We start from the raw sequence: 57,354 nt of genomic DNA on the forward strand, positions 1-57,354 counted from the left end.
CTTCCGAGAATCTGTATCCTTTCAAACCGTCTCCGTCAAAGGAATCTCTGATTTACAATCCATGGACATCCAAGCAGCACTTTCGCTTGGTTATCGGATCAAACTGCTTGGAATCTCTAAACGAAGTTCGGCGGGCATCTTAACGAAAGTTCATCCCACACTTGTTCCCCTGGATCACCCACTTGCGAACGTAATGAACGAATCCAATGCGGTCTTTTATAAAACCAAAGAAGCCGATTCAGGAATGATGACAGGAAAAGGTGCTGGTGGGATGCCTACTGCAAGTGCAGTGTTATCTGATATCATTTACTATGCATCAAGACTTGGAAGCAAAGACATCGCCAAAGAAAAGAATTTGTTCCCTGAAGGAAAACGATTCCCTGAACCTGAGAATTTAGTTCGATACTACCTTCGCTTTTCCACTGTGGACAAACCAGGTGTCCTTGCCGAAATTTCTCAAATTTTGGGCCGTCATAATATTTCCATTGCATCCGTCCAACAAAAGGAATCCACTTCCGAACCTGTGTCTGTGATTGTTGTTACCCATGCAGCAACGGAAGGCGAATTTCAAAAATCTTTGGTGGAAATTGATACAATGAAAGAAATCATCAAACAAAAGACTGTTGCCATTCGTTTGTTGGAGAACCTGTAAACTCATGGCAAAGTTTACATTCCCTTCTCTAGTGATTGAAACGGAATCCATCCAAGTCAAAGGGGAAAGTATACAGTTGATTTCCTTTGTGGGCCAAATCACCAATACCAACGCTTATGAAATCAACCGGAGCATTTCTTCGGTCTTTGAGGATGGAATTTACCAAATCATTTTAGATTTAAGTAAATTGGAATACATCAATAGCATAGGTGTCGCCACCCTCATTGGTATCATCAAAACGGTGGAAACTCAAAATGGCAAAATTCGAATTGGGGGTTTAAATCACTTTTTAGAGAATGTCATCCAACTGATGGACCTTCCAAAAAAAGTGCATATTCATCACTCCAAACAAGAAGCCATTCTCAACTGGACGTAACTTCTAAAAGTTTTTGTTCCTTCTTTTTCCAAATTTCGTATTCGATTAAATCTAAAAGCCGAGAGAGTCCTTCCCTCGTGACTGCTGAGACAAGTAAGGCACCATTTTTTTGTAAGTTCTCGTGGGTTTCTTCATCCAAACCATCTGCTTTGTTAAACACCACCATCCTTGGAATCTCATTCAATTGCAAAGAATTGAGGATGGTATCAACTGCATCCATTTGTTCCGTGTAATTGGGATTGGTTACATCCACAACATGTAATAATAAATCAGCATCGCCTAACTCTTCTAAGGTAGCTTTAAAGGCTTGGGATAAATCTGGGGGAAGGTCATGAATAAAACCAACTGTATCAGAGATGATGATTTCTCTTTCCTCTGGAAATCGAATTCTTCTCGTGGTTGGATCTAAGGTTGCAAATAATTTGTCTTCCGCAATCACTGTAGAGTTTGTAAGAGCATTGAGAAGAGTGGATTTTCCTGCGTTGGTATAACCCACAATTCCGACGATTGGGATTTCATTACGGGAACGAGACTTACGATTGAGTTCCCTTCTTCGTTTGAGATCTTTTAATTCATTTTCAAGACGATTGATTTTTTCTTCGACTCGTCTGTTTCCAATCTCCAATTTCGTTTCCCCAGGTCCCCTTCCCCCAATTCCACCTGTTAGACGACTCATATTGTCATCCAATTCAGATAGGCGGTTTTTCAGATACTTGAGTTGAGCAAGTTCTACTTGTAACTTACCATCACGAGACTTTGCATTTTTGGAAAAAATATCTAAGATGAGTTGTGTCCGATCAATGATTTTGAGATCACTGGCATCGGAGATTTTTTTTGCTTGGGATGGAGTGAGTTCCAAATCGAAAATCAAATGTTCAATGTCTTTGTGAACGGAAGTTAAAATGATCTCTTGCAGTTTTCCTTTTCCCACAACCGTTTTAGGATCTGGATTTCTTTTTTGTACGTATGTATCCACCACATGAATTCCTGCTGTGCGACAGAGTTCTTTCAATTCTGCCATGGAATGTTCGGGGGATCGTTTCATTTTTCGCACATCATACACACCCACCAAGAAAGCGCGGTTTTCTTTTTGGGATTCTTTGAGGTTAGATGTTTTTTTGGAGAATTCAGATTCTAAAGCTTCAACTTGTTCCGCATAACCATACTTAAGTTGACCAGGGTATTGTTTGGGAGATAGGATCCACGGTTCCTTTGCATCAGGATCAGGATTGATAAAGGCGGAAAAAAAGAATTTGGGAATCCCTTCTTTGTCTACACAAGCCGCCGTAATGGAATCGAAACGGTTTAATACAAGGTCCATTAAATCTTCTTGGTTTAACGGTTGTTCCTTGAGATGGGTATGGAACAAACGAAGCCCTCGGAGGCGCGAATGAGCCACTCGATAACGGTCTAAATGTGGCATTTCGATGGAGTGGTCGTTGCCCACAATGAGATGGGTGACATAACCCGTCCTCTCAATGAGAAGGCCAATTTGCCTTCCAATTTCGACGGAAATATCTCCTACAAGCTTTGCAAGCTCCATGGAGATGATCAAATCCTCTCGAAGTCGCCTTTCCGAGAGAGATTTTAACTTTTTTAGCTGGTTTGGCTTGAGACCAGCGAGGTTGCCGCTAATTTTACTTATAGTACGTATCCGATATTCAAAGTATGGAAGTAGGCTATCATATGTTTCAAAAGGGTCAAGACATAATTTGGAAAGGCAGTTTGTGGGTGTTCCTCTTCCTCTATTTGGGATGTGCAAGTTCGAAACCCTTCCAGTTAACAGATGTTTCACCAAAGTATCGGGAATACCAAGGAAGTGAACTCGATCCACATAAATCAAAAGATGTTTTCATTCCAGTTACGAAAAATCGTAAATATGATTCCTTCATTGAAGAAGCTCACAAAACTATCGCTTTATTAGAATTTGGCGAAAACATTGCATTGCGCGCTGATAGCAAAAAAACAGTTGGCGAACCTGTTGAAAAAGAAATGCAAGCTGCTGCTTATTTAGAAGAAGACCTTCCTTCTATCATCACTCGTCTTCCTGAACTCATTCAAACAAACCAATCTCTTATCGATAGCACACCAAATGATTTTGACGGTCCAACAATTGGACGCGTGACTCGTGAACTAGGAACAATCTTAGAGTCCTTACAACAATATAGTCCAAAAGCAATTGGAATTCAAAATGCAATTCGTAACCTAAGAGCCGATTCCAGTAATTACAACCAAGGTCGTGATATTGCGGAACCGGAAACGAAACCAGGATCAGAAGACCCAATCCTGATGAATACGGAAACCGAACCTGTTAAAAAACCTGAGAAGGTAACCATTCCAAAAGAAGATCCTTCTAAAAAAATATCCATCAAACGATTGAATCGCAAAACAAAGGTTACCGGAAAAGTGACTGAACAAATTGATGAGATGGTAAAAAAGGAAGAGGAAGAAGTCCTCTCTGATGAAGAAAAAAAAGACAAAGAATATACAGAACAAATCCGCAGTGGTCTCGTTCAAGTCTTTAAGTGGGAATACTACCGTAAGCCAAAGTACTTAGAAAAAATCTTACAAACTCATCCCATTCCTCGAGTTCGTTCCGCTGCGGCACTTGCGTTAGGACGTTTGAAAGCAGGTAGAGTGGCCTTACAAACGGCGATTGATAAAGATGGCTACCAAGTGAGACCCTCGGCATACAAAGCTCTCTCTGATTTAGGAGATAAACGATCCTTATCTTATTTTATCGCAGGGACAAAAGCCGAAGATCCAGAAGTGATTGCTGTGAGTTTTGAAGGACTTGGAAAAACAAAAGATCCAGCAGGACGGGAACTCATTCTAACACAAGGTTTATCTTCTGAATATGTGGTGATTGTCTCAGGTGCTCTTAAAGGTCTCGCCTATCATAAATTAGATGCAGATGTAGAAATTTTTGATAAATTTTTAAAATCCCAAGAAACAGAAATCAAAGAAGCGACCATTGAAGCACTTGCCATTCATGGAAGTCGCGAAAGTTTACGAATTTTAGAACGAGTGGCAAACGAAGATCCAAATTTTGCCTTAATGGCGATTGACGAGATTACCAAAAATCCATCCTTATCAGCTACGTTTGCTCTCATTCGTTTGAATGATTCCCTAACGGATGAAAAATTCACAAAACGAATTGGAGAGTCGCTCTTACAAAGAAAAGCGTTTGGTAAATATGCGATCATACTCGTTGAAGATGATTACCTAAGAGCTGAAGCAAATGAACGATCAAAACCAATTTCTTATATCAAAGAAAAGGAAATAGGGCTCATCCTTTCGGAAACAAAGAAGGAATTTGCAGTGCGTATGGGTGAAAATATCGTCACTGATAAATACATCCAAGTGAAAATGGAATCCACTTTACCAGGTGCAAGAAGTGCCTTTGTAACAGGTTGGGTGTTTTATCCCAAAATTGATATCATTGAAGTAAAACAATTAGGAAGTGATGGAAATTCTGGAAAGTATTCCCAGTTAAAGAAAGGAAAACACAAAAACCTATTCAATCCAGAGAAGGATGTAAAACTTCCTAAATAGGATTTGTTTTTCCCTTAACAAGGATGGTGGGAACCCATTCCACTATCCCTTGTTTGAGTGGGACTTTTGGAATCATCCAATGCAGCCCACAAAACCAAGATAAAAAATAAGCTGAAAAAGGCATCACACCCCAAACATCAAATCCAGTGGATGCGATGACCATCACTCCCTTGTAACCTGATTTGTAAATGTTTCGCATCATCCAAAGTCCTGAGGTTTGTGTCTCCATCGTAACATCGGAAACAATCATATCGTAATCTTTGGATTTGTTGAAAAGCTCCCATCCCTGTTTGGCATCAACTGCGCGATCAGATTGAATCTTTTTTTGGTCAAAATAGGTTTTTAGGTTATTCGCATAACGATCATTATCATCTACAATTAATACTTTTTTCATATTTGGATCTCTGCATCTGCGAATTGACTGTCGTATAATTTTTTATAAATACCATTTTTTTCAAGTAAGGAATCATGATCCCCTTGTTCCTTGATCTCACCTTCTTCAATCACAACGATATTTTTGATTCGCCTTACGGTCGATAACCTGTGAGCAATGATAAAGGTAGTTCGGTTTTGGAATAATCTTTCTAGGGCACGGCTAACCAATCGTTCTGATTGGGCATCGAGAGCACTGGTAGCCTCATCTAAGATCAAAATCTCCGCATTACGTAATAACGCACGCGCAATAACCAAACGTTGTCTTTGCCCACCACTCAAATCCAATCCACGCACACCAATCATGGTATCATAACCGTTTTCCATTTTGGTGATAAAATCATGGGCATTGGCCAAACGAGCCGCTCTCACCACTTCTTTCCGTGTGGCCGCACCCGTTCCATAGGCAATGTTATCTGCAATCGTTCCATGGAAGAGAAAAATCTCTTGGGTCACAATTCCGATTTTTTTACGTAAGGATTGCAAAGAGTAACGTTTGATATCGATTCCATCGATGGTGATCTGCCCTGCTGTAGGATCAAAAAACCGTGGGATTAAGTCCATCATGGTAGACTTTCCAGAACCACTGGTTCCAACAAAGGCATACGTCTCACCCAATTTGATGTCCAAATTGATTCCTTTTAGGACTTCTTGGTTGGTTCCCGGATAAGAAAAATGTATGTCTTCGAACTTAATTCCTTCTGTGATTTTTTCTAACACAGTTTCGTCGCCATGTTCGATGACTTCAGGATCCCGATCAATGATTTCAAAAATGCGTTTCCCTGCGGAATTGGCTTGGGTGATTTTTCCAACCATTTGAGAAAGTTGAGTGAGTGGTCGCATCAAAAAGAGTAATGTCAAAAGGAATGCCATAAATTCACCTTGTGTGAACTTACCTGAATAAATAAATTTGGCACCTATTGCGAAATAACCGAGAACCACAATGGAAGAAGTTAGTTCCACAAGACTTGGGGCCATTTGTAAATAAAACTGACCTTTAAACGTTCTACGGTAGACCCTTTGGTTGATGTGATCAAATTTCTTCAGATCTTGTTTTTCTTGACGGAACGTTCGAATCACTTTAATGCCAGAAATGAATTCTTGGATGTGTCCATTGAGATCAGCTAGTTTTTCCTGAAATCTTGCAGTTGAAGACGAAATTTTACGAGTGAACAAGGTAACAGGTAAAATGACAACAGGAACCGTTAAACATGCCAAAACCAAAAGTTCGGAATTGAGATAAATTAAAATGACTAAGTGTGTTAATACATAAAAGAAATTAATTACCGCATCACGTAAGTTACTGGAGATGACTGCGGCCACAATTTCAGCATCATTGATGACACGACTCATAATGAGTCCAGTTTTCTCTTTATAAAAATACGTAAGTGGAAGTTTTTGTACTTTTTGAAAGAGTTCTTGTCGTATGTCACGAACGGCTTTGTAACCTGCGGTCGCTATACAATAGACAGACAAAAGATAAGTTCCTAGTTTCAATAGATACAAGGGAAAAACCGCAATACAGACTGCCCAAACCACCTCTTTTGGTTCCATATCTTTGGTGTAATCATTGACTTGGAGTTTAAAGGAAATGATGACTCGTTTGATTCTCTCTAATCCATCGAGGCTATCTTCCCCAAGTAAAACTTCCTGCACCAAAATGGTTTTTTCGGGTAAGGTTAAATCTAAATGGAAACGATTGTTTTTGTCACTTCCAAGTGAATCAAAAAGAGGAATGAGTGCTGTGAGTGAGATACCATTGAGTACAGCAGTTAACAATGCAAAGATGAGTCCTAAAACAAACCTTTGCCTATAATGAACGCTATAACTCAGTAATCTTAAAAAATATTTCATGTAAGAACTTCCTCATAGAAGTTACGAAGTAAGGTTTCTCCATATTCCGTTAGGATGGATTCAGGATGAAACTGAACCCCAAAAACCTTTTTCCATTTTCTGTGACGAATCCCCATGATCACACCATCATTGGTTTCTGCTGTCACTTCCAATTCCTCGGGAAAATTCAGTTTTGAAACTGCCCAGGAGTGGTAACGATTTGCCAAAAATCGATTGGGAATCTTTTTAAATAATCCTTCCCCACTATGTTCGATGGGGGATGGACGTCCATGATAGATCTCTTTTGTTTGTTCCAGTTTGGCCCCAAAGGATTCTGCAATCGTTTGGTGACCCAAACAAATTCCTAACACAGGGAATTGGGTATATAGATTCTGAAAATGAGAAACAAGTTTCCCGGATGTCTTGGGTAAACCAGGTCCTGGAGATAGTACGACTGCTTTGATTGTTTGATTTGTATCCAAGGGAAGGGTTTCATCATTTCGCATTACAGTTGTAGGTGCGATTTTACTTAGGTATTGGTATAAAATATAAGTGAAAGAATCGTAGTTATCGATGAGTAAAAACATACTAGGATTGGACCAGTGGAAATTTTATCTTTCCACCAATCCCAATTCCAACTTTTAAGCGTTTGGAGTTTCGATCCCAACTCCATCGTTTAGGAATTTCGAAATGATCACTCTTTGGATTTGTGAAGTTCCTTCGTAGATTTGGAAAATTTTAGCATCACGCATCAATTTTTCTACAGGGTATTCTTCGTTAAATCCGTATCCACCGAAGATTTGAACTGCATCTGTCGTGACACGCATTGCCATATCCGCACAGAATACTTTTGCAATCGATGCTTGGTATGTATTTCGGTATCCGTTGTCAATGAGCCATGCGGATTGCCAACATAACAAACGACCTGCTTCGATGTCACGTGCCATCTCGGCGATCATAAAACTAACACCTTGGTTTACAGAAATTGGTTTTCCGAACGCATTACGAGTGTTCGCATAACGAATGGAATGATCAAGAGCCGCGCGAGCAACACCAACTGCTCCAATGGCAACTGCAGGACGAGTTTGGTCAAACGCACCCATTGCAATTTTAAAACCTTCCCCTTCTTTCCCGATCATATTTTCTTTCGGAACTTTTACATCTTCAAAAGTCACACCACGTGTGTCGGAACAACGTTGTCCCATATTCTTTTCTTTTTTACCGATGATGATTCCTGGAGTTTTGGCATCTACGATGAAACCAGTCATCCCTTTATGACCAGCATTTGGATCTGTTTTTGCTAATACGAAAAACCAATCCGCATGTCCTGCGTTGGTAATCCACATTTTGGAACCATTGATGATGTATTCATCACCTACACGTTTAGCAGTAGTGCGGATCCCCGCAACGTCAGATCCAGCACCTGGTTCTGTGACTGCATACGCTGCTAATGTAAAATTTTCAGACATTGGTTGAATGAATTTTTTCATGACGTAATCGTCAGCACCTAACAAAACAGGTGCTAAGGCGAGGTTATTCGCAAGGATCGCTGTTGCCATCCCAGAACATCCATAAAATAATTCTTCAGAAGCGATGAGTTCGTCCAGAACCCCAAGCCCTGCTCCACCGTATTCGGCAGGAATATGCATGTTCATCAGACCCACGTCGAATGCTTTTTTCAAAATTTCTTTTGGATACTCACCTGTGTGGTCATGGTGTTCCGCTTTGGGAATCATTTCATTTTTTGCGAAATCTCTGGCTAATTCGCGGAGGGCTTTTTGTTCATCGGTGATTGAAAAGTCGATCATGGGTTGCCTTGTAGATGTTTTTTTACAGTACTCTGGAATTTTCTCTATGAGTCAAGAAACTAGGGCGACTTAAATCTGTTGAAAAATCTTTTGAATCCAAAATCCTAGCCATGGGAGACTACAATGTCAGGACACTCGAAATGGGCGACGATTCGAAGAAAAAAGGGAGCCATTGATGCCAAAAGAGGCGCCATCTTTACAAGGATAGCCAAAGAAATTTCTGTAGCAGCCAAAGAAGGTGGAGGTGACCAAGAGGGAAACCCAAGACTTCGTTTAGCGGTTACCAAAGCAAAAGCCGCCAACATGCCAAAAGACAATATCGAACGTGCCATCAAGAAGGGTACGGGTGGTCTCGAAGGGATGGTATATGAAGAGTGTTTGTACGAATGTTATGCACCAGGTGGAGTTGCCATCATGGTGGATGTCCTCACCGATAAAAAATCCCGTACAACCCCCGAAATTAAAAGTATTTTAACCAAACTTGGTGGATCCCTTGCCAATGCTGGTGCTGTGTCACGACTCTTCGAACGAAAAGGCCAACTCACACTCAAAGCAGATCAAATTTCTGAAGAAGCTTTGTTTGATCTCGCTCTCGGAGCAGGGGCTGAAGACATCCAAGTGAATGACGGCATGTATGTGGTTCTCACATCACCAGCGGAATACGAAGCAGTGCAGTCAGCTCTCTCTTCCAAAGGATTGAATATGGAAGAGTCGGAAATCAAATACATTCCAATGACCACCGTCGAAGTGAACGATAAAGAGACTGCCGAAAAGGTAATGAAACTCATCGAAAACCTAGAAGGAAACGATGATGTCCAAGGTGTGAGCTCCAACTTTGAGTTAGGCGAAGGAGTGGAACTCGACTAAGGTTCCAAAAAAATCTGACTTTGCAAGAGAGGGAAGAATCGTGAGATAATTATGTCTCTCACGATTCTTTTGATTCGAATGAATTCCTAGGAACTTGAAAGTTCCGAATCCCTATCTAAACTTTTTTATTTTCTTTTGATAAACCCAGCAATGATAATCAAAAGAATCGCTCCTACAACAGCAACGATCAGTTCGGCGATTAGGTTATTTGCACTAAAGCCAAGAAACCGAAAAACAATCCCACCTAAAAAGGAACCCACCACACCAATCACCAAATTGGCAATGATTCCAAAACCCTTCCCACGAAGGATACGACCTGCAAGCCAACCTGCCGCAAGACCAATGAGTAAAAACCAAATAAAACTATACATAAGTGACTATCCTTGTTGCCTTTTCTATTGAATTCTCATAAAATTACAAGACGTCGTTAAAGAATCAAATCATATACGAAGGTAACATTTGAAAAATCAACTCTTAACTGGTCCTTATTATTTTGGAATGAAAGACTTGGAAGTTTTTAAAAAACAATTCATCCAAGAAAACAAAGGAAAACCACTTTTTCTCATTCGATTTGAGAACATAACAGGTATCGAACTCACTGAATTTTTGGATTTATTAAGAACGGAATTTTATTCCTGTTTGGACTTAGAAGATATTTCGTTTGGATTTCACTACTTAGAAAAACAAAATATTTTGTTAATGGGAATTTCACCTTTATTTGAATGGGACATTGAAAAGTTCCCCAATATCGAAAACTCTGTTGGAAAATTCCAACAACAATGTTTACAAAACAAAATTGTTTCATTCCACTTTGGTGTCTCACGTACACAATCCAATTTTATTTCAGACAATGAAGAGATCTTTGCCGAACTCTTTAAATCCTCTGAAAAAAATCTAAATGACAATTTAGTCCGTTGGAGTTGGACCTATTACAACAAAGCAAATACATATATTTCTGGGTCAGTGCATGAAGCGATGATCCAACCCACTGTAATCTTCAATCCAAAAGAGAAAACATATTCGGTAAAAGGCGGGGAAGTTTTTTTGGGTGGGGGAGCATACATTGGATATAAAGATTTAATCAATGATATCCCTTCTGACCAAGATTTAAACCGTATCGAACTTTTGATTTTAGAAAAACTCATCAGTGCTTGTGAAGGTGCACCAGGCCTATTAAAATTCAATATTTCCCCACAATCCTTAATTGATACTTTCTCTCACAATGACCGAGTGGATCGTTTGAAACAACTCATCTTAAAAAAGGATTTATCTCCTGAAAATATCCGGTTTGAGCTCGTGGAAAAACCATACGATGAATCCAAATACCAACTAAAAGATGTCTGCCATGCATTTTATTCTCACGGAATGAGTTTTGCTGCTGATGACTTTGGCGTAAAAAGTCAGTCTCATCAAATAGTACTGGATTTGGGAATTATGATCAAAGAATTCAAATTGGATCCAATTAGTTTTAAATTCAAAATCGAAGAAGACCAAATTAAGTTTTTAGACAACTTAGCCTTTATTGATTATTGCAAACGATTGGCAGACAACCGAGAAGCTGTGATTACCGCAGAAGCAGTGGAAGATTTTGATACATTAAATTTCTTAATGGAACACCAAATTTATCAATTCCAAGCCAATATTTTATTTGGAAAAATGACAGTGACTGATTACAAAAGGGATTTTGATTTACTCCATTCCATTCATGAAGATGTAGTAAAAGAAGTCCTGACAGACAAAATTTTATCGGAAAAACAAAAGAAAGTGGGGAACTTGTTTCTCGTCGCATCCGAAGAAGGACTCATTTAGATATTTTATGCATTTTATAATGGCCATCGAAAACGATTTCAATTCCTCGCAGGATTTGGAGAATATTTTTTTAGGACTACGACAACGAGTTGTGATCACGAAGTTTTCGGTGACTGTTCAAGAATATGTAAAGTCTTCCAACCCAGATATCATTCTCATGGGTTTAACCTTCAAAGACAAAAAGGAATTGGAATTTATATTGGAACTTCGTCGGGATGTGATCACTCACAATATTCCGATTATGGCGATGATTCCCAAGGAAGATAGTAATTTCATCGCAAACCATAAAAAACTTGGGTTTACCGATTACATGGTGAAGCCACTCGCAAAACAAGCATTACTTGATCGAATTCAATCTCACATTGAAGAATATAAATTTAGTGAATCTTCCAAAACACGAGATAATGTTTCCTTTGTGGTGGTGGACAGGGGACATGGACGAGTTTTATTCCAATGTCGTGCTAACTTAAAACGATATGTTTTTCCAGAATTTAAAAAAATCTTTACCATCAATTTTCTAAAGTCCATCCAAGCAGAAAGAATTTGTTTTGATGTGCGCGTCGTTCCTGAACTTGGAAAAGAGGAAGTCGAAGTTTTTGAACGTGTTATGAAAATCTTTCAAAGTCACGACAAAGTCATTTTTATTGCAGGTCGCCATATGGGAGCCTTTATCGAACATGCAAAAGACGATGAACGAATGTTAGTGTTCATGGCTCCTAACGAATTCGATGAATACGTAAAAATGGAAGAACTTAAAAAAGAAGAACAACGCAAAAAAGAGAAAAAAGAAAAGTTTGCCAAAGACTCCAATAAAGAACCTTCTCAAACACCAGTTGTTCCTCCTACCAACCTAGGGGATGTGAAGGTGGAATTGAATCCCACCAGTGTGGGTCCAGTAACTTCTAAAGATGTAAATCCAACAGAGACAACACAATCTCCTACAAAGAACGATAAAGAAAATATAACAGATACAAATCCAATATAAGAACCAAATTTGCCTTGTACGATAGATGATAAATGAATCAAAATTCCAACTAAGCTAAAAATAAAAACAATCACCTATAGAATTTGAATCACAAAAAGAAGAGAAGTATGAACTACAAAAGAGAAGAAATCGATTTACCAAATGGAAAGGGAGAAATCATTCATTTCCAAATGAATGAACAAAACTCACTCACAGGACAAAACATGCGTGACCTCGGTGAGATTTTAAAAGAAATCAAAGCGGATCCAAAAAAACGAGGAGTGATTTTAGGAACAGAAAATCCTAAATTTTTCTGTAATGGACTCGATGCGGAAAATCTTCTTTCCACTCCCAAAGACAAACTCATAGACGAAGTGGGTGGAATCGTTATCCTTTTTGGTGAACTTGTAAAATTTGATAAACCACTGATTACGGAAGTGACAGGTTATGCCATGGGTGGGGGAGCTGTGATCACTGTTGCATCTGATTTCAAATACATGTTAGATGGAAAATGTCGTATTGGATTTACAGAAGTGAATGTTGGTTTACCACTTCCTGCAAGTTTTATTGATCGAATTAAGATGTGTGTGGAACCAAGATATTGGGCAGAAGTTTGTTTGGAAGGAACGATCTACAAAGCTCCTGAAGCAAAAAAAATTGGTCTTATCGACGAGATTGCACAAACTCCAGAAGAAGTGAGAAAACTCTCTCTTAAAAAATTAGAGTCTCTTGCAAAGGTTCCTTCTTCCGCTTACCGTGCGACAAAAAACACACTGAATGCAACTCTCTTACAAAACTTGGAGCAATACAAAATTGACACCACAAAATCGTTTAAACAACCAGGTGTGGTCGATAATCTCTTAGAAGCAATGAGAGCGTTAAAAGAAAAAAGAAGACCTGTTTTCCAATAACTGTTTGCAGGCGGAATCAAAGGACAAGAATTCTGTCCTTTGATTTCTTATAAGCCTTTTCACCATACTTGCCGAAAATTATAGTGAAATCCGATGTTGCGTTTTTTCGTATTAGTCCTCATTCCTAGTTTTGTTTCTCTCCTAGCAATATCATCTTCTGATTATCCACCAGGTTTTGTATTAAAAAATCCCTATCTATGGCCAGTCAAAGGTCATGATTCGATCACTGGTGCCTTTGGTGAGTTTCGTACAGGGCATTTTCATATGGGTCAGGATTTTTCCACTGGAGGAAAAATAGGAATCCCAATCTTGGCAGTGGCGAAAGGAAAGGTCACTCGCGTTCAACGAAGATGGACTAGCATCGGTTATGCGTTATTCTTACAACATGATGATGGAATGACATCTCGATATGGACACCTTCATAAATTTGCACCCAAGGTCGTCAAACAAATCCTAAAATCAAAACAAGCAAGAAGGTTCAAAGACAGAACTGACTTTGACATAGCACTTCCTGAACCTGTGGAAGTAGATGCTGGCGAAACCATTGCATTTTCAGGTGATACAGGAGTGGGGCCTCCACACTTACACTTCGAATTATTTAAAGACAATATTTATTATAACCCAATGCATTTTGGATTAGGATACAACGCTGCGGAACCAATCGTTTTTAATACTTTAAGGATCACTCCCCAAACTCCACGTACGTTCATCAATGGGCGAAATGAAACCGTTGAAATTCCCTTTTACGAAACGAGTGGAAATCGTTTTGAATTATCAGAATCCCCAACCTTGTTCATCCAAGGAAAGGTGGGAATCCAAATTGCCATCCACCAAAAGTCCAATAACAATCGTCTAGGTATATTCACCTTAGATATGTTAATTGGTGAGAATGTATTACAAGGATTTCAATTATCCAAAATTTTAAAAGAACATACTAGAAAAAATGTTCTATTATATGATAGTTCCGTTAGTAAACCCAACGGAAATCCTTTTTCTTATTACTTACATACAAGAGACGGAAATGATTTACTCGGAATGCGGAGTAATGGTCGTGAACAAGGAATCCTTGATAGCGAACAAATGAAAATGGGGGAACCCAAAGAAGTGACCATTCGCGCCACAGGTATGGGTGGACAAATGTCACTGGCTTCTTTTTATGTTTTGAAAGACCAAGGGGACTATAGTCATATCGTCACCAAAGAATGGAAATACAATGTGTATTACGACCGTTATACTACGTTCAAATCGAAAGATACAAAAGTTGAATTATTTTTCCCTGTCAATGCAGTTTATTCCAAAGCTTTTTTTGAAATTGAAGCTCAAGAACAAATCAAAATCAACACACAAGGTTTAAACCAACTTTCCAGTGTTTATAAAATTGGTCCTGACTTCAAAGATTTTAATTTGGGATATGACCTCTACGTAAAAGTTCCCAAAACAAAAGACATTAACTCTGCCGACTTGTATGAAGTATTGGCTGATGGAAATGTCAAAAAAATCAATGGCTCTTCTTTTAGTTCATGGGGACAATTTTTTAAGGTGAGACTTCGAAAAACGGGTCTCTTTGTGGTTTTATCTGACCAAACGCCACCAAACATCTATTTGCATGAGTTAATGAACAAAACGGTGTATCCAAGAGAGGACTTCGCTCTGTATTTAAAAGCAGTGGATGTTGGTTCTGGGATAATGCCAGATGGATTTGATATTACCGTAGATGGAATTCCAGGAAAAGCCGAGTTTTTTCCCAAAGATGGAAGACTTGAAATCTTTGAACCAGAAAGTTTATACGAACCAGGGAAACATACAGTACTTGCGAGTGTGAGGGATTTTGCAGGAAATTGGAGTTCGACTGTCAGGTATGATTATGAAATCCAAGCACCACCTGCTATGGAAGAAAAGAAAAAACCAATTCCTGAAACAACTGCCGTAGAAACTACAAAAGAGAAAAAAACAAAAAAAGAAGCAAAAGAAATCAAAACAAAGTCTTCTTCGCCTAAGGTGCAAAAGGTGGCAAAACCAATCACGATCGCACCAAAGGCAAAAGACAAAAAGTCTACATCCCGATAGCAGCACCACCGTCAACGCGGAGGAATGTTCCCGTAATGTATGAAGCATCGTTGCTTAAGAAAAATTTTACAGCAGATGCGATCTCTTCTTGTTTTCCCGGACGTTTGAGTGGGATCACAGCAGGATCAGTTAACTTTTCTTGAACTTCTTTAGAAAGAGTTCCTGTCATTTCTGTTTGTACATAACCAGGACATACTGCGTTCACAAGAACGTTTCTTCCTGAAAATTCACGAGCAGAAACTTTAGTAAGAGCAATCACGCCCGCTTTAGAAGTGGAGTAGTTTGCTTGGCCTGGTTGACCAGTGAGTCCAGAAACAGAAGAAATATTTACGATTCTTCCTGAATCAGATTTAAGGATGAGTTTACTTGCTGATTTAGTCATAAGGAAAACTCCCTTACAATTCACATCCATCACAAAGTCATACTCTTGTTCTGACATACGAATGAGGAGATTGTCTTTCAAAACACCAGCATTGTTCACGAGAAAATCAAGTTTTCCAAAAACTTCTTTTGTTTTGCTAATCGCAGCATCACAATCTTCTGGTTTTGTTACGTTACAAGCAACACCGATCGCTTTCACACCGAATTTTGCTTCTACTTCTCTTGCAGCTTCTTCAATTTTTTCCTGATTCAAATCAACAAGCACCAAACTTGCACCATGCGATGCGATTCGGTTTGCGATTGCTCTACCCAAACCAATGGGAGAGGCAGCTCCCGTTACCAGTGCTACTTTTCCTTCGAATTCTTTGGACATATGCCCCCCTAGGATTTATTACTAGTTTCTAAACATGAAACTCGAACATCGTTCGGCAATCGTAAAATTCCCAGTTGAAAGAGAAGTTTACACTGAAAGACTGCCCTTATGATCGATCGTTATAGCCATCCTGAAATTTCCGCCATTTGGGAATTAGAGAACAAATTTAAAATTTGGACAGATATTGAAATTTATGCCTGCGAAGCGCGTGCGAACCGAGGAGAAGTCCCAAAAGAGGACCTCGAAACCATCAAACAAAAAGCAAAATTCAATGTAGATGAAATTCTAGAGATTGAAGCCAAAGTCCATCACGATGTGATCGCTTACTTAACCAATTTAAATTCTTATATAGGACCAGCAGGCCGTCATGTTCACTTTGGACTGACTTCCAGTGATGTTGGTGACACGGCACTTTGTGTGCAGATGGTGCAAGCGATGGATCTTCTCATCCAACGCACGGAAACTCTTTTAGAAACAACCAAACAAAAAGCAAAAGAGTACAAAGACCTTCCTTGTATCGGACGTTCGCATGGAATTCATGCAGAACCAATGACCCTTGGTCTTAAGTTTGCTCTCTTTTATGCGGAGATGACTCGCAACCTAGAACGAATGAAAGATGCCCGTGAGCAAGTGGCTGTGGGAAAACTTTCTGGAGCCGTGGGTACGTATTCCAATATTGATTTAGAAATTGAAGAGTATGTCTTAAACAAACTGGGATTAAAAGTAGATCCTATTGCGACGCAAGTGATCTCGCGTGACAGACATGCATTTTATATGTCGGTTCTAGGTGTGGTCGCTGCGAGTTTGGATCGAATGGCAACAGAGATTCGTCTCTTACAAAAAACAGAAGGGCGAGAAGTCGAAGAACCATTTGCAAAAGGACAAAAAGGATCCTCGGCAATGCCACACAAACGAAACCCTGTGGTCTGTGAACGTATCTCTGGTATTTCGCGAGTGATCCGTTCCAATGTAAACGTAGGACTTCAAAACGTTGGACTCTGGCATGAACGTGATATTTCGCATTCTTCTGCCGAACGAATTGTCCTTCCGGACTCCACCATCGCACTCGATTACATCTTGGAAAAAATGAATTTTGTTCTCAAAGGACTTCACGTGTATCCAGATGCCACAGAACGTACGTTAAATGTTACGCGAGGACTCATCTTTTCACAAAAAGTTCTTTTATGGCTCATCGAAAAAGGTGGAATCACTCGTGAAGATGCCTACCTCATCGTACAAGAAAATGCGATGGCAGTATGGGCTGACCAATCCAAAAATCTGCGTGACCTGTTGAAACAAGACCCAAGGTGTTCAAAAATTCTAAAAGAATCTGACTTGGATGAAATTTTCCAAATTAAACCTTATTTGGAACGGATTCCACTCATCTTCAAACGTTTGGGAATTACGGATTAGAACAAATTCCTGAAAAAAAGAATCTTTCCAGTTTGGATTCTGTTTGAATGAAACCGAATCCAAATGGGAGAACTTTCACTTTCCGCTTCTCTTCTTCCTATTCAAAACAATCTGACAGCTATTAGGTCAAACCCTAAAACATATTTTACTTTCCTTATTTAAAAGAAATGCAGATTCATTGACTTACAGTATAATGATTGCTAAATGAGACTAGGTATCTTACAACATAAAATTCAACGATTCGAATATGCATTGAGGTAAAATGAGGTTTATTGGTTCCGTTTTATTCTTATTCTCATTTAGTTTGATCAATTGCAAAATTGACATTAGACAATTACCGTTTCCAAAAAAAATTACAAATTATGAAACCCATAATGATCGAAAGAATGTCTATGTTAGAAATTTTATAATTTCCAATCCAGATCTCAAGGAAATCGAAGCAGCCTGGAAATATACTTTTAGTACCTTCCTACAAGAGGATATTTTATTAGCGAAGAAATTCAATATCAACAAAGATAATTTAATCGAAAAAGATAGCATATCTATTGATGTAAAGATTAAACCAACGTTGATTGAATCAAGGAATCATTGGTGGAGTTTACCTTTTCTATTTCCATTTTCTCTGGTATGGCCGATCCAATTTAGAGAAATCAATTACATTATAGAAGTCGAATATACCATCGAAAACAATGATTCTGTTCATTCAGAAACTTTTACTTTATCGGATACTTTAACGATTTATTTTTATGGTTTAACAAGAACGGAAGTCTACGAAGATTTCATTCAAAAAACTAACAAGCGAGTCATTGAAAAATGCGTATCAAAAATATCATTATATCTCTCTCAATATTAGCCTTTTCTTCTTGTGTGACGATCCCCGATCTTCCACAAAACGAATCTCCGGAATGCATTGCTCATCATTTTGAGGTTAAAGCTAAGTTAAAAGAATTAAGTACAAGCCAATGGAATGTGACTGGTGTATTTATTTATTTCACCTTTATGGTTGGTTTTGGCATTGGAGCTGATGGGTTCTATGTATTGACTGGATTACCTTATTTTTTGTATTCGGATTATCAAAAAGCGAATTCGATAGAGGAAGAATACCAAAAGACTTACTGTAAAAAGAAATAAGCTAATCCTTTTACAATTCCTTCTCCATCCAATTCACTAAATCTTTCAACATCTCCCTGGAAATAGTATGACCTTCCGCATATTCTTGGTAATGCGGCGTTCTTCCTGACGATTCCAAAAACTCTTTTGCACTTCTGGCGGCAGTAATGGAGATTACATTGTCATTCGTTCCATGAGCAATGTAGATGTTTTGTTTTTGAGTTCCAGCAGATGTTATGATATTTTGTTTTGTTTCCTCTAACAATCTGCCACTGAGAGCAATGATTCCTTTGAATCGATCGGGATGTTCCAATCCAACGGAATACGACATGACAGCACCTTGGCTAAATCCACCAATCCAAACCTTGTTTTGATCAAATGGATATTCATTCTGTAATTGATCTAAGAACTCTAAAAGGAATTGGTGGCTCTTTTTTTGTTGTTCTAAATCAATTTTAGGAATCCCTCCTTGGAATGTGATTTCATACCAACCAAAACGATCCCTTCCCATAACGAGTGGACCTCGCAGAGATAGGATTAGAAGTGAGTCTGGTAAAAACTCGGTAAGGGAAAACAAATCTTCTTCATTGCTACCCACTCCATGTAATAATAACAATAGAGGTGGATTCTCCGTAGGAAGTTTTGGTTTTCGAACTAAATACTCGAGAGGTAATTTCATATCTATATCACCTATGTTTCATTTGATACAGCTTGAGAATCCAAACGAACTGATGTCATCGTCAATGCTCCGGCAACTGCTTTGTCATTGAAAAAGGAAACTTTGTCCGAAGGGATTTGTGTTCCCATCGTATATAACAAAGGTAAATAATGTTCTGTTGTGGGAATGGCCCATTCATATGTTTTTCCTTTGGATCGAATGGAAAATAAGGATTGGATATCCCCTGATAGAATCCAATTTTTTACATTTTGATTCACTTCCAATGCCCAATCAAAACCATACGTTTCGTTCAATCGCTCCCAAGCCACCATCCCTAAGTTGTGTACAATATTGCCACTCGCAACGATGAGAATCCCTTGTTCTCTAAGAGGAATCAATTCTTTCGCAATTTGGAAATGGGATTCGAAGGATAGTTTATAATCCATACTCAATTGCACCACAGGTATGTTTGCTTCAGGATACATATGTTTTAAAACACTCCAAGTTCCATGATCCAATCCCCAATCATAATCCAACTGAATGGATTGTGATTTCACAAGGGACTGAATTTCTTTTGCCAAAGTAGGAGAACCTGGTGCAGGGTATTGCACTGCAAATAATGCCTTTGGAAATCCACCAAAGTCATGTATGGTGGGTGGATGTTCCATTGCGGTGACATAGGTTCCGTTGGTAAGCCAATGTGCGGATATGGCAAGGACAGCCTTAGGAGTCGGAATGGATTTGGCAATCAAACGAAGACCTTCTACAAATTCATTCTCCTCGATGGCATTCATAGGACTGCCATGTCCCAAAAACAATGTTGGGTAAATCAGGTTTCCCGGGTTTGTTTCCCCTTCGGTTTTGGATTCGAATTGGTTCATGTGGTTCCTCAGGCAAAGGGCCCAAGATCTCCTTTTTTTAAATAGTTTAATATCAAACTATTTATTGTCAATCTAATTTATTCCCAGGAAACTAATTTTTCTCAATTCCGCTCATTTTCTGATATCCAAATCTGCATCCTAGTGATGAATTTTGGAATGGTGGTTAGGTTACACACTGTTCACCTAAGAATGATATTACGGACACTTTATAAAATGGATTACAAACAACAGATCACTTCCATCTTAATTGAACTTTTTACCAATCCAAAAACAACAAAGATTCCTGATTATTTTTCTTCTGATTATATAGCGAACACATCTCAAAAAACATATCATGGCCTTAAGATCGTGAGCCAATGGATGAAGAACTTAAATCGATTTTTGACCGATTTAAAAATTGAAAAATTAGAATTTGTCCATGAATCAAAAGATACGGTTGTTTGGATCCGTACAATCAAAGGAAAAATGAAGGCAACTTCTCACCAAAACTTGAAAGAAGGCAAAGTCATCAAATGGGAAGAAATGATCGTATCCAAATTTAAAGGATCAAAGATTGAAGAAGAGTGGATATCCAGTGAGTTTATGGGAGTTTTACTTTCAAAGTCTAATAAACTATAATTAAATAAACAGTACCAAGATGAATCATTTAAAAATATACTACAAACAGAACGAGATAGAATCTCCAATCAGAACACGTTCTTTCACCAAACGAATTCCATCTTTTGCTTTGACTATTTTGCTTCTAGGATTCAGTTTTTGCAATGTTAGTTGTAACTATTTAGTAATGGGCCCAAATTTTCTTTCTGGGACAGAAGCAAACAAACGGATTACCAGTAGAATCCTTTCCAAACTCAATAGCTGTGGATTACTCACTTACGCTTATAACGAAAGAGATACCAATCCTGATCCATGGCGGAGGAGTCTTTCGACACAAACTAACAATTCTTTGTTTTTACTCGTACAACTCATTTCTCGATTTGAAGTATTCAGCCAAGGTTATTATTATAAATCGGAAGACATCGATCGCTGTTCGAAGGACATTGAATTTTTTTCTTGTGATCAATTTAGTGCCAGAATGGCAAATGATTCTAATTTTGGAATCTTTGTCGCGACTCTCGTTTGCAAAGACGTTAAAAAATATAAATCACCATTTGATGATTTTATCAAAGAAGACAACAAAGAGAAGGAAGATTAAAACAAGTAGGTAAAGACAATGGCAACAGCAAAGAAAAAAAAAGTAAAACCAACCAAATCCATCGTTAAAAAAACGAAACTAGGTTTCCAAGGTGCGCAAGCACATCAGATCACACCGTTTCTTATGTTTAATGCGAATTTAGAAGAAGTGGCAAAGTTCTATGTATCCATTTTTAAAAAATCGAAAATTCTTTTGGCGAATCCAATGCAAGCGCAGTTCATCTTAAACGGACAAAAATTTTCTGCTTATAATGGTGGTCCCGAGTTCAAGTTTTCTTGGGGTGTTTCCTTTATGATCAGTGTTGATACTCAGAAAGAGGTGGACTATTATTGGAATGCACTCACGGCAGATGGTGGAAAGGAAAGTATGTGTGGATGGTGTGAAGACAAATTTGGAATGAACTGGCAAGTGACACCAAATATTCTTCTAGAACTCATCTCACACAATGATCCAGTCAAACGTGAAAAAGCCACACAAGCAATGTTACAAATGAGAAAAATCGACATCGCCGCATTAAAAGAAGCGATTCAATCTTGATTGGATTAAAACAACTAGGTAACCAAATCAAACCGACTCGAATTCAATGATGGATTAGAATTCGATCGGTGTATAGAGTGACATTTCAAAACCAGTAATGTCAATTGTGTAATTGTTTTGGTTATAAAATGGACCACCGAAACCAAGCCGAAAGGTGAATGGACCCATTGGAATTTCATAGAAAAGATAATAACTTTTTGCATAATTTGTTTTGGAAGTCACACGGCCTTTACTAAGTGTTGCGAGTGCATAAACTTCCAAAGGAGTGAGTTGACCGCCAGATGCATTTAAGAATAAAAAATAACTGAGTGGTTCAAGAGAAGCCGAAGGACGACCATTATTAAACAAGGAATAGATAGCGAGGTTTTCTAAATTATTACCTTGTGATAAATTCGATAATAAATGGGCTCGATAAGGATCTCCATCGATATTTCCCGTTGTAAGAAGAGAATATCTTCCTAAGTTGTCGATTTTATTATCTAATGTATTGCCAGAGTTGAACACTTGGTTATTCACAAACAAACCAATTCCATCATTAAAATCAGCTGTTCCTTGTAAATTGACTGCACCTACTCCAAATCCTAATCCGATTCTAAAATGATCATTTCCTTTCTGTCCTAAATATAAAACAGGAAGTAACATGGTATAGGTTCCACTCACTTGTGTTTGTAAGTCTATATTTTCTCTTCCATTTTCATTTTCAGCCGTAGGAGTGACTCGAATGATTTGGCGTGTATTTTGAAACGAAACATTTCGATTTAAAATGAAAAACCCCCAATATTCCCCAATTTGCCAATCTCTGGTTTTTACATCGTAAAGAAATTTTGAGTTTCGTACGACACTATTGTTCTCTTCTGCCATCACCGCTTTTCCGTTTGGCCCAACAATGTCTACACTACTACTGATAAATTGAACACCTGGGTATACGGAGAAATAATGTGCGCCGTTTGGATCATCGAACAAACTATAAACTTTTGTAGATTTTTCTTTTACAGTTACGTTCTTCTGATCAACAATTTCATTTTTTGGTTGGTTTAAAACCTGCGAATCAACAGAAACGGATGTGATACAAATTACGATGATACATCGAATCAAATAAAACATAAAATTATCTCTATATTTAACAAATAGAAGGAAACTAAACTGTGTTTACTTGTTTTTCAGTAACTAAGTTGTACTTCAATTTGATTTGATCAATTTTTTCTTCCATTGATTTCCAAAGAGATTCTTTTTCTGGATGGAAAGTGCAAAGTACACCTTGTCTGATCAAATCAATGATCTCATCAATGGAGAAATCTAAAAATCGATACAATTTAAAAAATTCGTACGTTAAGTTAACATTAAATATATCTGGATCATCTGTATTGATACAAAGCATCAAACCTTGGTCATAGTAGTATCGAACGGGATGGTTTTGTTCCTTACGAACATACTTTCCAGTAAACACATTCGATGTGACACAGATTTCGATTGGAATTTTGTTTTCTTTCATGTAACGAACAAGTTCTGGATCTTGGATGGCTGATGTTCCATGTCCAATTCGTTCCGCCTTACATAAGTTCACTGCATCCCAAATTGCCCAAGGGCCATCGTCTTCACCGGAGTGTGCTACACAACGTAAACCAGACTCACGCGCTATTTTAAAAACTTCAGCATAATCTTTTGCAGGGCCCATGAGTTCCGCCCCACCTAGTCCAATTCCAATCACTTCTTTGTGTTTTAAACCTAAAACACGTTTGAGATTGTTCATCGCGTTTTCAGGACCAAAAGACCTAGAAACGTCCACAAGTAAACGAATTGAGATTCCATCTTTCACTTCGATTTGGCGAATACGATTCACCATGACTTCGACCATTTCATCAAAATCCAAACCATTTTGAATGAACTTAGAAGGAGCAAAAAATGCCTCACAATAAACGATATTATTGGATCGAAGGTAATCTGCTAAACTGTCGATGAAGTATCCTAAATCGGATGCTTCTTTTACAGATCCTTGGACAAAAAAGAAAACTTGGATGAAACCATTGAGGTCTTTGAAATTGTATTTGTCTTCGAATTCTTGATCAGTGACTTCAATTCCATTCTTTTTGTATAAAAACTTAAGTGTTTCTTTATTCACACAAGCTTCTAAGTGTAAATGCACTTCTGTTTTGGGAATTTCGCGGATAAAATTGATGACGTCTTGTTCATTCGGATGAGGAACGGAGAGATCACCTGCAAGTAACGACTTTCTTTCTTTGAGAAGGGAAACTTGTTCTGCACTTTCCTCTCCCTCTTTCGGCAAAAGCCAAAGTGGTGGGTGGAGGACAGGTAATTCCATTAAGGACACCCTTTCGTTTAAGAGGGTGTTGATTTGTTTATCAAAGGTAAGTTGGATCGTGGGCGAATACGGTCTGTCAGCTGGTAAACGACTTTTTAAGCGGTTTAGTTCCGCAATGTCACGATCAATGACAGCAATTCGGCTTAGGATTTCAGAAAAAGGAACTTCCATGTTCCAGGAAAGAATGCCGAATTTGGTGAGTGCCTACAAGTAGATTTTTAAACCTTGGGTGAAAATCCCTATTTAGCTTTGAAAAATCCCGTCGATAGGAAGTTTCGGAGCGGAAAAGACTGGAAATTTTTTCCGAATTATGTCGTATAAATGAATATGCTCACATCTCGTAAAACCTTCCTACCGTTTGCACTTCCTTCCATTTCCGAAGATGCAATTGAAGAAGTGGCCCAGGTCCTTAGATCCGGTTGGGTGACTTCTGGACCGAAAGTAAAACAATTCGAGATGGAGTTTGGTGACTTTGTAGGAAGTAAGGAAACCATCGCTGTGAACTCAGCCACCGCGGGTTTACACTTGGCTTTGGAAGCTATCGGTCTCACCTCAAATGATGCAGCCATCACAAGTTCCATTACCTTTACGGCTACAACCGAAGTCATTTGTTACTTCGGAGCTGAACCCATTTTAACCGATGTGGATCCCGTTCATAACCTCATGACTCCAGAAACTCTGGAAGGAACGATTCAATCCAAATGCAAATGGAACGGGAAAGAACTCACGAGTAAAAAAACCGGAAAACGAATCAAAGCAATTCTCCCTGTCCACCTAGCAGGTTATACCTGTGACATGGAATCCATCCTTTCCATTGCCAAAAAATACAATCTCTTTGTCATTGAAGATGCAGCGCACGCCTTCCCAGCAGTTCATAAAAATAAAATGATTGGGACTTGGGGAGATTTTACTGTTTTCAGTTTTTATGCCACCAAAGGCATTACTACTGGAGAAGGTGGTATGATCACTACGCATCACAAAGAGTATGCGGAAAGAATACGTCGGATGCGACTTCACGGAATCAATCGAGATGCTTTTAATCGACCTGGTTGGTACTATGAAGTGGTAGATGCTGGTTACAAATACAATATGACAGACATTGCTGCGGCACTTGGCATTGTGCAACTCAAAGAATCACATGGGTTTTGGGAAAGAAGGACAGAGATCGCCAAACATTATAATGTTGCATTTTCAGAACTCAAAGGAGTTAAACTTCCCAAAGAAGATGAAAACGGAATCCATAGTTGGCATTTGTATCGAATAGAAATTGATCCCAAAATCGCAAAAATAGGCCGCGACACTCTTGTAGAAGAATTAAAAGAACGAAATATTGGAACAAGTTTACATTTCATTCCCATCTTCGAACATCCTTACTACAAAAAAACATATGGATTCCAAAGAAAAGATTATCCGAATGCTTGTCTTATGTATGATCGCTCTGTTTCGCTACCTTTGTTTGCTGGGATGACAAAAACAGATGAAAAAGATGTGATCGATGCCATGAAAGAGTTATTAGGATAACAAACCTTTCTCCAATTCGATTTTACTTTGTATTGGTTCGGGATTCATAAAATTCCGAATCATACAAACGTAACAACTCCAAAAGACCAGTGATAAATTCTATTTCTGTTCCATCCGCTTTTCTTCGAATCCAAAACCCAACAAGTTCTTTTACAATCTGAGAATCCATTTTCTCATCGCCTGGAAAAACTTTAAATTTTGAAGCCTCTTCAGGATCCTCATTGTCCGTATAGGCTGGGTATAAAAACAAAATAAATCGATCTAAATAAAATGGATCCAATCTAGATTCGTCCACTAACATCAAATAACGATCTGCTTCCTTTCGAAAAAATTGAGGATTTGAATCTAATTTTTGATAAACGATGAAAAATTCTCTCGCAGTTTGTTTGATCCATTCCTCATAAATCGGTTTGGTGATCAAAAAAAACTTAGAACTCTGCTTAGCAGGTAGTAAATATTCTCTTAATTTTTTTGGAAATTCTGGATTGTAATGACCAAACTCATATGGGTGATTCCTCTCTAAATAATATTTCGAATGAGGACCAAATAGAAAAATAGGAATCCCTAAATATTCCGAAAGCTTATGTACACTCAGAACTGTTTGGACTTTGCAAAATACTTTGTGATAAGAAGTTTCCTTTTCACAATACAAACCAATTTTTGGAAATTGAATCCAAGTGGTTTCCACTAATTCTTTGAACTTTTGTTCCCTCTCCACTCCTTTCCCCTTTGAGAAAAAAGGTAAGAAAGGTTGCAGAAACGTACAAGAAAGACAAAGAACTAAGGAAAGTTTACTTAATTTTATAAGTAATTTCAGCAGGTAAATTCTCCCATTCTGAATTAGCATCTTTACGAAAGTAAACTGGAGAAATCGAATTTTTCAAATTCAAACTTTGGTATAAAATCAAATCTGTTTCCTTTTTCTCAAAATATCGTTTGTCTGAATTACTTCCCAAACCCAAATCCGCAATCGGAATCCAACCATAACCTAACAAAAATACAGATAGAGAATCAACAATGGATTTTGGTTTTCCTTTTTCAAATCGAATCATACGAAAGGATTGAACAGGAATGCCATTTTGTTTCATATTTTCTTTGAAGTCTGATAAACTAATACTAGTTTGCCTTGCTTGGTAAATTAAGTCCAAATAATCACGTGTTGTTAACTTCAGATCCTCTTGCGGTTTTTCATAAAAAGGAATCACATCATTAGGGTAAGTTGCCTCTTTGTCTAAATAATCATCCGTCACATAGTATTTGATGAATTGATTTTTAGAGGAAAATTTATACTTCACAACTTGTTCGCCAGGTAAATCTTCAATGGATAATTTTTTCAAATGGACTCGGTTTCTTTGGATGAAGGATGGAGAATAAGAAGTATCAGTAAATTTAACTCCGCGAATCCTTTGTTGTTCATTGGATGGTGGATGTAGGATGGCAATTTGCGCTTTCGATAGGGAAACCGAATCTAGTTTGAACTTAAGTGTAACCTCTAAGTTAAACTCTTCTTCTCCAGAAGCAATGAATCGTTCAGTTTCAATGAAGGGAATGTTTTTGATTTCTTTATTTTCCCGGTCCACAACCCAAAGTTTAGATCCACTGAGTAACACACCTCTAACTGAGCGTAAATTGGTTTTGATCGATCCTGTAATTTTACCCGATTTCGTATCATAACGGTAGATACTATTATCTGCTGAGTCTGAAATCCAAAGAGAGTCCCTACCATAACAAATATCTCTTGGTCTAGTGCGATCTGTGAAAAACCCACCAATCAATAGTGAGGTGGATTGGTCGTAAATTTGCACTTTTCCAGAATCCAAATCTAAAATATAATAATAATTACCAACACTGGCAATGCCTGCAACGTTCGCCAATGGAATCGAAATTTTATCTGTGATCCCACCTGAGTTTGGATCTAATTTCAAAATTTGTTTTGGTGCTACGACTAAAATTTTACCTTCCCGAGAATCAAAACTAATCCCTCGTAAATTCGCCAAACCTAAGTTATAAATTTCTTGTTTCCCAATTTCATTGATTTTAATAATAGCACGACGATTTGTATCTATATACCAGAAATTGACTCCGTCCCAAGCAAGTCCATATGCCTTATCCGAAAGTTTGTATTCCTTACTTTCTTGAGCTACAATGGAAAAGGCCAATACCAATACTAAGATCCAAAAACGTTTCATTCGCTTATACCTACTGTCTTAACTATCAGACGAAATAGATCATCGAGTAAAGTAGGATTATCATATTCGGAACCAACGATAATTGGTTTTGGAACAAAAATGATTAGGAAAGATACTAAAATTATAATTCCAAACACAAATCGAGTATTTCCAATTCCATGTATGGCATCTTTGATAAATGGATGTTCCACTTTTAACACATAATAAATCAAAAAACCCCAAATTAACCAAGTGAAATGTATCAGTGCAAAGATTAAAAAGAATCCAAATAAAATATGAATCCATTTTCGATAGGATTCGCCAAACATTGAATAAATTACATGTCCACCATCCAATTGGCCAAAAGGAAGTAAATTGATAGCAGTGATGAGTAGCCCCACCCATCCTGCCTTTGCTAACGGATGAGCTTGGATATCCATTGTGGCAAAGTCAATGGGTCCTAATATCCACTGAGTGCTAAAATAGGTAAATGCACTATCACCAAAAAATAAAAAACCGGATCGATCAAAGTGAGCCGGAATTTCCATCACCTTAGAGAAAGAAATTCCAATTGTCCAAGCGATCAGAGATAAAATTAAACTAGCAGCAGGGCCACCGATTCCAATATCAAATAAAACTTTTTTATCAGGAATTTGATCTTTGATTTTAATCACTGCTCCCATCGTGCCAATTGGACCAAAAGGAAGGGGAATAAAATAAGGTAAAGTTGCTCTCACTCCATAATAACGAGCGGGAAGATAATGTCCCATCTCATGAGCAAGTAAAATGAATAAAAGCGAAACGGAATAAGGCCAATTTTCAAAAAAGTAGAGTTTATAATTCTCTAATGTTTGCGGCACTTCCGGGTTCAAAAAGATATCAGAGTATGTTAAAGTCAAAAATGTAAAAAAGAATAATAGAAGATGAGTTGTTTTTTTGGATTCCAAAGTCGGACAACCTAGAAAATAGAATTTAGTTTCAGTAAATATAAATTTCCAAAAGAATGAATTAGATTCCCAAGTTCCTAATTGGGTTTTCAACGAGTCTTAAGAAAAATATTGTTCCACTTTCATTTAGGATCGTTAGAACTGTCTAAGGGTAGATTCTTTTCCCGACAAATCGATGTTTGAAAATATAAAAATTATAAAAAAATTTGACCCGGCGGCTAAATCCTATTTAGAAATCATCCTCTGTTACCCAGGATTACACGCTTTATGGTTACATAAATTTGCCCATTTACTCTACCGACTTCGTTTGCCCATCGTACCTCGGCTTTTTAACTATCTGAGCCGTTTTCTCACGGGAATTGACATCCATCCAGGGGCCAAAATTGCACCAGGTGTTTTCATCGATCATGGTGCAGGTGTCGTGATTGGGGAAACAGCGATTGTCGGTGCGGGTTCCTTAATTTTCCAAGGAGTTACCTTAGGGGGAACTGGGAAAGAAACAGGAAAACGCCACCCCACCATTGGGAAAAATGTCGTGATTGGCGCTGGAGCCAAAATTTTAGGAAATATCGTCGTTGAGGATCATGTTCGAATTGGAGCTGGTTCCGTAGTCATGAGAAATGTCCCTGCTGGTTGTACCGTTGTAGGCATTCCAGGGAAAGTGGTAAAAGCGGGTGATGGAACATCGGATAGCGTTGAGCAGATGTTGGAACACAACCAAATGCCAGATCCAATTGCTAAGGTGTTTTCTGTTTTATTAGAAAAAGTGGAAACCCAACAACAACTCATCAACAAACTCTACGAAAAACAACAGTTACTCGAAAGGACAACCACTCCACAACCGGAAGATGATTTATTTTTGCAAGAATTCATCCATGGAGATGGAATTTAAAATTCTTTTAATAACTCAGTTTTTTTCCTTTGGTATTCTTCATCTGTAATCAGTTTATTCTTTCGCATCTCTTCTAAGATTTTTAATTTTTCAGGAACGGATTTCCATTGGTCCGATTCTTTGGGTGGGTTGTCATCTTCTTTCGGATAACGATACAAAGGTGGACTAGGCATCAGATCCATTTGTTGATATACAATCACATTCCCATAAATCAATTTCTTGAGAGAAGTTTTGTCTTGGTACAAACTGAGGGAATCTTTATTTTTAATCCAAAGTTCTGGTTTATAAATGGGTTTGATGGGACGGGGTAAAAAAATGACCCAGTCTTCAAAAGAATATTGTGTCGGAAAACTAATGTTTGTATTGATTTCCTGAAATAAAATGACAAGCCCCTCTTTTGTTCCCAGAATATAAAAACTAGTTTTAAGAATTTTTACATTCGGTGATAAGAGATCATCAATCTTGAAGATACAAAGATAAACCTTCTTCTCTTGTTTTTCTCTGATTTTTTGTGCAAATTTTTGTATATCGGATAAATAGGAATCTGGAACCAACTGGTCCCAATCTTCATATGCCAAAACTCCTCGTTTGTATTGAATGGAAGATAGGATTTTCGGTAAGTCGTTAAAATGATCCGAACTCAATTCGTATTGTGTTAGGTTTTTGGGAAATAATTCTTTCCAATCTTCCTCTTCTACTTCAAAAAAAGCAATGGATGCGGTGGAATCAATTAACTTGATTTTTTGTTGCAATTGTATGCATGAAGAATGAAAAAAAACAAAAAACAAAACAAAAGATATTTTTGCACTTGCCGTTAATGAACTCATGAACCAAAATTTTGTTGTGCGAAGAACTTCCCTATTCTTTCTATTTTTCTTTTTCTTCGCACCACTCACAGCCGATTCCATACCACAATTTCAAATGAAGGACCAATATGGGCAATCGTATTCTGACCACACTGTGAAGGGAAAACCTATTGTACTCATGGGATGTTTTTTACGAGATGTGGAAGTCTGCCGAAAACAAGGCCGCAAACTCTATTGGAAAATGCAAAATTTGTTGTGGAAGGATAGCAACAAAGTCAATTTTTTGATGTACTTAGATCTAAAAGAATCAAACAAATTGGTTGAGGACTATATCGAAGAGTCTAAACACAAACAATACGAAACGATTTTATTAGATCGCAAAGGCCAGTTGGCAAATGGCCTATCCAGGGGAGAAGTTTTCATCCGGATTTATAATAAATCAGGAAAACTATTATCCTCTTCCTACAAATCCGAAATAGAGGAAACACTCATCCAAGAAGTTTATGAAATTCTCAAAAAAGAAATCTAATCTCTCTTTTCTCTTTGTTCTCTTACTCATTACATTTGGTTTCCATCACTGTTTGCACAAAAACCTAGAACAATACCAATTTTGGACTGGATACGACCACTTACAAAAATCCATCAAAGCCACTGCCAAAAACGATGTTTACTTAGCCGCTCTCGCAGGTTCCTTGTCAGACGAAAATGAATCTCAACTTTTCAAAAACGCAGATGGGTTTCCAATCGTCACTTTAACAGGACGAAAGGATCAAAATCAAAACTGGACGATGAGATGGAATGAATTAGATCCAAAACAATACGATTATTATGCGAATGTGACATACACTCCCAAATCATGGGAAGAAAAAGAAATTTATGCAGTGGAACGAAAAATCATTCACAAACTCTATGGTTACCAACCAAAAGATTTTTTCCAATGGCTAAACGAATTTGCTTTGGTTGTCAACGATCATAACGCTTATCAGAATTTAAAATCCAGTTCGAAAAACTTACAGTTTCTTTGTAGTGTGATGGCTTGTCACATCACAGAAACAGCCGAATGGCATACACTTGAGTTTACCATCAACGAAACCACCAAGGCAAAGTTTCCTGGTTTTTACCAACGGTCTGGATCACGTTTAGAAAAATCGAAACTCAATATCACAATTTGGGATAAAACCAATCCTACCCATCGATTGAAGATTACAAACCAAGGCAAAACCTTAATTTTCCATTTTCCAGTAAACCCATCTAAGGATTATTTTTACTCTCCTAAAGAAATCCATTTCCTTGGGGATATCGAAATTCGTTCTTTTGGAATCACTGTCAAGATAGACAATTTAGAATACCGATTGAAAACCATTTTAGAAAAGGACACAGACACCCTTCATGGAAATTTTATTCGTATTGGAAAAAAGGAAATTAACGGTAATTTCTTTTATGTGATCCCACAAGGATTGGTGAACTTTTTCATTCCTGGAAACATGGATGAATACTTTGATGAATTTTTTACCTTACTCATTCAGGGAACACAAGGGAAAGGTGGGTCTCAAATCCATGCCAAATTCCAAAGAACAAAACAAGGACAAGTGAATACAATCACCACTTACAACGAAATCAAACGAAAGAAATTTTCTCTTTTTGGAAATGATGATTCTCAAAAAGCAAGTAACGATTTTGATTTCTTTGCCGCATGGGAAGAAGCCATGTTAGGTGACTTAAAATAAAATCTAATTTGAAAAAGATTCGTTAACATTGATTGCGCTGAACTTGGGTTTAGACTTTGGTCTTAATCCAACTATCAATTCCATTTCTACTGGATATTTTGATCTTGTTACCGATAAATAAAATTTCTTAGTAATTCTTTTCCTTCTTCAGAACCAAAAGATTCTGGATGGAATTGCACTCCCTCAATCTTTAAGGTTTTGTGTCTTAGACCCATAATTTCCCCTTTTCCTTCACCGGAAGAAACCCTTGCTGTCACTTCCAATTCTTTTGGTAAAGAATCTTCTTTCGCCACAAGAGAATGGTAACGCATAATTTCGATGTTTTGAGTAAGTCCAGAAAAGACACCCTTACCATCGTGTTCAATTGGAGACAGTTTTCCATGCATGGCAATTTTTGCCCTTACAACTTCACCACCAAACACAGTAGCCATTCCTTGCATGCCTAAACAGATTCCTAAGATAGGTGTTGTTTTTCCTAATTCTTTTAAGATATCAGCACTTACACCAAAATAGGTCGGATCTGCTGGATGGCCTGGACCTGGGGAAATGATAACCTTATCATAGTTTGCTTCTTTGATTTCTAAAAATGATTTTTCATCATTACGAATTACATCCAAACGAAATGGAGTTTCTTTTTCTTCTAAGATTTCTCCCACGATTTGGTATAAATTGAAGGTAAAGGAATCGTAATTATCTAAGATGAGAACTTTCATACGCGTTTTATTACCATTTTCCTTTAGTTTCTGAAGAAATTGGATCTTTGTGTAAATCTAAAGCCTTTCGAACAGATGCCATTTTATTTATGATTTCTTGGTATTCATCTTCTGGTTTGGAATCGTAAACAATCCCACCCGAAGCACGCACAAAACCTTTGCCATCGTGCACAAAAAAACTGCGGATCGGAATGGCGAAGGTGCAATCACCATTCAAACCAAAACTTCCCACTGCACCTCCGTAAGGTCCACGCGGAGACTTTTCAATTCGTTCAATGATTTTCATGGATTCAATTTTGGGAGCACCTGATAAGGTCCCTGCTGGAAACGAAGACGCAAGTCCAGAAAACATATCTTCTTTGGATGATAAAATACCCACCACTTCACTAGAGATATGTTGGACATGAGAGAAACGTTTGATATCAAATCGACGTCTAACTTTTACAGTCCCAAATTTAGCAACACGACCAATATCATTTCGGTGTAAGTCGATGAGCATATTGTGTTCTGCAATTTCTTTTGGATCAGTGAGAAGTTTTCTAGCAAGAAGTGTATCTTCCTTTGCATCTTTACCACGTCTCGTGGTACCAGCAAGAGGAAAGGATTCCATCTCCCCTTGCCTCAATCGGAATAATAATTCAGGACTTGCACCTAAAATCACTCGTTTTCCAAACTTCACATAATACATATGAGGCGAAGGATTAATCTCACGTAGGGTTTCGTAAATCGCAAGTGGATTCCCTTCCACTGCATACGTTTCTTCAAAACCAATTTGGCATTGGAATGTATTTCCTGCTCTCACTTCTTCTAAGGCATCTTCCACCATTTGTTTGTGGACTTCTTTGGAAATTCCTGCTGTTTGCAGAGTCACTTTTGCTTTTGGTTTTTGTGAACCACTTTGTTTTAAGGAAGCTAAAATGGATTCCACAACTTGGATGCGATTGTTCCCATTATCGAAGTAAATGAGCTCTCCAGTAAATTTATCATAAATGAGGCCATCTAGATACATACCAAATACCATCGCTGGGAAATCTGGATGGGGTTTGAGTTTCAATTTTGGTTCAAAAAATTGCATACTTTGGTAACCCAAGTATCCAACCAACCCACCCGCATAACTGATGCTTAGCGAATTGTAATCTATGATTTCGCGAAGGGAAAAATATGGATTTTCTACTTGGTATGATTTTCCATCAATTTCCAAAACACCATCTTCCCCTTGAATCAGATGGGATGGATCAAAACCAATTACCGAATAACGAGAGTCGTATTGGTTGTCCCCTGCTGATTCCAAAAGAAAACAGTTTTCGTATTTTGTTTCGATCTCCCGAAAAAGTTCCCAAAACTCGATCCCTTCCGGCAAACTTAAAGAAGTGTAATTGGGTTTTTTTGGAATGGAGATTTTCGGAAGTGATTGGCTCATAGTGTACTCAATGTTTGTTACCAAGATTCATTTTGAATCAAATTTAGAAATAAAAAAGGCAGGCGCCGGATTCCGGAACCTGCCTTTTCTGACTTCAGATGTGAATCCTAACGATTAAAGATTTTTATTTGCAAAGTCCCAATTGACCAAATTCCAGAATGCTTCCACATATTTTGGACGAGCATTTCGGAAATCAATGTAGTATGCGTGTTCCCAAACATCGATGGTAAGGAGCGCTTGGAGACCATCTTTGAGTGGGCTACCAGCGTTACTTGTGTTCACGATCTCAAGTCCATCACCTTTTTTCACAAGCCATGTCCAACCAGATCCAAAGTTTGTCACAGCAGATTGTGTGAACTTTTCTTTGAACGCATCAAAAGATCCAAAGGATTTTGTGATGAGGTCTGCCACTGCCCCTTTGGGAGCTCCGCCACCGTTTGGAGAAAGAGAATGCCAATAGAAAGTATGGTTCCATACTTGAGCAGCATTGTTAAAAATACCGCCAGTGGATTTTTTCACGATGTCTTCTAAACTTGCATTTTCGAATTCAGTACCTTTGATGAGGTTGTTTAAGTTGGTAATGTAAGTTTGGTGGTGTTTTCCATAGTGAAACTCTAAAGTTTCTGCAGATATATGGGGAGCGAGTGCATCCTTTGCATACGGTAGTTCTGGGAGTTTATGTTCCATGGTGGTCTCCTGATGGATCTAAGTGTATTTGTATTTTGTCTCTAGTCTCATTCACAAAAGCAAATCGTAAACTAAAAAAGTAGAATGATTCTAATCATTTCCTATATCAATTTCGACTGACGGTAGAACGAACTGTCTTCAATAAATTTAAAATTTCTGAGTGTAAGACTCCGTTAGAAGCAACTAACTCAGGAAGTCCTGTATAGTAATGAACTCCATTTAAGTCAGTTAATTTCCCACCTGCTTCGGATAAAATGACAGATATGGCAGAAACGTCCCAATGTTTCACTGTTTTTTCCCAAATGGCATCCATAACCCCTTCTGCAATGAAACAGACATCCAAAACAAAGGAGCCAGTACGGCGAAAGGAACGGGCGTAGGTCAAAAACCCAGAAAGATCAGCCATGATTTCTTGGATCATGTGGGCTCTTTTCGTAGGAAGGTTGGGAGAAAAAATGGCTCGGTTGAGTTCGGAAACACGTGATGTGACAATCGGTTCTCCATTTTTAAAAGCACCTTCACCCATCACAGCCGAATACACAGATTCTTGTGGTGGAACAATCACCACTCCACCTACCGGTGTGTCTCTGTGTTCCAAACCAAACGAAATCGCATAGAGTGGAAGGCCACGAACAAAATTCATAGATCCATCCACAGGATCGAGAACCCATTTGAATTCACCACCATCGATGGGAGCTTTGTCTTCACAAAGAATTCCATCTTTCGGAAATGATTTTTGTAAAAATCGAATTAGAATTTCGCCTAACTTTCCGTCGGCGGCATCAATCCTTTCTTTTTCCTCTGCATCGGTATCGGAACGAATCGCTGACACTTCTCTTTGGATTTTTTTTGCTTCATGGATGATTCCCATAGCATTGGCTTTTACATATTCGATGCGTTTGATCGTTTCATCGACGGGGAAATTGATGGTTGGTGAAGAGATACCCATTGTACTTACTTATCCATTATCGGTAGATTTTTGATGCACTTTCCATAAAATATTCCCAGACTTAGAAACTGTTCTGTCCACTTGAAAGGAAGAAAGATATTCATGAAACGAACGTAACGTCTCATCAGAAATGGTCTGGTTTGTATTTTCTAGAATTTGATAGAACTTTTTAAATTGGTGGATGGTATTTGGTAAACTTGGATCCAAAAACCGAAGTGAGAGGGAAAGATAATCAATTCCGATTGGACTATAAATTCTTCCCAATTTCCAAATCTCTGAAGTGATTCCCAATTCTTCTCTGATTTTTGATTCGGTATCTGAAAAATCAATTTCATCAAAGATCTCGGAGAATTTGCGGATGGGTTTGTTTTCATCACGTTCGGATTCTACACGAAACTCACCACCTTGAAATCGTTTCGCTTCGAAATCGATGACATTTTCTCCTTCTTCCTTCAAAGTTTTGATTGGAATAACTTTGACCTGGAAATACAACCGATCGGTGACAATGGTTGGTGTCATATTTTGGGAACCAGCACGTTTGATTTCTTCTGATTTTGCCCCACCCAAATACAACATATCCACGGAGAAAACATATAAAAACTGGATCGACCCAAACATCATTGGTCTTACAAAAAACAATTTTCCTGTTTCTCGTTTTGGTCTTGGTTCAGGCAATAAACTTGTACCTTCCACTGCCTCTGGTAAAAATTGAGTCACAGTATGAACAAAGTTTTTGATATCACCAAACTCAGGTTGTGTGATAGAAGTTCCATGGATCGTAAATCGTTCCGAAAATTGAATGTAAGGAGAGTGTAAGTTATCTACAAAAATTTCCCCTACTTTGTTTTTTGCAGAAACATCTCCTAAAATTCGATTAATGGATCTATAATCTTGTATTTTCATTTTTTCATTTCAAATGGTTTTATTTTTCAATTCTTTTGATTCGATATCCAAATGGTTTCAATATCGATAAACCAGCCAATTTGTATTGGTTGGAATGGTTCATTGTGATTTCATAATTGTATCGTTTTCCTTCTCGGAGATGCCTTTCGATCGTGGAACCGAGGATTCCAAAACGAACTCCCGCTTCTTTCAGAATTCGGCGATACAGAAGAACAAAACTTTCTGGAGTTAAGGAGGAACCTACATAATAGACCTTTCCTTTTCCATATTCATTGACCGTGATCGCTGGTTTTCCGGAATAAAACTTTTTTTTGTCACGGTAACGAGCAATTACCTTGGCCGTTGTTGGTTCTAAGATTTCACAAAATTTGGAACCTTTTAAAGGCCAAAGTCCCATTCGAATTCCCACCTTATCTGTTGCAGGTGCTTCAAATTGAAACACTTCCACACCAGCCATTTCGCCAAACACACCTGGAACTGGTTCTTCCACCATCCAGTGGTCTTTGTCTTTGATTCCTGAGCGGTAACCGAGTACCAAAGTTCCCCCATCTCTCACATAGGTTTTTAATTTCTCCACTATGTTTGGTTCAAACATAGTATACAGGGGTAGAGTTAAAACTTTATACTGGGACCAATCCATATCGGCATGAATTGGTAACGAATGTGCATTGACATTTAAAACATTGGTTCCTGCAAACCAAGTTGCCAGTTCTATGTCATAACCTACTTGCGCAAACGGAACTGGGGAAAAACGAAGTCCATCACTCAAAGGTTGGTGTTTGTAATTCCTTGAATTTTCGATATCATGTAGAATGGCAACCGTTGCTGGGTAAGGTGAGTCTGCGACATCTTCTGCAAACTCTTTAATGTCTTCTATGGTTTGTTTGAGTTCAAAGTATTTGGAAGTTTTTCGTTTCCCGTGATCTAAAATTCCATAACAAAGTTGTTCTTGTCCATAACGAGCTGTGCGATAACGGAAAAAATAAATTTGATTGGCACCGTTGACAATCGCTTGTGTTAACCAAAGACCAATTTGACCTGGTGGTGGTAAATAACCCAAAGTATCATGCCCTTGCACACCTGAAAATTGTTCCATCACTGTATAAGGTTTGTTTTTTAAACCTCGAGAGTATTGTTGTGTGGCTGTCACTAAAGGGTGAGGATATGGTTCTTGTTGGTTTCCCCATACAGGATAATTGTCCCAAGAAACATAGTCTAGTTTCTTGAACATTTCATACATATCTGTCACAGGTAAAAAAGGTGACGGATATAAATTCGTAGTGAGAGGTTTTCCTTTGCTGTATTTACGAAGGATCTCCGCTTGGAAATGGATGTAGGAAACTAGTTCATCTGATTGAAAACGGTAGTAGTCTTGGATCATAGCAGGGTTAAAATTACTAGCCACATGCGCGCTTGGAAGTGGGATTTGGTTCCAATCTGAGTAAATCACTCCCCAGAAGATATTCCCCCAACGTTTGTTAAGCGAATCTAAAGTTTTGTATTTTTGTTTTAACCAAGTTCTAAAATTTTTTTCTGCCAATGGGGAATAATCAACATCGGAACCTTCATGTCCAGGTTCATTATCGATTTGCCAACCAACAACTGCTGGATGGTTTCCAAAGTGTTTTGCCATTGCAGTGACAATTCGTTCTGTCGCCTTTTTATAAGCAGGAGAAGAAAAACAAGCTTGGCGTCTTGTGCCAATCCCTCTGACGATCCCATCTTTGGAAACTTGCACGATTTCAGGAAATTTTTGGTACAACCAAGGTGGGAAGGTTGCCGTAGGAGTTCCAAGGATGACCGTCATCCCATGTTCCTGTACTTTTTTCAAAACTGCATCAAACAAAGAGAAATCGAATTTCCCTTCCTTTGGTTCCATCAGTCCCCATGCAAATTCTGCAAGTCGAACGGAAGAAAGACCCATTTCTTTCATGATTTTAAGGTCTTCATCCCAGTCCTTAGGGTTCCATTGTTCTGGGTAATAACAGGCTCCAAAGATCATATTTTTCCTTTTTGCGATTGCAGAATCTATCTTGTGACACAGACTGAATCAGAAAACACCCCTTTCAATCAAATAATGTCTGACCAAGTTATTTTAGGAATCTCCAATACTCATCACTACCGATTTACAATTGTGAATCTGACCGAAACTGCCAAAGAACCGATGTTCTTACATTCTCTTAACAAGGAAATGTCTGTTTTTTTATCCAAAACTATGATGGGGGCATTATTCCTTGCGGAAATGACAAAGAACCAACAAAAAGTCAGCATCCAATGGAAAGACGAATCCAATAAACAAGCATTAGCTTATAGTGATCGTTATGGAAAAATGAAATCCGTTGCCTATTCGACAACCCATGCGGAAGGAGACATTCGGAATGAATTCATCCTGGGGCAAGGGATCATGAAAGTCATCCGTTGGGATTATGAATCCGATACCTATCAATCCTATACCAATTTAATAGAAGATACGTTTGAAGCAAACTTCATCAAATACCTCACTGAATCAGAACAGATCCGAGCATTAGTAGGAATGGACGTCACTCCTTTTGATTTTCCAGGAAATGATTTTTCTGCAAAAGGAATTTTCTTTGAAGCATTACCAGAGGCCACAGAGGAAAGTTTCGTTTTTTTACGAAACAAAATTGATTCTCTCATTACAAAGGAAGCATTTTGGTCTCTAAACATCGAAGCAATGTTAGAATCCTTAGAGAAAGAAATTGGTTCGTCATTGGAAGTTCTCAGTAAAGAAGCACCTGAATTTTTATGTGATTGTTCCAGACACAAAGTAGCAGACATCATCGCTTCTCTTGGGGAACAAGAAGCAAATTCTATCATTGATGAAATGGGAAAAATTGAAATCACTTGTGAATTCTGTCGCACCGCTTATCAGTTTGATTCCTTTGATGTGGAGAAATTTTTTAAGCAATGAAAGCAAACTTTCTCTCCTTGAGAGAAACTGAGTTATACCCTGTTTTTTCTACCTTGGATACCATCATTGATAGCTTTCTCTCTCATGAGAAAAAACCAATTCTTCTTTTTACAGGAGAGATGGGAGCAGGTAAAACCACCTTTATTCGCGAATGGTTTTCTCGGTTTGGAACAAAAAGTTCCATCAATTCCCCTACTTTTTCATTATACAATATCTATGATTCGCCTAAGTTTCGTTTAGTGCATTTTGATTTATACCGAATCCATTCTGTGGAAGAAATGGAAAATTTAGGTTTTGAAGAAATTTGGGGAAAAGATGATGTATCTGCCATCGAATGGTGGCAAAAAGCAGAATCGATTTTGCCAAAAGAAAATCGAGTTTATATCACCATTCATACAGAGACCTTAGAGAATCGGACCTACACGATCGAATGGTCACCAGAGGAAGTGTCTTGAATCTCTTGTATTTTGATACAACCCAGGATTGGATTCACGTTTTAGTGGCCTCCCAAATCAACAACCTTGTATTCAAACTGGATTCTAAACTCATTGAAACTTCACCAAAAGAGGCTTCCTTCCGTTTGGTAGAGCTGATCCAAAAAGCTCTGCAACTCGCCAATTTGAAAAAACCAGACCAGATCGTTGTCCCATTTGGCCCAGGATCCTTTACGGGAATTCGCATAACAGTTACGACTGCGAGAGATTTAGCCCAATTATGGGAAATACCAGTATTAGGCTTAGATAGTGCTCTTTTGTATCTTGTCGGAATGGATGAAGCTCTATCCTCCCCAGAAAATGTGAATTCGGAAGTTACTGGAAAACAGAAATCTCTCATTTGTTTGGATGGAAAACAAGGGAAATATTACACAAAATACTTTGATGGTACATCCTATTCCGAAACCAAAGATTTAAAACCAGAAGAGATTCTTCAAGCTCTCGAAAACCAAGAGATGACGCCTAACAAATGGTACTATACAGGAACTTTTCCTGAATTTTACCCAAAAGAAGCGATAAAAATTGAAGCGACAAATCTAAATTTATCGTCTATAATGCAATATAGTTTGGAACGAAGCAAACAAACAAATTTAAAAAATCACCACTATTTAAACCTCCTCCCCAATTACATCCGCGGGACTTATGTAGATCAAAAATGAATTTATGGATACCTATAAAATACAAAGAAAAATCATCGAATATCTAGACCAAAAAACTGGTAAAGATATCACAAGACAAGAGATCAAAAAGAAATTTACTGAATCCAGTGAATTCAAACGACCCGACCCAAAATCTAAAAAAGTAAAGTCCTTCAAACTAAAAGAAAAGGTTCCAAGAAAAGAAATCGAATTTCTCATCGACCAACTATGTAATCTTTTGGAAGAAGAAGGATTGCTCATTCCAAATAAAAAATACTTCACTGTTGCCAATCCTTTTCGGCTAACAGGAAGAATTTCCATATCCCGCAGAGGAGATGGATTTATTTCCTTACCTTCCAAAAATGAAATTTTTGTTCCAGGACCTCTCACGAATACAGCCATCACTGGTGACAAAGTTGAAGTGATCCCACTCGGAGTGGGGAAAAAAGATCGCTTAGAAGCCGAAGTTACAAAAGTTCTCAAACGAGGACGTATTCTTTACCGAATGAAAGTCAAAGAAAAAACCAACAAATTTGTGTTTGGGAATTTCTTAGATATGTTAGGTGAAGGGAAAGAAGGTGTCCTACATGTAAAATCCATTCTTAAAGATAGTTTTGATGCAATCAACATTGATGATGTATTGATTGTGAAATTAAAAGAAGGGGCAGAACCGCAAGACAATCTTTATGATGTGAGTTTCATTCGTTTTGAGTCTGATACGAAAGAAGATTCTGACTTACAACGGATACTAATGAAATACAATTATGATCCAGTTCATCCTGATTTTATTCCATTGGATTTTCCAGAAGAAGTTTCCGAAAAAACCGTTTCCGATTGGAACAGTCGTACTGATCTCCGCGATTTGTACGCAGTCACCATTGATGGAATCACCGCAAAAGATTTTGATGATGCCATTAGTTTTGTGGATGAAGGCAATAGACTTCGTGTTTGGATCCATATCGCTGATGTTTCGTATTATGTGGAAAAAGGTTCTGCCTTAGACAAAGAAGCCTATGAAAGAGCTACTTCGGTTTATTTAGCAAATCGTGTGGTACCGATGCTTCCTCCAATTCTTTCGGAAGATCTTTGTAGCCTTGTCGCAAATACAAATCGATTGGCTTTTACTGTTGAGATGGAAGCAAGTAAAACAGGTGAGATTTACAACGCAAAGTTTTACAAATCCATCATCAAAGTAAAAAAACGTTATACCTATGAGATGGCAGAGGAGGAAATCAAAGCCCAAGATCCAAACAATTGGATGTACCAAGTATCTCTTTTTACGGATGCACTCCGTAAACATAGAATGAAAACGGGTAGGATTGATTTAAATCTTCGCGAAACAACAATCACGTGGAATGAACGAAAAGAACCGATTGGTATCGAAAACAGAGAAAGACTAAATAGCCATATCTTAATCGAAGAACTGATGTTATCTGCGAATTTAAAAGTGGATGAGTTTTTACGAAAAAAGAAAATTCCAACCCTCCATCGTATTCACGAACCAATGGATGAAGAGAAATTAGAAACTCTCAATCATTTCCTTCAACTCAATGGATATAATGTGCAAATCCATGATACTAGTTATCCTGAAATCATGAAGGCAGTAAAAGAAATTCAAGACAATTCCGTTGGCAAGATTTTCAATTATTTACTACTTCGTAGTTTTATGCAGGCGTATTACGGTGCAGACCCACTCGGCCACTGGGGACTTGGTTTTAAGGACTACTGTCATTTTACATCTCCGATCCGGCGTTATCCTGATTTGATTGTGCATCGTGTTTTACATGCAACCTTACTCGAAGGCGAAAAGGAATATTCAGACAATGAAATCGCCGTCATGGGACTTCACTGTTCGGAAGAAGAAAGACGTGCAGCGGATGCGGAAAGGGATATTGTTAAAATCAAATCCTTCCGTTATTTGGAATCAACAGGAATCAAAGAATTTAAAGGATTTATCGTTGGGATCCGACCTTCACAAATCTTTGTGGAACTTGATATTTCCAATCTGGAAGGTGTTCTCGACAAATCAGAGTTTACCGATGAGTTTGAAGTGCTTATTAAAAATGATTTTTCTTTTTATTCCAAAAAATACTCTAAAATCTTTTTTATCGGAGATCCTGTAACCGTAAGTTTGGATCGAATCGATTTTGAAGAAATCAAAGTATTTTTAAAACTAAAAGATTTTAAAAAAGAAGATACTTCCCTCAAGAAAAAATAGAACCAAACACCGAATGGATCTTAGAACGATACATTCGGTATTTCACTTCGTTTCCAAATTTTACGAAAGAATTTCCTATTGTTCACTTCAATAGAAAGGATTTTATCAATCACCATTTCTTCCGTGATTTGGTGTTCTTTCATTAGATCTCTGTTTAATGATAATTGGGAATGTGTTACCCAATTGACAAGAGAAACTTTTTTTCGCTGCGATTCTGGAAGTAATTCGTTCACGCTGGCAAAAAAAGTTTCATGAGTCAAAAAAAGACCATTGGAAATTTCGGGCATGGGAGCTGCTCCGTGATCTGCCGTAACTAGTAAGATAAATTTATCGCCATAATGTGATTTTAAAAATTCAAAAATCGTTTTGATTTCTTCATCTGTTGCTTGTAAAACCTGTTTTGCTTCTTTGGTTTCCCAACCATACAAATGACCCACCGCATCCGTTGCTTTTAATGTTAAATACGCTAAATCTGTTTTTCCATCTTTGTGTAAATTCGTTTTGAGAATCGTTTCTTCAATCGTATCACGGAATAGAGCTCCATCCATCATCACTTGAAATTCCGAACCTTGGAAATGGTGTATTTTTGAAAGGAAATCGATAGGATTATTTGCTTCGAAGTGTGTTTTGATATTTTTTTTGTTCAATAAGTAATATTGGTACAAATTGTATTTTTGTGTTGCTACTGGTTTTTCAAATGCATTCGGATAGGTAGCCCAAGATAAATTTTTAATATCTTCCCAATATACATAGTCAGCATCCGGAATCGTTTTAGTTTCAGATGTATCTTTTCTTATAAATTCTTTGCCATGTCCCGCCATTCCTACAGAAGCACGATTCGCATAACATTGACTAATAATAACTGGTGCATTGTTATGGAACAAATCCCATTCATCTGCGAAACTGGAAACTTTTAATTCACTTAAGTCAAAACTTTGATTTTTTCCTTGGTAAACAGGACGATGGTTCACCTTTCCTTCTACGTATGTATAAATCTCATTTGAAAACACTTTTGCTTCATTTGGGAATGCACCCGTACCAATGGCCATATGGCCGACGGCTGTATGAGATTCCAAATGTGCCACTTTTGCTTTTTTAAAATAAACGGAATTGGTGCTCAGTGATTCTAAAAATGGATAAGAACCTTTATGAGCTTTGTAAAGTTGTCTACCACCTTGATCGACAACAATGGTAACGATGATTTCTGGTTTTTCCCTTTCTTCCTTAAAGATTTTTTGAAACACATCTATTGGAAGTTGGTTTGTAAAATTGAAATCTAAAATTTTGCCATACAGAGATGGAATGTGTTGTTGGAAAATTTCATCCGCATAAACCCCGTTATGAAACCACTTTGGACCATAGATCCAAATAGGAATCTCGGTATCATATCCGTATTGGGTGTAATGAGAGGTATAATTCACTTCTTTTGTGAAGTTTTCTTCTTCTAACTCTAACTTCCATTGGTTACTTAAGGTATCCCAAGATAGTTCATGTTCCTCTAAGATATTTTTAATATCTTCCTTAGAATAATGAGAAAGAGTGATTGCATCCCTTGCTTCCCGATCAAAAATATAAAAAGGATACGGGGCTAGAATTAAGTCTGTGTCAGGTTGCATGGAAAGAAAAGCGGCACGTTTATAGTCTTTTTCCCATTTACAACTCGATAGAATGAAATAAATACCAATGGCAAATACGATAAAAAGTTTTTCTTTCATTCTAGTGTTCACAATCTCTTTCCTTTCCTGCTACACTTTCCCTGATTTCACTCCTACTAGGCAAGTGCGAATTAAGTTTGTTGGTGACCTTATGTGTCATTCCTCTCAAATTTCTTCCTACTACCAAACTAAAACAAAGACTTATGATTCCTTTAAAAGTTTTGAATATGTTGCGATGAGTTTACAAAATGCAAATTTAACATTGGGTAACCTAGAAACAACGATTACCGAAAACTCAAAAGAATATTCCGGTTATCCTAGATTTGCAAGTCCCACTGGATATGTGCATGGATTGAAGAAAGCTGGGTTTGATATACTTTCGACAGCAAATAATCATTCAGCTGATACTGGTGCAAAGGGTATTGATACAACTATACGTATTGTTGAAGAAAATGGAATGATCCCAATCGGTACTTATTCGTCCGACATTGATTTTCTAAATCGAAAGGATTTGATCCAAGAGACAAATGGAATAAGGATTGCCATTTATAACTATACATATTCAACAAATGGAATTCCTGTTCGAGATGGCCGAATTGTACGATTGTTAAATGAAGAACAAATTCGAAAAGATGTTTCATTTGCCAAAGAGAATGGAGCACACTTTATCATTCTTTGGTACCACTATGGAAACGAATATGAAGAAACACCTGGAACGTCTCAAACCAAATGGGTAAAGATTGGCCTAGATGCAGGAGCAGATATCATCATAGGTGGTCACCCACATGTGGTACAAAAAATAGATTTTTATGAAGATCCAATATTGAATGAAAATCGACTGATCGCTTATTCCTTAGGAAATTTTATTTCAGCGCAAAACAGACAATATACGGATGGAGGAATCATTCTTTCATTCACATTGGAATTGGAACTAGGTCAAGTAACCACAAAAAGAATTAGAAATGTAGAAACAGAAGCAATTTGGGTTGATCCCAGAAGTTATGTAATTTTACCAATTCAACGATATAAATCTAGAGAATTACCGATGTTATTACCAAAACACTTAGAAAAACGAATGTTGGATTACGAAGCACATATTAAAAAAATCCCTGGAGTGGGCAGTTTTTTATTCTAAATCTTAGATATCGTTTTGAATCAGTTCATACCCTTTTCCAGCTCGTATTAATTCAATTGCATCATCATTGATTTGAAGCATAGTTGATAATTCAGTTTTGACAATCCCACCATCCACAATACCATCCACTAGGTTTCCATAAATTGTTTCTAAATCATCAATATCAATGATGAATTCGTCGTTGCTGAAAGCAGACGTAGAAGTAAGGGGGGAATCATGAATTTTTATTAATTCCTGTAAGTAGATATGATCTGGGATTCGAATTCCAATTTGTCTGTCTTTGTGGTGAGCAACTGATGGTTTTGGTAGATTTTTATTCGCTTTCAGTACGAAGGTAAAAGGACCCGGTGTGATTCGTTTCATAAAACGATATGCAGAGTTCGGTAGGTATTCGATAAAATGAGAAGCCATTGAAATATCTTTACACAATAGGGAAAGTGGTTTATCTTTTGGTAATTTTTTAATCGAATAAATTTTTTCGACTGCTGATTTGGAATTTGCATCCGCTAAGATGGCATACACCGTATCAGTAGGGAAAATATAAATTGCTCCATCCCTCAAACGATCCGAAATTTGTTTGAGCTTACGAATCTCAGGATTATCAGGATGAAGATAAATGATCATAAAGTTAACTGCTACTGCGCAGTTAATCCTCCATCCAGAACAATGCATTGGCCCGTCATATAAGAGGAAGCATCGGAAGCTAAGTAAATTGCCGCTCCTAAAATATCTTCAGGTTTACCCAATCTTCCCATGGGAATTCCTGCTAATACTTGTTTCATGATAAATTCCTTGTCTTTAATCATGTCTGTCATGTCTGTATCGATGAGTCCAGGACAGATCACATTGACACGGTATCCATTATTGCACCATTCAATAGCAAGAGCCTTAGATAAGGTAATGACTGCACCTTTGGTTCCAGAGTATACAGAGGCAAGTTTACTACCTACCATACCAAGAACCGAAGCAACATTGATGATGTTTCCACCTTCTTTTTTATGATGTTTGTAGTAGGCTTGGCAGTTTCGAAAAACACCAACATAGTTGGTTTGCACGATATTTTGTAATTCCTCTTCTTTAAAACCTGAGGCTGGTGTATTCGTTGCAATACCCGCATTGTTGATGAGTGTATCTAAGCGACCATGTTTTGCTTTGATTTGGCCTATGATTTCAAATGCACTACCTTCACTGCGGACATCTAAAACTACACCATTGATTCCTTCTTTTTCCATCCAATGAATGGATTCCGGTCTGGAACCTGCTCCATAAACAATAGCTCCAGCATCACGAAATCCAAGAGCCAAAGATTTCCCGATCCCACGACTGGCTCCCGTGATTAAAATTGTTTTTCCTTTTACATCAAATAAATTCATTTTACCTCATGGTTGGAAGGATAACATTCGCTAGCTTGCGGTTTAGTATCTTCCAATAATTTTTTATAGTCTAGAGTATTGTCATCTTTTACTAAGTCCCTTCGGATATAATGGGTGCCTTTGTCATAGTAATCGGCTATTGGATTACAATCTTGGATGTCTTCCGTATACCCTCGTTTGCAACCAATCACTAATACCAATGCCCATAAAAGAATCGTAAAAAACCTTGGACTCACCATGAACTAAGAAAACAATATACCGTAAGGAATAGCAAGAATTTGTTTGTATTAAAGTCAGCATCTCCTAGAAGAAAACAAATCCTTTCAGATTTGGGTTTCCGATTCCAAATCCAACCAGAACATATCAACGAGTCTCAATACGATAGAGAATCACCACTTTCATATTTAGAACGAATGGTTCACTCTAAATTAGGAACCAATTGGGAACCAAACAATCTTTATCTGTCCGCTGATACCATTGTTGTGTATGAAAATCAAATTTTACATAAACCGACCGATGAAGAGGATGCGATTCGGATTCTAAAAACACTCAGTGGCAAAGTTCATTCTGTGTTTTCAGGAGTTGCGTTCCATCACAAACTAGGAACCGATTTCTTTTATGAAGAAACAGCGATCCTCTTCCATCCTTGGAGTGAGAATGAAATCAGAAATTACATCAATCGATGCCAACCTTACGATAAAGCAGGATCCTACGGAATCCAAGATCCTAACGGACCTGTGAAGGAATGGACCGGGTCGTATACAAATGTGATGGGGTTTCCATTACGGAGTTTTTTGGCTCGCCATGAACTTTGGATTCGTTCCTGGGAAGAAAGTTAGTCAGGCAGTCAACTTTGCAATTACGCGTACAAGTTGACTAGGTTTCCAGGTTTGTAAGAAGCTTTTGCCTCAGGGGTAGTTTGGATTTCCTGGGCTTGGTTTTTGATGTCCGAACTTGGATATTTGGGTTGGTAGGAGCGTGCTTGGATTGCTTCCACCTGCTCGACAGCCTGCGTATTGTATGTCGGAGAAACATACATATACGGTTCCCCGAGTCCCGAAACTCTTGCCACATTACTTGAGATTTCCATACTATGATTATCGCCTCAGTCCCGTTGATAGATTAGACCTGATTCAAGAAAATGGAAACAAAAAAATCACAAGCGAGAGAATATAACTCCCTTTTTCAGCTTTTTAAAACTCCCGTAGGCCAAATCCCCCAATTCTTTGCCTATGCTGGCGAGGATTCCTATGAATTTGAACTCATAGTCGATCACTACCGAGAAGTTTTGCAATCGGCACTTGGTGCCTTCGAAGTGATTTTAATAGTCCCAGAATCAGGAGACCAATCGAAATTATTTGCAGAAATGTTTACACCAGATATGTTTTATCCGCGTAAACTCATTATCATCAAAAATGCGTCTGCTCTCTTCAAACCCATTTTAGATGCGAAAGCAAGCAGTGATTGGAAAGACTATGCATCCGGCTTTCGTAAAAATATTACATCCGTTTCTGATGAAATTTATACTTTAATCCATTACGATGGAAAAGACATTCCCAAAGGATTAACCGACCTCTTCCAAGGAACTTTAAGTTATTTTAAAACGAAAGTTTTGTATCCTAACGACTATCCTAAAATTTTCAAAGAAGTCTGTGACCAAGAACAAGTTCATTTTGAATCCAACGCGATGGAAGAATTCATCCATCGAACCCCAGCGAATGTGGGTGCTTACATCAAAAGTGTTAAAAAATTAAAACAATATCTACATCGATCTAAGTTTACATTAGAAGATGTTAATACAGTTCTTTTTAGTCAAAATGAACTCAATACGAATGTATTAGTGGAAACTCTTGTTCAAAAACGAAAGGGAGAATTTTTCAAAGAGTTCACAAAGTTCAATGACCAAAATTCGGAAATCCTTAATTTTTTAACCAGATTGACTTACAAACTTGATGAAATACGTAAAATCAAAGTGATACGCGCCAGGCATAATGGAGAAGTTCCCATTCCCATTATGGATGAACTTTTGAAAACAGGAAGTTTTTCAGAAGCACGCAAGAACTTTGTCAGAAGACAACTCGTTTCAGACTCAGCAAACTTCACCGATAAAATTTTAGATCTTTTTTATGAACATGTGATTGAAATGAATATTAAATTTAAATCGGGTTTACGAGATGAAGAAGGCAAAAACTTTTTTATCCAAAAGATAATGCATTTATTCGCATTACTTCAAGACAAATCCTCTAAATGAAATTCATGAATCTTTCGGTATAAGTTACGTTCCGAAATTCCAAGTAACTTGGCTGCTTTTTCGCGATTTCCTTTTGTATAAATTAAATTTGCTTTGATGATCTCTTTCTCGTATTGATCTAAACTGATACCAGGTTGTATGTTTAACTCGGATAAAGAATTTTCAAAAAAATGAGAAGGGATTTGTTTCCAATGAAGTTGTTTTCCAGAAGAAAAACCAACCAAAGCAAAGAGAAGATCTTTTAGTTCTGTATAGTTTCGGTTAAAAATTTTATTTTTTAAAAAGATATAAAAATCTTCATCTAAAGATGTAATTTTTTTTCCTAAACTTTGATTCGCTTCTTCCAAGAAGGTATGAACAAACAGTGGTAATTCCGAAGTTCTTTTTTTCAAATTTGGTAATTCAAAACGAAAAGATTTCAATTGATCATAAAAATCTGAATAAATATTCTTTTGTGTCAAAATTTCCATTTCTTCAGAATGGATTTCCCAATAGAGAAAGATCTTCGATTTTTCGTTATATTTTTCAGATTTCCACCATTGTTGCAAAAGAACAATTTCTTCTTTTTTAGCTTTTGTGATCCAATCCAAAACAATCGTTAGGTTTTGCTTAGTGGTTTTTGTTTTTTCTAAATTCTCTTCAAATCCTCTTAAAAAAGAGAAATCAAAAGTGATCATGGAGGATGGGGAAATGTTTCTTTTCTCAAAACTTTTTTGAATCCAAAAAGATTTACCAACTCCGCGTTCCCCTACAATGAGAATGGGTAATGTAGAGTTGGAAATCTCAAGCCATTGATTTTTGATCTTCTCAATGTCAGATCCGTTTGTAATCCATTCTTTTTGATCACTACCTTTTTTTAATGACACTCACTGTACCTTGCAGATAACCATTAAATTCTCGAATTTGATTGATATCTAAAAACTTTTTCGCTTGGGAAGGTTTCACCATCAATGTTTTAGGATATGAATAATTGGTTTTGAGTAATGTTGTTTCCGCCGGAACATTTTTAATTCCCCACGTAGACAAAGGATCCAAAACAAAAGTTGTTTGGACAAGATACTCTTTTCCTTTCGTGACTTGAATGTCATAGGGAATTTGGATCCAAATTGCTTCTCCCTTTGTTTCCACAAGTACAGTTTGGAATCTATCTTTTTCCAATAATTCCGAATTGGATTCGCTTCGTAATATCCATTCTAAGTCGGTTTTGATTTCTTCTTTTTCTAAAACACGTTTTTCTGAAATTTTTTCATAGGCCATATAAAGATTGTAAGGTGATACAACATCTACAGCTGCTCTCACTAAGGATGCATCAAATTTTTTCACATTGGTTTGGTTCCATTGGAATGGATATTGTAACTCTTCTTGGGATGAATATACATTGAATTGGTTTAAATATAAGTATTCGTATCCATCTTGTGTTCCAATCTTTTGATAGTCTGTGATTCCTACCACCCGTGAATGACTCGCCTTCCCTATCCTTTGGATTTCTCGTATGGTGCTCAAATCAGAATGGTTCGGAACCAAAATAATAGGTTCAATTTCCATATGTCGTAAGTCATTTAACGCCATAATGATGGAACCAGATTTGTCTTTGACACTGGAAGAAAGTAACAAAAATAATTTTCGCGATTCTTTTTTCCCTGATGAAAGTTTTGCTTTGAGGCCTTGTAACGCAGCAAGAACTGATTCTGTTTGGTTAGAACCTTGCCATCCAGTTTCTTCCATTACTTTTTTGATCTCTGCGTGATCCTTGGTTGGAGGTAAGGAAAGAGTTTTATCTTTTTTGACCATTGTCACACCAAGATACAAACCATTTTGGTCATACATGGCAGATAAACTTTTTAGAATGTCTTTTTTGTAATAAGCATACGATGAGTGGATATCTAGAAATAAATTGATTTCATAATAAACAGGAGTTTTTGATTTTTTTTCGTAATATCGCGGAGGTAAAAATCGAAAACTTTTTTCTGTATGTTTTTCATATGCCATCACGAAATTAGAAATGAGTTTCGATTGGATCACTTGTTTTGTTAAATTTTTACAATTGAAGAGATTCGTTTTGACTAAGATGGGATTTCCAAAATCAATTTGGTCCTGCACAACAAAATGAGAATCCCATTCATGGCAATACCCAGTGAAATCCTGATCTTTTAGGTCTGCATCCTCATTCCATTCCGTTTCATTTAAATATGTTTCTACAAGTTTCGGATCCGTGATTTCAGTAAAAAAATTTCTTTTGAGATAATGTCGCGAAAGACGGGACAATTCAAAACCTGCCTCCCGTTTTGTCCCGAGAACAGGTGGTACTTCTCCCGAAATATAAGCAGGTAAGATGGAAATTTCTTTCGCTGAAACATTTTTAGGGAAGAACGCAAAAAAAATAAGCAACAATGCAATAACATGCGAATGCAGGAATCGAGACATAAAATTAGAATCGGTCTATGAAGGGAAAATGTAAATCTTTATCCTACAAGGCAGTTTCGTTTTCTTTGATAAAAGATTGACAACCGTTATGAATCAGATCAAATTCTTCGGAAAAGGAGTAGATTCTTTATGAAGAAATCACTTATCGTATGTGCCTCTCTAATCGCATTTGTTGTATCTTGCGGATCCAATGATGGAGGCAGAAGAGACGCTACGACCGTAGGTAAAAATGGTTGGATTTTTGAAGGTTGGGCTTGTGCCCCAGACGCGGCGGCTGCAAAACGTGGTCAAAGCCCTGCTGAGTACTGCCAAGGAAAAGAAAAAGAATTCGATTATCTTTACATGAAATTTTCTGCACGTGCATCTGACAAAGCAATCAAAGCAAATTCAGTAGCGATGAAACAATCCACTTGCCGTGAAGCAGCTCGTTTACAAGTTGCTGGTGATGGTTTGAAAAAAATCTTAGGTGAATACTTAGAACAAGCTTCTGGTGTTTCCGATGGTCAATCTACTGGTTCTGTTATCGTTTCAGAATCAAAAGGTATTATCAAAGGTGTTGGGGTTTATGACTGCTGCTCTCTTAACAACGAAACAGGAATCTGCGCAAACGTAGGTGAGCCTGAGACTTGGGAAGAATGTCAGTGTGTTGGTTACCTCCGATATGCTGGTGGACAAAAAGCTCTCGAAGCAAAAGCGACTGCAGTTCAATAATCTGACTTAGCGCTTTGTTACGAAAAAGCCTCCATTCCAGGAGGCTTTTTTTTTACCTAAATCCATTTTGATTTGAGAGGAGAAGGATCCTCTTTAATCAATAGATACAAAATGTTTTTAAGTTTTTAAGTTTTTATTTTTTGACTTTTGGATCGAAGTAATGTTTGTGAATGAACTCTTGGACTACTTTGTGTTCAGAAGCAGCAAGTGGTTTAAAAATTACAGACGTTGTTTTTCCTGCGGTTCGATGAACGGTTCCTAAAATTTCGAGTGGATTCTGATTCAGTGAAAATTGGATTTTGACATGATCCCCTTCATAAAATATCGCAGTGGTTTGAAAGGCAAGTCCACCAGTTCCTAAATCAGAAAGATGTCCTGTGACTGGACCTGTTTTGGATTTCACAAGTTCCACAGTGCAAGGAACATCTAATTTCACGCGGGCATCCTTTCTTTTTTGTTTTGCCCCACCATATTTGCTATAACTATCAGAGAAGATCGATTGTTTTGAATCTGCCATTTCAGTTTCCTTATGCAAGACTTACGAACGTTTCACAGTTCATCATCTCATTGTTGATTTCGCTTGTTTCCAAAAATTTAGAATCCATCTTCACAGATTCTAATGTATCTTTAAATGCATCCACAGAGGTAATCGAAAGAAGTTTTCTTTTTGTATCTTCCGGGAATCCTGTATTTTCTATATATTTGATAAAATGTTTTCTAAATAATACCAACGCATAATCATCATTAGATGGGTAAAAATCTAACATCAAATCCAAGTGTTCTAAAATCACAGATTTGATTTCATTCCACAAAACCAATTGTTTTGGTATGTTTCCAAAGACCCATGGATTTCCAATGGCCTTTCTTCCAATCAATACCAAGTCCACACCATACATTTTCTTTTTTTCTAATGCTTCTGCATAGGTTTGCACATCCCCATTTCCATAAATAGGAACATTCGCACGGGACTTAATTTCTCCAATTGCATTCCAATCTGCTAAACCTGTATATGCCATAGCTTTTGTGCGTCCATGCACGGAGATGGCCGATACACCAGAATTTTCCAAAACATTCAAAGTTTCTAAGTAGTTCAAATTGGAAGAATCCCATCCCAATCGAATTTTTGCTGTGACGGGAAGACCTGAACGATTTCGAATGCCTTCGATCATTTTTCCCGCCAAACGAACGTTCTTTAGAAGTCCTGCTCCCGATCCATTATGAGATACTTTCGAAACAGAACATCCCATATTGAGATCAATGATGTCGGGTTTTCGTTCCGCCGCAATTTCTGATGCTTGGATCACTGTATCCAAATCAGAACCAAAAATTTGGAAAACAATGGGTCGTTCCATTTCAACAAATCGAAACATATCGAGCGACTTTGCATTTCCAATTTTTAATTGTTCCGTTGAGACAAACTCGGTATAAGAAAATGCAGAACCAAACCGCTTTGTGATTTGGCGGTAAGGACTATCAGAAATGCCTGCCATTGGTGATAAAGCCACATCACCTTCGATTGTTACATTTCCTATCCTTACCATCTTTGTTTGCCTAATTAAACTTCTGGTTGATCCGATTCAGTTTCTCTTACCACTGCAAAGTCTTTTACAAAATCTTCATCTTTTGTATTCACAACTTTGACTCCCATAGCAGAACGACCTACCATCGAAATGGTTTTCACTTCTACCCGGATCGCCATTCCTGACTGTGTGATCACAAGGAGTTCATCGTCTTCTTTTACGGAAGAGATTCCAACAGATCGACCATTCTTCTCTCCAATTTTCAGATAGGTCATACCTTTGCCACCACGACCTTTGGTTGAAAATTCTTCGAAGTCAGTTCGTTTCCCAAAACCATTTTCCGAAATACAAAACAAATGAGTGTTTGGTTCTACTTTAGTGATTCCTGCAATCGCATCATCGTCTTCCAATTTCATAGCTGTAACACCAGAAGCAGTTCTTCCTTGGGATCTGAGTTCATTTAAATTCATTCGGATCGCGAGCCCATTTTTACTACCTATGAACACATCATAATTGTTTGGATTGGCTATTACATCAATGAGCTCATCTCCATCACGTAGACCAATCGCAATGATACCTGATTTTTTCGTATTTGTGAATTCATCCAATTGGATTTTTTTCACAAAACCTTCTTTCGTTACCATGAGAAGATACGAATCATCAAAGTTTCGGAAGGTAAACAAGGAAGTGATGATTTCATCGTCATTGAGATTAATGACTGCTTTGAGAGATTTTCCACGAGCTTCTTTCGTTGCTATTGGCAACTCATACACCTTCATTAGGAATGCTCTTCCTTTATTGGAAAAGAGCATTAAGTTATCATGAGTCATCGCACTACTTAGTTTTTTGACAAAGTCTTCTCGTTTGGTAGAAATCCCTTGGACACCTTTTCCACCACGTTTTTGACGACGGAAGGTATCCATAGGAAGTCGTTTGATGAACATATCTTCGGAAAGTTGGACAACCACTTCTTCATCCGCAATTAAATCTTCTGCATTAAATGTAGATGATTCAAGTGATTCTAAACTAATCTCTGTTGTGCGAGTATTTCCAAACGATTGGGATACTTTGCCAAGTTCATCACAAATGATCGATTTCACACGTTCTGGTTTTGCTAAGATATCTTCCAAATCAGCGATGAGAATTCTAACTTGTTCCAACTCATCAATGATTTTTTGCACTTCTAGGGAAGTTAATCGTTGCAAACGCATCTCTAAAATGGCATCAGCTTGCACTTCAGAAAGAGAAAACGTTGCCATAAGGGAACTTTGTGCTTCTCTTACATCTTTGGATGCACGGATGATTTTAATCACTTCATCGATATTTTCGAGCGCAATCCTGAGTCCTTCTAAGATGTGGGCTCTCTTTTGTGCTTTGTCTAAATCAAATTCAGTTCGTTTAACAACAACTTCGCGACGATGTTCCGCATAAGATTTTAAAATTTCTTTTAGAGAAAAGATTTTAGGACGGTTGTCCAAAATCGCAAGCATCGTGATTCCATAACTCACTTGGAGTTGTGTTAACTTAAACAGTTGGTTTAAGATGACTTGTGCATTGGCATCCTTTTTCACATGGATTTCCACTCGAATTCCCTTTCGATCGGAAAGATCTAATATTTCGGAAATCCCTTCGATGATCTTTTCGTTAACAAGATCTCCAATTTTTTCGAGTAGGTTTTTCTTATTTACTTGGTAGGGAATCTCATTGATAACAATGATCTCTCGACCTTTGTTATTTTCAATGATCTCCACTTTGGAACGGATTCGAATTGATCCTTTTCCTGTAGCGTAAGCTTGGTATAAACCTTCTCCACCAATGATGATACCACCTGTTGGAAAATCAGGACCAGGAAGTATTTTCATGAGTTCTGGAAGAGTGATGTCTGGATTCTGAATCATCGCAATCACAGCATTCACCGCTTCTTTTAAGTTATGTGGTGGAATGTTTGTTGCCATTCCCACAGCAATCCCTGTAGAACCATTCACTAGGATATTAGGAAAGTTTGCTGGTAAGACGTCTGGTTGTTGTCTTGTATCATCGAAGTTAGGTGAAAAACTAACTGTATTTTTTTCGATGTCTTTGAGTAATTCTTCAGCAAGTTTAGTCAGACGGGCTTCAGTATAACGATACGCAGCAGCATTGTCCCCATCGACGGATCCAAAGTTACCTTGACCATCAATCAGAGTTTCTCGCATGGAGAAAGTTTGAGCCATTCGAACCATCGTTTCGTAAACAGCAGAGTCACCGTGAGGGTGATAGTTACCAATCACTTCACCTACAATCTTCGCTGATTTTACATAAGGTCTGTCGGAGCGCCATGCTCTTTCATTCATCGCATGAAGGACTCGTCTATGCACCGGTTTTAAACCATCCCGCACATCCGGTAAAGCTCGACCTACGATGACACTCATCGCATAATCAAGGTAAGCTTCTTTCATTTGGTCTTCGATTTCTACCGGAATGACCCTGACACCAGCTTTTAAAGCACCGGCTACGTCTGGTCTACCGGATAAATTCAGTGCTAAGGTTTTGTTTGATTCGTTTTCTTGGCCGTTTTGTTCGGTCATTTGATTTTCCTAATTCCGATTATAGATCTAAATTTGCTACTTTGTAAGAGTTCGCTTCAATGAAACGACGACGAGGAGATACTTCATCACCCATTAGGATATTGAATGTATCTTCTGCTTCGACAAAATCTTGTAACTTAACTTGTAACATGACTCGTTCTTTTGGATCCATAGTGGTGTCCCAAAGTTGTTCTGGGTTCATCTCCCCAAGTCCCTTGTATCGTTGGATCACAACTTTATCATTTGGTCTGGCTTTTAAGATTTCATCTTTTTCACGGTCAGAATATACATACACCGCTTCTTTACCAAACTTTAAGAGATACAAAGGTGGTTGCGCTACATAGAGAGATCCACGTTCAATAATGGGTTTCATATACCGAAAGAAAAACGTTAATAACAAAGTTCGAATGTGAGAACCATCCACGTCGGCATCGGTCATGATGATGATTTTTCGATATCGGAGTTTTTCTACATTGAACTCATCATCACCGATTCCGGTTCCCATAACAGTGATTAGGGTTCGAATCTCTTCGTTCGAAAGGATTTTGTCCAATCGTGCTT

General features: G+C 37.8%; 58 protein-coding genes (2 of these 58 running past the window's edge). 26 read left to right on the top strand and 32 right to left on the bottom strand.

The window, feature by feature from the left end:
• Positions 1-652: the 3' portion of a homoserine dehydrogenase gene (locus EHQ59_RS13035; protein WP_135620088.1), read on the top strand. It extends 632 nt beyond the left edge of the window; 652 of the gene's 1,284 nt are visible here — the last part of the coding sequence; the start codon falls outside the window, past its left edge; the stop codon is at positions 650-652.
• A 4-nt stretch (positions 653-656) separates the two neighbouring features.
• Positions 657-1,028: an STAS domain-containing protein gene (locus EHQ59_RS13040; RefSeq protein WP_135620089.1), complete on the top strand. Its 372-nt coding sequence runs from the start codon at positions 657-659 to the stop codon at positions 1,026-1,028.
• Here EHQ59_RS13040 and hflX read toward each other — a convergent pair.
• On the bottom strand, positions 1,015-2,571 hold the full coding sequence (gene hflX / locus EHQ59_RS13045) for a GTPase HflX (protein WP_135620090.1): 1,557 nt from the start codon (positions 2,569-2,571) through the stop codon (positions 1,015-1,017). The genes EHQ59_RS13040 and hflX overlap by 14 nt on opposite strands.
• Positions 2,572-2,714: 143 nt before the next feature.
• On the opposite strand from hflX, the gene EHQ59_RS13050 reads away from it, so the two are divergent.
• Positions 2,715-4,583, top strand: a complete 1,869-nt coding sequence (locus EHQ59_RS13050) for a HEAT repeat domain-containing protein (RefSeq protein WP_135620247.1) — start codon at positions 2,715-2,717, stop codon at positions 4,581-4,583.
• Here EHQ59_RS13050 and EHQ59_RS13055 read toward each other — a convergent pair.
• From EHQ59_RS13055 to EHQ59_RS13070, 4 genes are read right to left on the bottom strand one after another with little or no spacing between them, the layout of a single operon-like run.
• Positions 4,576-4,977 (bottom strand): response regulator, encoded by a 402-nt coding sequence (locus tag EHQ59_RS13055; RefSeq protein WP_135620091.1) that lies wholly within the window; start codon positions 4,975-4,977, stop codon positions 4,576-4,578. The two genes, EHQ59_RS13050 and EHQ59_RS13055, sit on opposite strands and share 8 nt — an antisense overlap.
• A complete protein-coding gene (locus tag EHQ59_RS13060; RefSeq protein WP_135620092.1) occupies positions 4,974-6,869 on the bottom strand; it encodes an ABC transporter ATP-binding protein in 1,896 nt (631 codons plus the stop codon). Before EHQ59_RS13060 ends, EHQ59_RS13055 begins: the two co-directional genes overlap by 4 nt.
• Positions 6,866-7,435, bottom strand: coding sequence for an anthranilate synthase component II (locus tag EHQ59_RS13065; protein WP_135620093.1), 570 nt, complete (start codon positions 7,433-7,435; stop codon positions 6,866-6,868). Before EHQ59_RS13065 ends, EHQ59_RS13060 begins: the two co-directional genes overlap by 4 nt.
• A gap of 54 nt (positions 7,436-7,489) precedes the next feature.
• Positions 7,490-8,656, bottom strand: a complete 1,167-nt coding sequence (locus EHQ59_RS13070) for an acyl-CoA dehydrogenase family protein (protein ID WP_135620094.1) — start codon at positions 8,654-8,656, stop codon at positions 7,490-7,492.
• Between the two features lie 123 nt (positions 8,657-8,779).
• Between EHQ59_RS13070 and EHQ59_RS13075 the strand changes: the two genes are divergently transcribed.
• Positions 8,780-9,523, top strand: coding sequence for a YebC/PmpR family DNA-binding transcriptional regulator (locus EHQ59_RS13075; RefSeq protein WP_108960317.1), 744 nt, complete (start codon positions 8,780-8,782; stop codon positions 9,521-9,523).
• A 125-nt stretch (positions 9,524-9,648) separates the two neighbouring features.
• Here EHQ59_RS13075 and EHQ59_RS13080 read toward each other — a convergent pair whose 3' ends face one another.
• Positions 9,649-9,894 carry a GlsB/YeaQ/YmgE family stress response membrane protein gene (locus tag EHQ59_RS13080; RefSeq protein ID WP_135620095.1) on the bottom strand — a complete coding sequence of 82 codons (246 nt, stop codon included), beginning with the start codon at positions 9,892-9,894 and terminating at the stop codon, positions 9,649-9,651.
• Positions 9,895-9,982: 88 nt separating this feature from the next.
• On the opposite strand from EHQ59_RS13080, the gene EHQ59_RS13085 reads away from it, so the two are divergent.
• The 4 genes from EHQ59_RS13085 (at position 9,983) to EHQ59_RS13100 (ending at position 15,274) form a co-directional block, all read left to right on the top strand.
• Positions 9,983-11,332, top strand: coding sequence for an EAL domain-containing protein (locus EHQ59_RS13085; RefSeq protein WP_135620096.1), 1,350 nt, complete (start codon positions 9,983-9,985; stop codon positions 11,330-11,332).
• A 7-nt stretch (positions 11,333-11,339) separates the two neighbouring features.
• A complete protein-coding gene (locus tag EHQ59_RS13090; protein ID WP_208652389.1) occupies positions 11,340-12,317 on the top strand; it encodes a PleD family two-component system response regulator in 978 nt (325 codons plus the stop codon).
• A 107-nt stretch (positions 12,318-12,424) separates the two neighbouring features.
• Positions 12,425-13,207 (top strand): enoyl-CoA hydratase/isomerase family protein, encoded by a 783-nt coding sequence (locus EHQ59_RS13095; protein ID WP_135620097.1) that lies wholly within the window; start codon positions 12,425-12,427, stop codon positions 13,205-13,207.
• Between the two features lie 93 nt (positions 13,208-13,300).
• Positions 13,301-15,274 (top strand): M23 family metallopeptidase, encoded by a 1,974-nt coding sequence (locus EHQ59_RS13100; RefSeq protein ID WP_135620098.1) that lies wholly within the window; start codon positions 13,301-13,303, stop codon positions 15,272-15,274.
• Here the strand turns inward: EHQ59_RS13100 and EHQ59_RS13105 are convergent.
• Positions 15,261-16,028 carry a glucose 1-dehydrogenase gene (locus EHQ59_RS13105; protein ID WP_135620099.1) on the bottom strand — a complete coding sequence of 256 codons (768 nt, stop codon included), beginning with the start codon at positions 16,026-16,028 and terminating at the stop codon, positions 15,261-15,263. The two genes, EHQ59_RS13100 and EHQ59_RS13105, sit on opposite strands and share 14 nt — an antisense overlap.
• A 108-nt stretch (positions 16,029-16,136) precedes the next feature.
• On the opposite strand from EHQ59_RS13105, the gene purB reads away from it, so the two are divergent.
• The 3 genes from purB to EHQ59_RS13115 all read left to right on the top strand — a co-directional run bounded on the left by purB (position 16,137) and on the right by EHQ59_RS13115 (position 18,572).
• On the top strand, positions 16,137-17,441 hold the full coding sequence (purB, locus tag EHQ59_RS13110; protein WP_135620100.1) for an adenylosuccinate lyase: 1,305 nt from the start codon (positions 16,137-16,139) through the stop codon (positions 17,439-17,441).
• 262 nt (positions 17,442-17,703) lie between these two features.
• Entirely contained in the window at positions 17,704-18,294 is a 591-nt protein-coding gene (locus EHQ59_RS18005; protein WP_425270144.1) for an LBF_2127 family putative lipoprotein, read from the top strand.
• Positions 18,255-18,572: a hypothetical protein gene (locus tag EHQ59_RS13115; protein ID WP_135620101.1), complete on the top strand. Its 318-nt coding sequence runs from the start codon at positions 18,255-18,257 to the stop codon at positions 18,570-18,572. Before EHQ59_RS18005 ends, EHQ59_RS13115 begins: the two co-directional genes overlap by 40 nt.
• A 10-nt stretch (positions 18,573-18,582) precedes the next feature.
• Here the strand turns inward: EHQ59_RS13115 and EHQ59_RS13120 are convergent, their stop codons facing one another.
• Positions 18,583-19,230, bottom strand: a complete 648-nt coding sequence (locus EHQ59_RS13120) for an alpha/beta hydrolase (protein WP_135620102.1) — start codon at positions 19,228-19,230, stop codon at positions 18,583-18,585.
• 11 nt (positions 19,231-19,241) lie between these two features.
• Positions 19,242-20,090, bottom strand: coding sequence for a 4,5-DOPA-extradiol-dioxygenase (gene ygiD, locus EHQ59_RS13125; protein WP_135620103.1), 849 nt, complete (start codon positions 20,088-20,090; stop codon positions 19,242-19,244).
• Between the two features lie 213 nt (positions 20,091-20,303).
• Between ygiD and EHQ59_RS13130 the strand changes: the two genes are divergently transcribed.
• From EHQ59_RS13130 to EHQ59_RS13140, 3 genes are all read left to right on the top strand, one after another.
• On the top strand, positions 20,304-20,708 hold the full coding sequence (locus EHQ59_RS13130) for an ester cyclase (protein WP_135620104.1): 405 nt from the start codon (positions 20,304-20,306) through the stop codon (positions 20,706-20,708).
• A gap of 166 nt (positions 20,709-20,874) precedes the next feature.
• Positions 20,875-21,285, top strand: coding sequence for a hypothetical protein (locus EHQ59_RS13135; RefSeq protein ID WP_135620105.1), 411 nt, complete (start codon positions 20,875-20,877; stop codon positions 21,283-21,285).
• 18 nt (positions 21,286-21,303) lie between these two features.
• Complete coding sequence (locus tag EHQ59_RS13140; RefSeq protein ID WP_135620106.1) at positions 21,304-21,822, top strand: VOC family protein; 519 nt, start codon at positions 21,304-21,306, stop codon at positions 21,820-21,822.
• Positions 21,823-21,876: 54 nt separating this feature from the next.
• On the opposite strand, the gene EHQ59_RS13145 is transcribed toward EHQ59_RS13140, so the two are convergent.
• Together EHQ59_RS13145 and add are read right to left on the bottom strand one after the other, a co-directional pair.
• Positions 21,877-22,926, bottom strand: coding sequence for a hypothetical protein (locus EHQ59_RS13145; RefSeq protein ID WP_244245533.1), 1,050 nt, complete (start codon positions 22,924-22,926; stop codon positions 21,877-21,879).
• A 34-nt stretch (positions 22,927-22,960) separates the two neighbouring features.
• Positions 22,961-24,313 (bottom strand): adenosine deaminase, encoded by a 1,353-nt coding sequence (add, locus tag EHQ59_RS13150; protein WP_135620107.1) that lies wholly within the window; start codon positions 24,311-24,313, stop codon positions 22,961-22,963.
• Positions 24,314-24,469: 156 nt separating this feature from the next.
• On the opposite strand from add, the gene EHQ59_RS13155 reads away from it, so the two are divergent.
• Positions 24,470-25,663, top strand: a complete 1,194-nt coding sequence (locus EHQ59_RS13155; protein WP_135620250.1) for a DegT/DnrJ/EryC1/StrS family aminotransferase — start codon at positions 24,470-24,472, stop codon at positions 25,661-25,663.
• A 22-nt stretch (positions 25,664-25,685) separates the two neighbouring features.
• Here the strand turns inward: EHQ59_RS13155 and EHQ59_RS13160 are convergent, their stop codons facing one another.
• From EHQ59_RS13160 to EHQ59_RS13170, 3 genes are all read right to left on the bottom strand, one after another.
• Complete coding sequence (locus EHQ59_RS13160) at positions 25,686-26,381, bottom strand: hypothetical protein (RefSeq protein ID WP_135620108.1); 696 nt, start codon at positions 26,379-26,381, stop codon at positions 25,686-25,688.
• A gap of 73 nt (positions 26,382-26,454) precedes the next feature.
• Positions 26,455-27,852 (bottom strand): NHL repeat-containing protein, encoded by a 1,398-nt coding sequence (locus EHQ59_RS13165; RefSeq protein ID WP_135620109.1) that lies wholly within the window; start codon positions 27,850-27,852, stop codon positions 26,455-26,457.
• Positions 27,849-28,778 (bottom strand): site-2 protease family protein, encoded by a 930-nt coding sequence (locus EHQ59_RS13170; protein ID WP_135620110.1) that lies wholly within the window; start codon positions 28,776-28,778, stop codon positions 27,849-27,851. The genes EHQ59_RS13165 and EHQ59_RS13170 overlap by 4 nt, the downstream gene beginning before the upstream one ends.
• Before the next feature lie 175 nt (positions 28,779-28,953).
• Here EHQ59_RS13170 and cysE point away from each other — a divergent pair, with 175 nt between their 5' ends.
• Positions 28,954-29,670 carry a serine O-acetyltransferase gene (gene cysE / locus EHQ59_RS13175; protein WP_135620111.1) on the top strand — a complete coding sequence of 239 codons (717 nt, stop codon included), beginning with the start codon at positions 28,954-28,956 and terminating at the stop codon, positions 29,668-29,670.
• Here cysE and EHQ59_RS13180 read toward each other — a convergent pair.
• Positions 29,667-30,422, bottom strand: coding sequence for an SHOCT domain-containing protein (locus EHQ59_RS13180; RefSeq protein WP_244245534.1), 756 nt, complete (start codon positions 30,420-30,422; stop codon positions 29,667-29,669). The genes cysE and EHQ59_RS13180 overlap by 4 nt on opposite strands.
• 73 nt (positions 30,423-30,495) lie before the next feature.
• On the opposite strand from EHQ59_RS13180, the gene EHQ59_RS13185 reads away from it, so the two are divergent.
• A complete protein-coding gene (locus tag EHQ59_RS13185; RefSeq protein ID WP_135620113.1) occupies positions 30,496-31,005 on the top strand; it encodes a TlpA family protein disulfide reductase in 510 nt (169 codons plus the stop codon).
• Entirely contained in the window at positions 30,980-32,203 is a 1,224-nt protein-coding gene (locus tag EHQ59_RS13190; protein WP_135620114.1) for an LIC10025 family lipoprotein, read from the top strand. Before EHQ59_RS13185 ends, EHQ59_RS13190 begins: the two co-directional genes overlap by 26 nt.
• A 107-nt stretch (positions 32,204-32,310) precedes the next feature.
• Here the strand turns inward: EHQ59_RS13190 and EHQ59_RS13195 are convergent, their stop codons facing one another.
• From EHQ59_RS13195 to EHQ59_RS13220, 6 genes are all read right to left on the bottom strand, one after another.
• Positions 32,311-32,916: an anthranilate synthase component II gene (locus tag EHQ59_RS13195; protein ID WP_135620115.1), complete on the bottom strand. Its 606-nt coding sequence runs from the start codon at positions 32,914-32,916 to the stop codon at positions 32,311-32,313.
• 10 nt (positions 32,917-32,926) lie between these two features.
• Positions 32,927-34,336 (bottom strand): anthranilate synthase component I family protein, encoded by a 1,410-nt coding sequence (locus EHQ59_RS13200; protein WP_135620116.1) that lies wholly within the window; start codon positions 34,334-34,336, stop codon positions 32,927-32,929.
• Positions 34,337-34,450: 114 nt separating this feature from the next.
• Entirely contained in the window at positions 34,451-35,023 is a 573-nt protein-coding gene (locus EHQ59_RS13205; protein ID WP_135620117.1) for a superoxide dismutase, read from the bottom strand.
• Positions 35,024-35,129: 106 nt separating this feature from the next.
• Positions 35,130-35,972 carry an inositol monophosphatase family protein gene (locus EHQ59_RS13210; protein ID WP_135620118.1) on the bottom strand — a complete coding sequence of 281 codons (843 nt, stop codon included), beginning with the start codon at positions 35,970-35,972 and terminating at the stop codon, positions 35,130-35,132.
• A gap of 9 nt (positions 35,973-35,981) precedes the next feature.
• Entirely contained in the window at positions 35,982-36,875 is an 894-nt protein-coding gene (locus tag EHQ59_RS13215) for an LIC_10030 family protein (RefSeq protein ID WP_135620119.1), read from the bottom strand.
• 19 nt (positions 36,876-36,894) lie between these two features.
• Entirely contained in the window at positions 36,895-38,877 is a 1,983-nt protein-coding gene (locus EHQ59_RS13220) for a beta-galactosidase (RefSeq protein ID WP_135620120.1), read from the bottom strand.
• Positions 38,878-38,952: 75 nt separating this feature from the next.
• Between EHQ59_RS13220 and EHQ59_RS13225 the strand changes: the two genes are divergently transcribed.
• Genes EHQ59_RS13225 through EHQ59_RS13240 form a run of 4 tightly spaced genes read left to right on the top strand, consistent with a single transcriptional unit; the run spans position 38,953 to position 43,157 of the window.
• Positions 38,953-39,807, top strand: coding sequence for an Hsp33 family molecular chaperone HslO (locus EHQ59_RS13225; protein ID WP_135620121.1), 855 nt, complete (start codon positions 38,953-38,955; stop codon positions 39,805-39,807).
• Entirely contained in the window at positions 39,804-40,262 is a 459-nt protein-coding gene (gene tsaE, locus EHQ59_RS13230) for a tRNA (adenosine(37)-N6)-threonylcarbamoyltransferase complex ATPase subunit type 1 TsaE (protein ID WP_135620122.1), read from the top strand. The genes EHQ59_RS13225 and tsaE overlap by 4 nt, the downstream gene beginning before the upstream one ends.
• Positions 40,259-40,960 carry a tRNA (adenosine(37)-N6)-threonylcarbamoyltransferase complex dimerization subunit type 1 TsaB gene (gene tsaB / locus EHQ59_RS13235; protein WP_135620123.1) on the top strand — a complete coding sequence of 234 codons (702 nt, stop codon included), beginning with the start codon at positions 40,259-40,261 and terminating at the stop codon, positions 40,958-40,960. Before tsaE ends, tsaB begins: the two co-directional genes overlap by 4 nt.
• A 4-nt stretch (positions 40,961-40,964) precedes the next feature.
• On the top strand, positions 40,965-43,157 hold the full coding sequence (locus tag EHQ59_RS13240; RefSeq protein ID WP_135620124.1) for a ribonuclease R family protein: 2,193 nt from the start codon (positions 40,965-40,967) through the stop codon (positions 43,155-43,157).
• A 20-nt stretch (positions 43,158-43,177) separates the two neighbouring features.
• Here the strand turns inward: EHQ59_RS13240 and EHQ59_RS13245 are convergent, their stop codons facing one another.
• A complete protein-coding gene (locus EHQ59_RS13245; RefSeq protein WP_135620251.1) occupies positions 43,178-44,872 on the bottom strand; it encodes an alkaline phosphatase family protein in 1,695 nt (564 codons plus the stop codon).
• 64 nt (positions 44,873-44,936) lie between these two features.
• Between EHQ59_RS13245 and EHQ59_RS13250 the strand changes: the two genes are divergently transcribed.
• Complete coding sequence (locus EHQ59_RS13250; RefSeq protein ID WP_135620125.1) at positions 44,937-45,947, top strand: CapA family protein; 1,011 nt, start codon at positions 44,937-44,939, stop codon at positions 45,945-45,947.
• Positions 45,948-45,950: 3 nt separating this feature from the next.
• On the opposite strand, the gene EHQ59_RS13255 is transcribed toward EHQ59_RS13250, so the two are convergent.
• Genes EHQ59_RS13255 through EHQ59_RS13265 form a run of 3 tightly spaced genes read right to left on the bottom strand, consistent with a single transcriptional unit; the run spans position 45,951 to position 47,559 of the window.
• Positions 45,951-46,571 (bottom strand): L-threonylcarbamoyladenylate synthase, encoded by a 621-nt coding sequence (locus EHQ59_RS13255; protein ID WP_135620126.1) that lies wholly within the window; start codon positions 46,569-46,571, stop codon positions 45,951-45,953.
• An 11-nt stretch (positions 46,572-46,582) separates the two neighbouring features.
• On the bottom strand, positions 46,583-47,320 hold the full coding sequence (locus EHQ59_RS13260) for an SDR family NAD(P)-dependent oxidoreductase (protein WP_135620127.1): 738 nt from the start codon (positions 47,318-47,320) through the stop codon (positions 46,583-46,585).
• Positions 47,317-47,559 (bottom strand): hypothetical protein, encoded by a 243-nt coding sequence (locus tag EHQ59_RS13265; RefSeq protein ID WP_135620128.1) that lies wholly within the window; start codon positions 47,557-47,559, stop codon positions 47,317-47,319. Before EHQ59_RS13265 ends, EHQ59_RS13260 begins: the two co-directional genes overlap by 4 nt.
• A gap of 39 nt (positions 47,560-47,598) precedes the next feature.
• Here EHQ59_RS13265 and EHQ59_RS13270 point away from each other — a divergent pair, with 39 nt between their 5' ends.
• Positions 47,599-48,159 carry a Maf family protein gene (locus EHQ59_RS13270; RefSeq protein WP_135620129.1) on the top strand — a complete coding sequence of 187 codons (561 nt, stop codon included), beginning with the start codon at positions 47,599-47,601 and terminating at the stop codon, positions 48,157-48,159.
• A gap of 20 nt (positions 48,160-48,179) precedes the next feature.
• Here EHQ59_RS13270 and EHQ59_RS13275 read toward each other — a convergent pair whose 3' ends face one another.
• Complete coding sequence (locus EHQ59_RS13275; protein ID WP_135620130.1) at positions 48,180-48,410, bottom strand: hypothetical protein; 231 nt, start codon at positions 48,408-48,410, stop codon at positions 48,180-48,182.
• Positions 48,411-48,461: 51 nt separating this feature from the next.
• Between EHQ59_RS13275 and holA the strand changes: the two genes are divergently transcribed.
• Positions 48,462-49,571 (top strand): DNA polymerase III subunit delta, encoded by a 1,110-nt coding sequence (gene holA / locus EHQ59_RS13280; protein WP_135620131.1) that lies wholly within the window; start codon positions 48,462-48,464, stop codon positions 49,569-49,571.
• Here holA and EHQ59_RS13285 read toward each other — a convergent pair.
• Positions 49,550-50,437 carry a helix-turn-helix domain-containing protein gene (locus EHQ59_RS13285; RefSeq protein ID WP_135620132.1) on the bottom strand — a complete coding sequence of 296 codons (888 nt, stop codon included), beginning with the start codon at positions 50,435-50,437 and terminating at the stop codon, positions 49,550-49,552. The two genes, holA and EHQ59_RS13285, sit on opposite strands and share 22 nt — an antisense overlap.
• Positions 50,418-51,995: an LIC10012 family protein gene (locus tag EHQ59_RS13290; RefSeq protein ID WP_135620133.1), complete on the bottom strand. Its 1,578-nt coding sequence runs from the start codon at positions 51,993-51,995 to the stop codon at positions 50,418-50,420. The genes EHQ59_RS13285 and EHQ59_RS13290 overlap by 20 nt, the downstream gene beginning before the upstream one ends.
• Before the next feature lie 129 nt (positions 51,996-52,124).
• Here EHQ59_RS13290 and EHQ59_RS13295 point away from each other — a divergent pair, with 129 nt between their 5' ends.
• The gene (locus EHQ59_RS13295; protein ID WP_135620134.1) at positions 52,125-52,706 is read left to right on the top strand and encodes a lipoprotein LipL21; all 582 of its coding nucleotides are present in this window, start codon (positions 52,125-52,127) and stop codon (positions 52,704-52,706) included.
• 133 nt (positions 52,707-52,839) lie between these two features.
• Here the strand turns inward: EHQ59_RS13295 and EHQ59_RS13300 are convergent, their stop codons facing one another.
• The 4 genes in view from EHQ59_RS13300 to gyrB are tightly spaced (at most 19 nt apart) and all read right to left on the bottom strand, a layout consistent with a single transcriptional unit that may run on beyond the window.
• On the bottom strand, positions 52,840-53,223 hold the full coding sequence (locus EHQ59_RS13300) for a PilZ domain-containing protein (protein WP_135620135.1): 384 nt from the start codon (positions 53,221-53,223) through the stop codon (positions 52,840-52,842).
• Between the two features lie 10 nt (positions 53,224-53,233).
• A complete protein-coding gene (locus EHQ59_RS13305) occupies positions 53,234-54,247 on the bottom strand; it encodes a tRNA dihydrouridine synthase (RefSeq protein WP_135620136.1) in 1,014 nt (337 codons plus the stop codon).
• Positions 54,248-54,261: 14 nt separating this feature from the next.
• A complete protein-coding gene (gene gyrA, locus EHQ59_RS13310) occupies positions 54,262-56,793 on the bottom strand; it encodes a DNA gyrase subunit A (protein ID WP_135620137.1) in 2,532 nt (843 codons plus the stop codon).
• Between the two features lie 19 nt (positions 56,794-56,812).
• On the bottom strand, positions 56,813-57,354 hold the 3' end of the coding sequence (gyrB, locus tag EHQ59_RS13315; RefSeq protein ID WP_135620138.1) for a DNA topoisomerase (ATP-hydrolyzing) subunit B. Its footprint extends 1,378 nt past the window's final position; the window shows 542 of its 1,920 coding nt (coding positions 1,379-1,920); its start codon lies beyond the right edge, outside the window — the gene reads right to left on this strand; it ends in the stop codon at positions 56,813-56,815.

This window comes from Leptospira kemamanensis, assembly GCF_004769665.1.
Lineage (GTDB): Bacteria > Spirochaetota > Leptospiria > Leptospirales > Leptospiraceae > Leptospira_A > Leptospira_A kemamanensis.

What these genes read in the sequence shown, in the direction of transcription:
- EHQ59_RS13040 (WP_135620089.1), top strand. Translation starts at nt 657, where the DNA reads ATGGCAAAGTTTACATTCCCTTCTCTAGTGATTGAAACGGAATCCATC.
- hflX (WP_135620090.1), bottom strand. Translation starts at nt 2,571, where the DNA reads ATGGAGCTTGCAAAGCTTGTAGGAGATATTTCCGTCGAAATTGGAAGG.
- EHQ59_RS13050 (WP_135620247.1), top strand. Translation starts at nt 2,715, where the DNA reads ATGTTTCAAAAGGGTCAAGACATAATTTGGAAAGGCAGTTTGTGGGTG.
- EHQ59_RS13055 (WP_135620091.1), bottom strand. Translation starts at nt 4,977, where the DNA reads ATGAAAAAAGTATTAATTGTAGATGATAATGATCGTTATGCGAATAAC.
- EHQ59_RS13060 (WP_135620092.1), bottom strand. Translation starts at nt 6,869, where the DNA reads ATGAAATATTTTTTAAGATTACTGAGTTATAGCGTTCATTATAGGCAA.
- EHQ59_RS13065 (WP_135620093.1), bottom strand. Translation starts at nt 7,435, where the DNA reads ATGTTTTTACTCATCGATAACTACGATTCTTTCACTTATATTTTATAC.
- EHQ59_RS13070 (WP_135620094.1), bottom strand. Translation starts at nt 8,656, where the DNA reads ATGATCGACTTTTCAATCACCGATGAACAAAAAGCCCTCCGCGAATTA.
- EHQ59_RS13075 (WP_108960317.1), top strand. Translation starts at nt 8,780, where the DNA reads ATGTCAGGACACTCGAAATGGGCGACGATTCGAAGAAAAAAGGGAGCC.
- EHQ59_RS13080 (WP_135620095.1), bottom strand. Translation starts at nt 9,894, where the DNA reads ATGTATAGTTTTATTTGGTTTTTACTCATTGGTCTTGCGGCAGGTTGG.
- EHQ59_RS13090 (WP_208652389.1), top strand. Translation starts at nt 11,340, where the DNA reads ATGCATTTTATAATGGCCATCGAAAACGATTTCAATTCCTCGCAGGAT.
- EHQ59_RS13095 (WP_135620097.1), top strand. Translation starts at nt 12,425, where the DNA reads ATGAACTACAAAAGAGAAGAAATCGATTTACCAAATGGAAAGGGAGAA.
- EHQ59_RS13100 (WP_135620098.1), top strand. Translation starts at nt 13,301, where the DNA reads ATGTTGCGTTTTTTCGTATTAGTCCTCATTCCTAGTTTTGTTTCTCTC.
- EHQ59_RS13105 (WP_135620099.1), bottom strand. Translation starts at nt 16,028, where the DNA reads ATGTCCAAAGAATTCGAAGGAAAAGTAGCACTGGTAACGGGAGCTGCC.
- purB (WP_135620100.1), top strand. Translation starts at nt 16,137, where the DNA reads ATGATCGATCGTTATAGCCATCCTGAAATTTCCGCCATTTGGGAATTA.
- EHQ59_RS18005 (WP_425270144.1), top strand. Translation starts at nt 17,704, where the DNA reads ATGAGGTTTATTGGTTCCGTTTTATTCTTATTCTCATTTAGTTTGATC.
- EHQ59_RS13115 (WP_135620101.1), top strand. Translation starts at nt 18,255, where the DNA reads ATGCGTATCAAAAATATCATTATATCTCTCTCAATATTAGCCTTTTCT.
- EHQ59_RS13120 (WP_135620102.1), bottom strand. Translation starts at nt 19,230, where the DNA reads ATGAAATTACCTCTCGAGTATTTAGTTCGAAAACCAAAACTTCCTACG.
- ygiD (WP_135620103.1), bottom strand. Translation starts at nt 20,090, where the DNA reads ATGAACCAATTCGAATCCAAAACCGAAGGGGAAACAAACCCGGGAAAC.
- EHQ59_RS13130 (WP_135620104.1), top strand. Translation starts at nt 20,304, where the DNA reads ATGGATTACAAACAACAGATCACTTCCATCTTAATTGAACTTTTTACC.
- EHQ59_RS13135 (WP_135620105.1), top strand. Translation starts at nt 20,875, where the DNA reads ATGGGCCCAAATTTTCTTTCTGGGACAGAAGCAAACAAACGGATTACC.
- EHQ59_RS13140 (WP_135620106.1), top strand. Translation starts at nt 21,304, where the DNA reads ATGGCAACAGCAAAGAAAAAAAAAGTAAAACCAACCAAATCCATCGTT.
- EHQ59_RS13145 (WP_244245533.1), bottom strand. Translation starts at nt 22,926, where the DNA reads ATGTTTTATTTGATTCGATGTATCATCGTAATTTGTATCACATCCGTT.
- add (WP_135620107.1), bottom strand. Translation starts at nt 24,313, where the DNA reads ATGGAAGTTCCTTTTTCTGAAATCCTAAGCCGAATTGCTGTCATTGAT.
- EHQ59_RS13155 (WP_135620250.1), top strand. Translation starts at nt 24,470, where the DNA reads ATGCTCACATCTCGTAAAACCTTCCTACCGTTTGCACTTCCTTCCATT.
- EHQ59_RS13165 (WP_135620109.1), bottom strand. Translation starts at nt 27,852, where the DNA reads ATGAAACGTTTTTGGATCTTAGTATTGGTATTGGCCTTTTCCATTGTA.
- cysE (WP_135620111.1), top strand. Translation starts at nt 28,954, where the DNA reads ATGTTTGAAAATATAAAAATTATAAAAAAATTTGACCCGGCGGCTAAA.
- EHQ59_RS13185 (WP_135620113.1), top strand. Translation starts at nt 30,496, where the DNA reads ATGAACCAAAATTTTGTTGTGCGAAGAACTTCCCTATTCTTTCTATTT.
- EHQ59_RS13190 (WP_135620114.1), top strand. Translation starts at nt 30,980, where the DNA reads ATGAAATTCTCAAAAAAGAAATCTAATCTCTCTTTTCTCTTTGTTCTC.
- EHQ59_RS13195 (WP_135620115.1), bottom strand. Translation starts at nt 32,916, where the DNA reads ATGAAAGTTCTCATCTTAGATAATTACGATTCCTTTACCTTCAATTTA.
- EHQ59_RS13200 (WP_135620116.1), bottom strand. Translation starts at nt 34,336, where the DNA reads ATGAGCCAATCACTTCCGAAAATCTCCATTCCAAAAAAACCCAATTAC.
- EHQ59_RS13205 (WP_135620117.1), bottom strand. Translation starts at nt 35,023, where the DNA reads ATGGAACATAAACTCCCAGAACTACCGTATGCAAAGGATGCACTCGCT.
- EHQ59_RS13210 (WP_135620118.1), bottom strand. Translation starts at nt 35,972, where the DNA reads ATGGGTATCTCTTCACCAACCATCAATTTCCCCGTCGATGAAACGATC.
- EHQ59_RS13215 (WP_135620119.1), bottom strand. Translation starts at nt 36,875, where the DNA reads ATGAAAATACAAGATTATAGATCCATTAATCGAATTTTAGGAGATGTT.
- EHQ59_RS13220 (WP_135620120.1), bottom strand. Translation starts at nt 38,877, where the DNA reads ATGATCTTTGGAGCCTGTTATTACCCAGAACAATGGAACCCTAAGGAC.
- EHQ59_RS13225 (WP_135620121.1), top strand. Translation starts at nt 38,953, where the DNA reads ATGTCTGACCAAGTTATTTTAGGAATCTCCAATACTCATCACTACCGA.
- tsaE (WP_135620122.1), top strand. Translation starts at nt 39,804, where the DNA reads ATGAAAGCAAACTTTCTCTCCTTGAGAGAAACTGAGTTATACCCTGTT.
- EHQ59_RS13240 (WP_135620124.1), top strand. Translation starts at nt 40,965, where the DNA reads ATGGATACCTATAAAATACAAAGAAAAATCATCGAATATCTAGACCAA.
- EHQ59_RS13245 (WP_135620251.1), bottom strand. Translation starts at nt 44,872, where the DNA reads ATGAAAGAAAAACTTTTTATCGTATTTGCCATTGGTATTTATTTCATT.
- EHQ59_RS13255 (WP_135620126.1), bottom strand. Translation starts at nt 46,571, where the DNA reads ATGATCATTTATCTTCATCCTGATAATCCTGAGATTCGTAAGCTCAAA.
- EHQ59_RS13260 (WP_135620127.1), bottom strand. Translation starts at nt 47,320, where the DNA reads ATGAATTTATTTGATGTAAAAGGAAAAACAATTTTAATCACGGGAGCC.
- EHQ59_RS13265 (WP_135620128.1), bottom strand. Translation starts at nt 47,559, where the DNA reads ATGGTGAGTCCAAGGTTTTTTACGATTCTTTTATGGGCATTGGTATTA.
- EHQ59_RS13275 (WP_135620130.1), bottom strand. Translation starts at nt 48,410, where the DNA reads ATGGAAATCTCAAGTAATGTGGCAAGAGTTTCGGGACTCGGGGAACCG.
- holA (WP_135620131.1), top strand. Translation starts at nt 48,462, where the DNA reads ATGGAAACAAAAAAATCACAAGCGAGAGAATATAACTCCCTTTTTCAG.
- EHQ59_RS13290 (WP_135620133.1), bottom strand. Translation starts at nt 51,995, where the DNA reads ATGTCTCGATTCCTGCATTCGCATGTTATTGCATTGTTGCTTATTTTT.
- EHQ59_RS13295 (WP_135620134.1), top strand. Translation starts at nt 52,125, where the DNA reads ATGAAGAAATCACTTATCGTATGTGCCTCTCTAATCGCATTTGTTGTA.
- EHQ59_RS13300 (WP_135620135.1), bottom strand. Translation starts at nt 53,223, where the DNA reads ATGGCAGATTCAAAACAATCGATCTTCTCTGATAGTTATAGCAAATAT.
- EHQ59_RS13305 (WP_135620136.1), bottom strand. Translation starts at nt 54,247, where the DNA reads ATGGTAAGGATAGGAAATGTAACAATCGAAGGTGATGTGGCTTTATCA.
- gyrA (WP_135620137.1), bottom strand. Translation starts at nt 56,793, where the DNA reads ATGACCGAACAAAACGGCCAAGAAAACGAATCAAACAAAACCTTAGCA.